This is a genomic window from Aeromonas sp. 25-248, assembly GCF_053005425.1.
On the sequence record NZ_JBRKTB010000020.1, the window covers coordinates 1 to 57394 of the forward strand.

Below are 57394 nucleotides of genomic sequence, written 5' to 3' on the forward strand. Positions count from 1 at the left end.
GTCGCGGGTTCGAGTCCCGTCCGCTCCGCCACTAAATTGAAAGGCCTTCCCTGACGGGAAGGCCTTTTTGCTTTCTGGCGTCTGGATAAGAGATTAGGGAACAAGAGGCAACCGACGGGTCTGCCACTTGTCACGGACAACCCGCCTCTTCCCCCCTGTGGTGATTGCGTGTCTGGCATTGTCCCTTTACCCAGGGCTTACCCTTCGCTCTGGTTTGCCTTTGTTCCTCCATCTTTTCCCAACCCGGCCAATCGACCGGGCTTTGTCGTGTCTGGAGATGAGCATCGCAAGCACGCGAATACGCTCTGGCCGAGAGTGCCAGAGGACCATCGGGAGCTCATATGCGGATAAGAGATAAGCAAAGCGCTTTTTCTTTCTTCATGGAATATGCATAAGCGGGCATGCTGTACTCAACCCAACGATATGGAGTATCACCATGAAACTGCGAATGACCGCTCTCACCGTTCTCTCCCTGCTGGCTCTCGGTCAGGTCCAGGCCGCCGAGGTGCGCCTGCTGAATGTCTCCTATGACCCGACGCGGGAGCTGTTCCAGGAGTACAACAGTGCCTTTGCCAAGGAGTGGAAGGCCAAAACCGGCGACGATGTGGTGGTGAGCCAGTCACACGGTGGCTCAGGCAAACAGGCTCGTGCCGTGGTGGACGGACTGGAGGCTGATGTGGTCTCCCTGGCGCTGGCCTATGACGTCGATGCGGTGGCCAAGGCAGGTCTCACCGCCAGCGACTGGGAAGGGCGTTTGGCCAACAATGCCTCTCCCTATACCTCCACCATCGTCTTCCTGGTGCGCAAGGGGAATCCCAAGCAGATCAAGGATTGGGGCGACCTGGTGCGCAAGGATGTCGCCATCATCACCCCCAACCCCAAGACCTCCGGCGGTGCGCGCTGGAATTATCTGGCTGCCTGGGGCTATGCCCTGAAGAAAAGCGGCACTGAAGAGGGCGCCAAACAGTTTGTCAGCGATCTGTTCAAGAATGTGAAGGTGCTGGACTCCGGGGCACGTGGCGCCACCACCAGCTTCATCGAACGCGGGCTCGGGGATGTGTTGCTGGCCTGGGAAAATGAAGCGTTGCTGGTGCTCAATCAGCCGGGCACCAGCGACAAGTTCGAACTGGTGGTGCCCTCGGTCTCCATCCTGGCCGAGCCGCCGGTAGCCGTGGTGGACAAGGTAGCCAAGAAGCATGGTACCGAGGCTGTCTCCAAGGCTTACCTCGAGTATCTCTACTCTGACGAAGGGCAGCGCATCATCGCCAAATACCACTATCGTCCGAGCAATCCGGCGATCCTGAAGGAGACAGCGGCCCAGTTCCCCAACCTGACGCTCTTTACTGTCAAGGATCTGGAAGGAGATTGGGACAAGGCACAGAAGAAGCACTTTGCCCAGGGCGGATCGTTTGACCAGATTTACCAACCGGGCCGCTAAGAGACACAGGCCCCTGTGACAACAGATAGGAGTACCACGATGAACAAGATCCTTCTGGTTCCCGGTCTGCACAACAGTGGGCCGGATCACTGGCAGAGCCGCTGGCACCAGCAATTTCCCCAGTGGCAGAGAATGATGGGTCTGCCCTGGGACAAGCCGGATCTCACGGTCTGGAGCGCCAAGCTGGCGAGCAAGCTCAGGAGCCGGCGCAGCCGGGTCCACCTGGTCGCCCACTCCTTCGGCGCTCTGACGGCCATCGCTGCCGCCCGGCTGCAGCCGGACAAGGTCTCTTCCATCTTCATCGTTGCCCCTGCCGATCCTGCCCGTTTCGGTATCCCGGATGAGGTGTTGGCGGGGTCCATCAAGGTCTCTGCCCAGTTGATCGCCAGCCGCAATGACCCCTGGATGAGTTTCGAGCGGGCAGAGTTCTGGAGCCGGCAGTGGCAGGTGCCCTTGTTCGATGCGGGGGAGGTGGGCCATATCAATGCCCAGTCCGGCCATGGGGAGTGGCACCAGGGGCTCGCTTTGCTCGGCACCCTATACCGCCGTGCCGAAATGGTGGTGGAGCCTGCTCCTGCCGAGTGGGGCAAGCAGGCCGCACTCAGTTTTCGATGAGGGACCATCGGATTGTCTCGGCACGATTTCCAGACAGGCTGGCAACTTGGCCAGCGTGACTGACTTTGCATGTTCCCGGTTTTACCGCTCCGTCTTTTAGGTCTTTTATTTATATAAAAGACCTTTTTTTATGCTTATCGCTCTAAAAGCCTTGTTCCACCATTGTTAGATAAAAAAGTGCTTAGCAAAGGCATTATTGGTGTTTGTTGTCCCTGGCCGCCGTGAGCAAAATCGTCACATCCAAAGTATTTATAACAAACGGATGTGTTATGCGATTAAGTTCTTATTCCGTCCTGCCAGGCCTGGGGCCAACGCTGGGCTTCAGTCTGCTCTATCTGGGCATACTGGTGCTGCTGCCGCTCTCGGCACTGGTGCTGTTTGCGGTGAACAACCTGAGCGCCGCCGAGTTCTGGCAGGTGATCGGCTCCCCCCGGGTGCTCGCCTCCTTTCGCCTGAGCTTTGGCGCCGCCTTCATTGCCGCCCTGCTCAACAGTCTGTTCGGTCTGATACTGGCCTGGGTACTGGTGCGCTATACCTTCCCCGGCCGCAGACTGGTGGATGCGCTGATCGACCTGCCCTTTGCCATGCCGACTGCCGTCTCCGGCATCGCCCTGTGCGCCATCTTTGCCCCCAACGGCTGGATTGGCCAATGGGTCGCTCCGCTGGGCATCGAGCTTGCCTACAACCCCATAGGGGTAGTCATTGCCCTGACCTTTATCGGGCTGCCCTTTGTGGTGCGGACCCTGCAGCCGGTGCTGCGGGAAGCGGAGAGCGAGCAAGAGGAGGCGGCCGCGAGCCTGGGTGCCAACCGCTGGCAGACCTTCATCCGGGTACTGTGGCCGACCCTGGTACCTGCGCTGCTCACCGGTTTTGCCCTGGCGTTTGCTCGCGGCGTGGGGGAGTACGGCTCTGTCATCTTCATTGCCGGCAACCTCCCCATGGTGTCCGAGATTGCCCCCCTGATGATCATGAGTCACCTGGAGGAGTATGACTACGCCGGTGCATCGGCCATTGCGTCCGTCATGCTGCTCATTTCCTTTGTGCTGCTGTTGCTCATCAACAAGTTGCAAGCCTGGAGCTGGGCTCGCATCGGAGGAAGCCGTATATGAACGCCTCTACTGCACATCTCGATCAGGCCCAGGAGTCCGCTCCGGCCACCCCGGCGCGTCATCCCCCGGTGACCCATGAACCGGTCTGGGTCAAATGGCTGCTGGTCACCGTCGGTCTGGGCTGGTTTGCCGCCTTGCTGCTGTTGCCGCTGGCCACCGTCTTCATCCAGGCGCTGAGCCCGGGTCTGGCCTTCTTCTGGCACGCCATCAGCGAGCCGGATGCCCTGAGCGCCCTGGGGCTGACCGCCCTGGTGACGCTCTGCTCGGTGCCCCTGAACCTGCTGTTCGGGCTGGCCGCCGCCTGGGCCATCGCCCGGTTCCGCTTCCCTGGCCGGCAACTGCTTATCACCCTCATCGATCTGCCGTTCTCGGTCTCGCCGGTCATCGCGGGCTTGATGTTCGTGCTGCTGTTCGGCAGTCGCGGCTGGTTCGGCGAGTGGCTCAGCGAGCACGACATCAAGATCATTTTCGCTACCCCGGGGATCATCCTGGCGACCACCTTCATCACAGTGCCCTTCGTGGTACGCGAGCTGCTGCCCCAGATGGAGGCGCGGGGCCCGGAGGAAGAGGAGGCCGCCATCATGCTGGGGGCGAGCGGGTTGCAGATGTTCTGGCGGGTGACCCTGCCCGGCATTCGCTGGAGCCTGATGTATGGCCTGCTGCTCTGTACCGCCCGGGCGGTGGGGGAGTTTGGCGCCGTCTCCGTGGTCTCCGGCCACATTCGCGGCCAGACCAACACGCTGCCGCTGCACATCGAGATCCTTTACAACGAGTACCAGACCGGTGCCGCCTTTGCGGTGGCCAGCCTGCTGGCGCTGTTCGGGATCTTCACCCTGCTGGGTGAGACCCTGCTGGCCAGGTTGCGCGGCCAACCGACTCAGTCCCATTGATCCCGAATTAACGGTTATAGGAGAGGCATTCATGAGCATTCAGGTTCAAGGGCTCAACAAGCATTTCAATCAGTACGCGGCGCTGGCCGACATCAACCTCGATTTTCACGATGGTGAGCTGGTCGCCCTGCTCGGCCCCTCCGGCTGCGGCAAGACCACCTTGCTGCGGATTATCGCCGGGCTGGAGCAGGCGGACAGTGGCAGCGTCATCATCCGCGGCGAGGATGCCTCGGATCTCCATGTGCGCGAGCGCAACGTTGGCTTCGTGTTCCAGCACTACGCCCTGTTTCGCCACATGACGGTGTTCGAGAACGTGGCCTTTGGCCTGAGGGTCAAGCCGCGGAGCGAACGCCCGGACGAGGCGGCCATCCGCACCCGGGTCAAGGAGCTGCTGGATCTGGTGCAGCTCAGCCATGTCGCGGCACGCTACCCGACCCAGCTCTCCGGTGGTCAGCGCCAGCGGGTCGCCCTGGCCCGGGCCCTGGCGGTGCAGCCCAAGGTGCTGCTGCTGGACGAGCCTTTCGGCGCCCTCGATGCCCAGGTGCGCAAGGAGCTGCGCCGTTGGCTGCGTGAGCTTCACGACGAGCTGCATGTCACCAGTCTGTTCGTGACCCACGATCAGGAAGAGGCCCTGGAGGTGGCGGATCGGGTGGTGCTGATGAACGCCGGCAAGGTAGAGCAGATTGGCACCCCTGCCGAAGTGTATGATCAGCCCGCCAGTGCCTTCGTGCACAGCTTCCTTGGCAGCGTGAACCTGTTTCGTGGCAGGGTGGCCGGGCAGGGGTTCGGCATCGGTGAACAGCAACTGGGTGGCCCCATCCCCTCCCATCTGGCAGAAGGGAGTGCGGCCATTGCTTATGTGCGCCCCCACGAGCTGGAGATCCTGCCCTCGGATGCCCCCGGTGGCATTCGCGCCACCATTACCCGCCTGCTGCCCATGGGGCCGCGCATCCGGGTGGAACTGCGTGGCGATGGGGAGACGGGAGGCGCCCACTACGAGGCCGAACTGAGCAAGGAGGCCGCCCGGGCCTTTGCCCCCGGCCAGGGGGTGCGTCTGGTGGCCAGGCAGGCACAGCTCTATCCCGACTACCAGATCTGAGGGCAAGCCGCGAGGTGCGGCCCTCTGTCAGGCTTGCTGCCGGGCTATGATCCCGGCAATCCATAACAAGAGGACGGTGGCATGAGCCACCGCCACTCAGCGCAGGAGGCGATGAGGTGAACTTTCAGCAATTGCGAATCATTCGGGAGGCGGCGCGGCGGGATTACAACCTGACCGACGTGGCCAATGCCCTCTTTACTTCCCAGTCCGGGGTCAGCCGCCACATTCGCGAGTTGGAGGAGGAGCTGGGGCTCGCCCTCTTCATTCGCTATGGCAAGCGTCTGCTCGGCATGACCGAGCCGGGCAAGGAGTTGCTGGTGATCGCCGAGCGTATCCTGGGGGATGCCGACAACATCCGCAAACTGGCGAGCACCTTTGCCAATCGCGACTCGGGCCGGCTGCTCATCGCGACCACTCATACCCAGGCCCGTTATGCCCTGCCGAGGGTAGTGAAGGCGTTTCGGGAGCAATTTCCCCTGGTACAGCTGGAGCTGCGTCAGGGGAGCCCGGAGGAGATAGTGCGGCTGGTGCAGACCGGCGAGGTGGACATCGGCATCAGCAGCGAGCAGCTCGACAAGAGCGAAGGGGTGGTGGCCTTTCCCTATTACCGCTGGCACCACAATATCGTCGTACCGGAGCAACACCCCCTCACCGCCGAGCGGGAGCTGACCCTGGCCGCTCTGGCCCACTGGCCCATCGTCACCTATCAGGCCGGCCTCACCGGTCGGGCACGGGTGGATGATGCCTTTGCCGAGGCGGGCATAGTGCCGCAGATCCTGCTGACCGCCCAGGACTCAGACGTCATCAAGACCTATGTCGAGCTGGAGATGGGGGTGGGCATACTGGCGGACATGGCGTTCGATTCCCAGCGGGACAAGGGGCTGGTGCAACTGGACGGCAGCCGGTTGTTTGCGCCGCACACCGCCTGGATCGGCCTCAAGCAGGGGCAGTTCCAGCACAACTTTGCCTGGCAGTTCATCCAGCTCTGCAACCCCGAGCTGGCGCTGGCGGAGATCCAGGCCCGCGCCATGAGCAACGAGCCCCTGCTCGACTATCAGATCTGAACCGAGGGATGGGTGAAAAACGGGGAGCCATGGGCTCCCTGTTTGTTTGATGTTGACCTGATCTGGCACCGGAAGCGCCGAGCGGGTTCCCGCCAGGTCGGATACGTCCCATCACTGCGCTGTCCAGGCCTCCTGCCAGTGGGAGCCTACGCCCGGTTCATACTGGGTGGCCGTGCTCGCCCACTGGCTGCACCAGCCGCTGTAGGGGAAGGGTTTGCACTGATAGACCTTGCCGTTCTTCGGCTGCAGCACCCGGGTTCCGGCGGTGTAGGACTTGAGGCCGTCCGGGAAGGTGAACTGGTAATCGCCCCCGCTTGCCGGATCCTTGAACATGAGGTCCAGGGTCTGCTGCACCGCGTCACCACCGGCCTTGGGCTTGCCCTCGATCACCAGCTGATGGTGGCCTGCACTCAAGCCGGTCAGCGCCATGGAGAAACTCTGGCTGCCGTCCTTGATGTCGGCACTGCTCTGTCCCCTGGCGACACCGCCGTGGTCATAGAGGGTGTTGGTGATGGCGAGATCCCCCTGGGCCGTGACGGTGAAAGTCAGGGTGAGCTTGCCGTTGTCGAGCGTGTAGTCGCTCGCCAGACCGCTCACGCTGATCCCGTTCTCCACCGGGGGCTGCTGTTGCTCAAGCTGGATCTCGACCCGTTGCAGGTTGCTGCCAGCCTTGAGGTAGACCGGGTTCTGGCCGTAGACGGGGTTGAACTGGCCGTCCGTGCCTTGCTGGCCTGCACGGATCTGGCTCTGCTCGGCGTTGATCTTGCTCGCCAGGGCGTGGGCCCAGTTGTTCTTCTGGCCCTGCCCGGCGCTGGCGATGGTCAGCTCGGTCTGGAGATCGGTGCGCTCGCCATTGGCATCGAACACCCGGGTTCTGGCTTTGTCACCCTCCACCAGGTCGATGGAGGGATAGATGGTCCCTCCCTGGCTCCAGGTCAGCGGTGGCTGGGTGCCATCCTTGAACCGGGCGTCGATCAGGTTGTAGAAGCTGTTGGCGGTATCTCCTACCTCCCATACCCCGAGAATGACCTGATAACCGGTACGCGGGGGCAGGGTGCACTGATGGGTCACCTGTTTGGGGGGCTGCACCATGTTGCCCTCGATGACGCAGAAGGGATTGAGATCGAACGCATCCCGGGTGAGGGGCCGGTTCGGGTTCCAGTCCTGCTTGGTGAGGTAGTAGCGCCAGTTGCGGGTCACGTGGTTGGCAGTAAAGGTCCAGCTGATGGCGAAGGGGCCGGCCTGCACTTCACGCTTGGTCCAGCGATCGAGAGTCTGGGTGTTGAGCTCGCCGAATTGGGGGTGACCGGCCGAGGCTATCTGGCCGTCGGCGGGGCCGCCATCGGGGAAGCCGGAGGGGGCTTCCAGGCTCTGGGGTTCCCACTGGATGGCGCCACACTGGCTGTTGCCCCCTGTCTTGCACAGGTAGTTGCGCCCTTCGGGCTGGCTGATGTAGCCGTGAGCGAGCACGCCGCCACTGGCCAGCAGCGCCAGTGCCGCCGCGAGATGGGTGAGTCGGATATTTGCTGCCATACATTCCTCTGTTCGGTGATGTGGGCTGTCACGTTGGCAGGGGAGTTCCCCGAAACACGGTGCTGCAACCCCGCTATCCTGGACAGCTTGTCTTTAGACCGGAGGCTTTGCGTCCTGGCCTTTCAACCAGTTTGCCAAATGACTACAGAAAGGATCATGGTGCCGCCTGTGGCGACCACTCATCATGACTATATTTTGTTAAAAAAATAAGTGTAAAAATTGACAGTGCCATCTCATCGGAGCAACGCATCAGCAGCAGATGGCTCCATCTGGATCTGCGCGCTGGTTCAGTGCGAGAGGGTGGCCCGGGAGAGGCTCCCGTGGCCATGACAGGAAAGGAGCCCCTGCCAGACTGGCAGGGGTTCACGGGGCCACTCAGTGGCGGGGTTGCATGCCTGCTCGGGAAGAGGACGCCTGGGTCGGTCGCATCATCCTGTCCTGGGCTTGGGCGTTGTCCAGCTTGAACACCGCCAGTCGCTCGTCGAGGCTTCGGGAGAGACCGGCCAGCAGTTCGCTCTCCTGGGCCAACTGGGAGGCCGCCTGGGACATCTCGAGTGCCGAGTCGTTGATGCCGCTGACGTTGCGGTTCATGTCTTCCGCCACCATGCTCTGCTGCTCCGCCGCCGTGGCGATCTGGGTCGCCATGTCGCTCACGTGCTGGATATGATTGACGATGAGGGAGAGATCCTGCCCCGCCTTCTCGGACTGGTTGACGCTGCTCTCCGCCAGCTTGCGGCTGGCGTCCATGGCGTTGGCGGCGGTGACAGCCCGTTGCTGCAACTGGGTGATGGTACTCTGGATCTCCTCGGTGGAGTGGCGGGTGCGACTGGCCAGCTGGCGCACCTCGTCGGCCACCACGGCGAAGCCACGGCCCTGCTCGCCGGCCCGGGCCGCCTCGATGGCGGCGTTGAGGGCCAGCAGGTTGGTCTGCTCCGAGATGGCGCTGATGACCGCCGTCACCTCGCTTATCTGCATCACCCCCTCCTTGAGCTGGTTGACCTGCGAGGTGGCCTGATCCACCTCGGTGGCCAGCGCCTGGATGCCGTGCACGCTGGCATGGACATCCTGGTTGCCGAGCCCGGCCTCGCTGGTGGCATCCTGGGTGTCGCGGGCCGTATTCTCGGCGTGACCCGCCACGTCGGCGATGGTGGCGCTCATCTCGTTCATGGCGGTGGCGAGCTGGGCGAGCTGATCCCGCTGACTGTTGACCGCCTGGTTGGTCTGTTCGGCGGAGGCGGCGATGCGCAGGGCGGCATCCGCCACGTTGCGGGCCCCCAGGCTCGCTTCCAGCAGGGCGCGGCGGATGGCATCCAGCCCCTGGTTGGTGGAGCTGGCGACGGCGCCGAGCTCATCCCTGCCCAGCACCGGGATGCTGACCACCAGATCGCCAGCTGCGACCCGGGCCATGGCCTTGTTGATCTCGGCCAGGGGATTGACGATGGAGCGGCTGATGGCGAGTCCCAGCAGCCCCATCAACAGGATCACCAGCAAGGTGGCGCCACCCATCCACTCATATTGCGACCACATAGTGGCCTCAATGTCCTGCAACAACACACCGGAGCCCAGGATCCAGCCCCAGGGCTGGTAGCCCGTCACCAGCGACATCTTCTGGGCCGCCTCGCCGGACGGGGAGACCCACTGATACTCCAGCCTGCCCTGGTGGCCGCCCTTGCCGAGATCCACCATGTGCTGCCAGTGGGACTCGGCAGGGTTGTTGCCCATCTGCTGGCCGACCAGCTCGGGTTTGGCGGGATGCACCACCACCCGACGGTCTTCATCCAGTACGAACAGGTAGTTGTCCCCGTCAAAGCGCATGCTGTCGAGCATGGCCTTGGCCTGTGCCTTGGCCTGCTCCGGGGGGAGGGTGGCGGCCAGGGCCTGGATCCGGCTCATGGCCAGATCCAGCACCGCCTGCAGCCTGGCTTCCCGTTCACTCATCAGATTGCGGTGCAGGGCACTGGCCGAGATGAGCAGCAGTGCGATGAAGCCGACCAGGGCCAGTGAGAGCAGCAGCATCAGCTTGCGACTCACGGCAATATCACCGAGCTTGAACATAGTCTTATCCTTACTTTCCCATGCGGGTCTGATTGTGGCCGAACTACCGACCGGACCTGACTGTTGTTGTTTTTAACATATCATTAACTTTCAATGGGTTGCGATGGAAAACAGCCAATTGAGCAGTTTGACAACCAGTATAGCCAGCAGACAGAAACCCTCGCTTTTGATAGCGTGATGGCGCGCATCCCGGCGCACAATTTGTCTGCTCCATTCGCAAGAAGTGTGAATGGGTTGGCATTTCACCAAAAAGGAGTGGGCGCCCCGTGGTCGCCCCATAACAAGAGGGAAGTTATGAGTTCCATTGCCAGGAATTATCTCAACCAGCTCAATGCCGATTACCTGCAGGTGCACAGACGCAAGGAGGACCTGTTCTGGTCCACCTACATGGGCACCAGTGACGATCAGACAGGCTTCACCGCGGCCGAACAGGCCTACAAGGCGTTCTGTGCCGATCCTGCCCGCCTGCCGGTGCTGCGGGAGATGCATGCCCAGGCCGAAGAGGCGGATCTCAGGCGCGGCCTGGGGGGCTGGATCGCCTTCTTCGAGTGCAACGTCATCGAAGATCCCGCTGCCTCCGCCCTGATGGACGAGCTGGTGGCCGCCGAGGCGGATCTCTTCGCCCGTCGCAAGGGGTTGAAGCTTACCTTGCTGGACGAGCAGGGCCGCCAGGTGCCCGGCAGTCTGCCCGCCGCCAGCACAGCGCTGGCCGCAAGTCGCGACGAGCCGGTGCGCCAGAGCGCGCTCGCCATGTTCCACACCCTGGAGCAGTGGGTGGTCGACAACGGCTATCTGGCCATCGTCGCGCTGCGCAACCGCTTCGCCCGTGCCATGGGCTATCGCGACTACTTCGATTACAAGGTGCACAAGAACGAGCAGATGAGCCCGGAGCAGCTGTTTGCCATTCTCGACGACTTCATCGCCCGTACCGATGCCCGCTTGCACCAGAGTCTGGCGGAGCTGAAAGCGGCCAAGGGGGACGCAGCCCTGCTGCCCCACAACCTGCGCTACAGCGTGAGTGGCGACGTGACCCGCCAGCTCGACCCTTACGTGCCCTTCTCCCGGGCGCTGAAGGATTGGGTCGAGAGCTTCCGCCGGCTCGGCATCCAGTATCGCGGTGCCACCCTCACCCTGGATCTGCTGACCCGGGAGGGAAAATACGAGAACGGCTTCTGTCACGGCCCGGTGCCGAGCTTCTGGCAGGAAGGGGAGTGGGTGCCTGCGGTGGTCAACTTCACCAGTCTGGCCAATCCGGCCCAGGTGGGCAGCGGCTGGAGCGGGCTCAACACCTTGTTCCATGAGGGCGGCCACGCGGCGCACTTTGCCAACGTCACCGGCAACGCCCCCTGCTTCTCCCAGGAGTTTCCGCCCACCTCCATGGCCTATGCCGAGACCCAGTCCATGTTCTGCGACAGCCTGCTGGACGACGCGGACTGGCTCAAGCGCTATGCCAGAAACGCGGCGGGAGAACCCATCCCCGATGCGCTTATCCAGGCCATGATTGAAGCGCGCCAGCCATTTCGTGCCTTCAACGAGCGCCAGATTGCGCTGGTGGCCTACTTCGAGCGGGATCTCTACGCCATGGCAGAGAGCGAGCGCACCCCGGCCGCCGTGCTGGCCCTGGCCCGCAAGTGGGAGCGCAAGATCCTGGGGGTGGAGAGCCCGCGCCCGCTGCTGGCCATCCCGCACCTTCTGAACCAGGAGTCGGCCTGCGCCTATCACGGCTATCTGCTGGCACTGATGGCGGTGGAGCAGACCCGCGCCTACTTCTTGAAACGCGACGGCTACCTCACCGACAACCCGCGCATCGGACCGGATCTGGCCGCCCACTACTGGGGACCGGGCAACGGCATGACCCATGACGAGACGCTGCAGAGCCTCACCGGCGAGGGTTTCAGTGCGGTGCCGCTGGCAGAGGCGTGCAACCGGAGTGCCGCCGAGGCGTGGCAACAGGCACAGACGTGCATGGCGGCGGCGCGGCAGCGCCCACCGGCAGGGGAGGGGACGCCCCTCGACGCCCATATCCGGGTGGTGCACGGGGCCGAGCTTATCGCCGACAACAGCGAGTCCGAGGCGCGCATGCTGGCAGACTTCGAGGCCTGGATCCGGCGCCTTGAGACCGCCGAACCAGTGACCCAGGCCTGAGCCCGGTGTTGCACCGTCAAAGGGCCCCATCAGGGGCTCTTTTCTTGTGCGTTGAGATGGCCTGACCCCATGGTGCCAGCCGGGGATTGGCGGGTGGACAGGCTCAAGTGTCACTGGCGGCGGCGCTGCCCGCTGGTTTTTCTCCCTGCGCCATCTTCCTGGCCTTGACGACCTGCGCTGAGGTGCCCGGTTGCAGGCAAGAGACGACGCCCAGCCCTTGGCAGGGCCTCTGCATGGCGGGTTGACGGCCATTTCCCCCTGCTGGCCACAGATATGTTTCTCCCGATATATTGAGTATTCACGGCGATCCCATATCATGGCGCTCGCTCGCCACCAGAGAGTGGCGACATTCAGATGATTTGCTAACAAGAGAGCCCAGAAGGCTCGCAGAGGGATGGATAGTGAGAGCCGTATTGCTGTGTTTGCTGGGGCTGTGGCCCGCGTTGAGTTTTGCCACTCTGTCCGCCGATATGGTGGTGGTGAAGAAGTCGAGTTACAGCCTGACCCTGATGAAGGATGGCAAGGAAGTGAAGCGCTACTGGATTGCCCTGGGCCCGGCTCCCAAAGGACACAAGCAGCGTGAGGGGGATCAGCGTACCCCGGAAGGTCGCTATACCCTGGACTACAAGAAGAGCAACTCCGGTTTCTACAAGGCTATTCACATCAACTACCCGAATCTGGACGACATCAAGCGCGCCAACGAGCTGGGTGTGAACCCGGGCGGCATGATCATGATCCACGGCCAGCGCAACAGCCTGGGGGATCGCAGGGTGCAGCCGTCCAACTGGACCAATGGCTGCATTGCGGTGCTGAACCACGAGATGGACGAGATCTGGAACGCCATCGAGCCAGGCACCCCCATCATCATCGAGCCCTGATCCCGCCTGCCAACGCCCGCTCTCATGCGGGCGTTGCATTTGTCGCAGACCATGACGTGACACAGCCTCCTGCGCCGTGCTAGTTTTTCCGGTTCGCATTGGCTGTGACAAGGATGATCCCATGATGTTGGAAACCCGCCTCCCTGCGCCCGAGCGCACGGGGGCGCTCTGGTGGCGTGCCACCCTGGATATGCTCCCGCTCTCCATTTCCGTCATCCCTTGGGGAATACTGTGTGGCGCCCTGGCGCTTCAGGCGGGTATGAGCCCGCTCCAGGCCCAGCTGATGTCGCTGCTGGTCTATGCGGGGGCGGCCCAGCTCTCGGCCACCACCCTGTTCGGGGCGGGGACGCCGCTGCTGCCCATCATGGGCTCCACCATGGTGATCACCTCCCAGCATCTGCTCTATGGCTTCACCTTCCGGCGCGACGTGCTGCCGCTCTCCCTGCGCTGGCGGGCCAGTCTCGCCTTCTTCCTGACCGACGAGATGTTTGCGGTGGCGCTGAAAGACAGGGAGCGCAGCGGCGCCTTCAATCCCGCCTATGCGCTCATCGCGGGCTTTGTCTTCTATCTGTTCTGGAACCTGGCGACCCTGCTCGGCATCGCCGCCGGCCAGTACATTGACGGGCTGGACAAGATGGGGCTGGATTTTGCCATCGCCGCCACCTTTATCGCCATGACGCTCCCCGCCATGAAGAACCTGCCCATGGTGGCGGCCACCCTGGTGAGCGGCGGGACGGCGCTCGTCACCAAGCCGCTGCTGGCGGAGATCCACATCATCGTCTCGGCCCTGGCCGGCATGGTGGTGGGCTATGTGCTGCACCGGATGAGGAGGTGATCATGGGCTGGCTGATGATAGGGCTGCTGGCCCTGATCACTTTCTTCAACCGTTTTGCCTTCTTCTCGCGGTTGACCCGCTATCAACCGGGGGCCGAGATGGGGGCTTTCCTCAGCTTCTCGGCCCAGTCGGTGCTGACCGCCATCTGGCTGCCCATCGTCTTCAGCTATGAGCCCGGCCACGGGCTGGACTGGGATCCGGACTACCTGGCCGCCACCCTGCTGGTGACGGTGCTGACCCTGCTGCGCCTGCCTACCCTGGTGGTGGTGGTCGTCGGCATGGGGGGCTTCTTCCTGCTGCGCTGGCTGGGGGGCGTGGCCCTGTTCTGGCCCTGGTGAAGGATGTGTCGTGATCCGGCATAGCGGATGTCTTGATGGGATATCCGCCCTGTTGGGAATGTCACTTCAAAAAAGGCCTCCCAAGTGTGAGGATTTTGGTTCCACCCGCCGAGGAGCGAGCCATGTCCTTCACCGAAACCTGCCAGCGCATCGTGCGCGACCCTCTGTTCTCACCGGCCCAGAAGAGTCGGGCCCTGGCGCTCGCCGCCGAAAACGCGTTGCCTTACCCCGAGTTGCCTGCAGACGTCGCCGAGGCGATGACGCAAGGGGTGCTGTGCGACATGTTCGAGGGACACGCCCCCTACAAGCCGCGCTATGTGCTGCCGGACTACGAGAAGTTCCTGACCCAGGGCTCAGCCTGGCTGGAGCTGGCAGCGCCGCGGGATTTCGATGAAGCGCTCGATGCCTTGCGCATCCTCTATCACCACGTTCCTTCCGTCACCGGCATGCCGGTCTGGTTGGGACGGCTCGATCAGCTGCTGCTCCCCTTTGTCGGCGAGCTGGATGACGAGACTCTCTACCGCAAGCTGAAAGGGTTCTGGATCTATCTGGACCGGGTGCTGCCGGACGCCTTTATGCACGTCAACATTGGTCCCAACGACAACCGGATCTGCCGCCTGATCCTGCGCATCGACAACGAGCTCAAGCAGGTGGCCCCCAACCTCACCTTCTTCCACGATCCAGAGCAGACTCCCGACGATCTGCTGCTGCTGGCGGTGAAGAATATCGCCGAGTGCAGCAAGCCGCACATCGCCAACTACCCGATCCATCGCGATACCTTCGACCAGCGTGGTTTTGGCATCGTCAGCTGCTACAACGCCCTGCCGCAGGCCGGTGGTGCCAACACCCTGGTGCGCATCTCCCTCAAGCGGGTCGCCGAGCAGGCACAGGGGATCGATGACTTCCTCGGTTGTCTGCTGCCCCACTACTGCCGCCTCACGTCCCAGCTGATCGCGGTGCGCGCCGCCTTCCTGCACGAGGAGTCCGGTTTCTTCGACAGCTTCCTGGTCAAGGAGGGGCTGCTGGATGAGGATCGCTTCGTCCCCATGTTCGGCATCTACGGCATGGCGGAAGCGGTCAACATCTTGATGGATAAAGAGAATCTGCCGGGCCGCTATGGTCACGACGAAGAGGCAAATCAGCTTGGCTATCGCATCTCGGCCCAGCTTTCGGAATATGTCACTACGACGCCGCAGGCCCATGCCTGGGGTGGGCACGCTCTGCAGCACTCACAGGGCGGCCTCAGCATCGATGTGGCGGTGACCCCGGGGGTGCGGATTCCCTACGGGCAGGAGCCGGATCCGGCCAGCCATGTGCTGGCGCTGGCGCCGCACCACGGCTACTACCACTCGGGGATCAGCGAGATCCTGACCCTGGAGCTCACCATCCGCCAGAATCCGCAGGCACTGCTGCAGCTCTGCAAGGGGGCGCTCGCCATCGGCATGCGCGAGTTCACCGCCAACGTGGCCGACAGCGATCTGGTGCGGGTGACCGGCTATATGATCCGCAAGAGCGACGTGGCACGCTTCGCAGAGGAGGGGTCGCGGCTGCAGACCACCTGTCTTGGTGCCGAGGCGAGTGAAGTGACCGCCATTCGCCAGCGGACGCCGCGAGTGGTCGCCAATGAGTCGACAATCAGTCAGTACTGAGCCAAGTCCGATGGATGAAGCTCTGCTGACGCGCAGCGCCCTGGTGAGCAGGGTGCTGCCTTTTTCCTGCGTAGACGGGCCGGGCAACCGGCTGGTCTTGTTTCTGCAAGGGTGCAACTTCCGCTGCCTCGGTTGTCACAATCCCCACACTATCGGGCTGTGCGACGATTGCGGCGACTGCCTTGCGGTCTGCCCGAGTGGCGCCCTCGCCATGAGCGAGGGCAAGGTTCATTGGCAGGAGGCGCTCTGCACCGATTGTGACGCCTGTCTGGAGGCCTGCCCTCGCCACGCCAGCCCCAAGACGCGCCAGATGTCGGTGGCCGAGGTGCTGGCCCTGCTGCGCCGTTATGGCCCGCTGCTCACCGGCATCACCGTCTCCGGCGGGGAGGCGACCACCCAGTTGCCCTTCGTGATCGCCCTGTTCACGGCCATCAAGGCTGCGCCGGATCTGGCCCGTCTCACCTGCCTGCTCGACAGCAACGGATCCCTGGGTGAAACGGGTTGGCAGCGGCTGTTGCCGGTGCTGGACGGCGCCATGATAGACCTCAAGGGGTGGCACGAGCCCGTGCATCTGGCCCTGACCGGGCGGGGCCGCGAGCGGGTGCTGGTATCGCTGCAACTGCTGGCGCAGGCGGGCAAGCTGGCGGAGGTGCGGCTGCTGATGGTGCCGGGGCGGAGCGATTTTCTCGATGCCACTGGCGCGCTGGAGGAGGCGTTGACGACCTTTTTGCTGTCGCTGGGGCCCGTGCCCATCCGCCTCAACGGCTTTCGCCACCACGGGGTGCGAGGGGAGGCGCTGTCATGGCCAGAAGCCGGGTCGGCTGATCTGACAGTGCTTGCCAACGCATTGAAGGCCAAGGGGTTTGGGTCGGTGATGCTGCCTGCGATCTGAGCTCTGCGGCACGTAGGGATGCTGTGACCCGATATGACGCAACTGTGAACTCTGTCTATAGGGGCTGTCCGAGGGGACGGCTAGAATGGGCAAACCGTCCATCACCAACAGATACCCATGAGTGAATCCAACGCCCTTTATCGAGTGCAGTTCATTTGTCACAGCGAGCGTTACGAAGTCTATGTAAGAGAGGTGAATCAGGGCCAGCTGTTCGGCTTCATCGAGATCGCCCACTTCGTGTGGGACAACCACACGGCGCTCATCGTCGACCCCAGCCACGAGAAGCTGAAGAGCGAATTTGCCGACGTCACCCGCACCCTTATTCCCATGCACCACGTGCTGCGGGTCGATCAGGTGCGCAAGCAGGGGGCCGCCCGCATCACCGAGCTGGGCAACAACGTCACCTCTTTCCCAGGCCCCATCTATACCAAGAAGCCCTGATTCCTGCGGCCAGGCATCATTTTGGGGCGTCCAGCTCCCGGGCCAGTTGCAGGATGCGCTGACGGAACCAGCGCAGGGCGGGATCTTCCCCCAGGGGGCCATACCACACCAGGCTGTGGGTCACGGCGCCGTAATCGAAGGGGACAGGGCGGCTCCCCAGCCCCTGGGTACAAGCCCGGGTAGCCCAGCCCTTCACGGCTGTGAGAATGAGATCGCTCTGGCGCAGCAGGGCGGCGGCGCTGCCAAAATCCGGCAGGGTGGCCCCCAGTCTGCGCCGTACCTGGCGCTGGGCCAGACTCTGCTCGAAGAAGGGATCGGCCAGCTCCTGATCGCGAATGGCGATGTGGCGCCAGCTCAGGTAGGCATCGAGATCCCAGGGGCGCGTCAACGCCGGATGATCCGCGCGCATCAGGCAGACCAGCTCATCCTCCCGCATGTTTTCCCAGACGAGGCCGGGCTGATTGACCCCGGGCTGGCTCTGATCGTGGGGCAGGATCACGAAGTCGAGTTTGCCCGCCGCCAGAGCAGCCAGTCCCTGCTCGTCCTTGTTACGCACGACGGGCATCAGCCCCGGCACCTCCTGCATCAACTGACCCAGTACGGCTCCCATGGGCCAGATCATGCTGCTCTCCCGCATCGCCAGGTTCAGCTCCCCCTGCCAGTTGGCAGGGGCAAATCCTTCCTGGCTGGTGAGGCCGTTGAGCTCCCCCAGCAGGCGGCGCAGCGTCGGGCCGAGGCGTTCGGCAAACGGGGTCAGCAGCAACTGATTGCCCTGGCGGTAGAGCAGTTGATCCCCCAGCAGTTCGCGCAACTGGTTGAGGGTCTTGCTGACGGTGGAGGGGGTGGTGCAGAGGCGCTCGGCGCTGCGGGTGACACTGCGGGTGTCGAGCAGCAGATGCAGGGTCACCAGGTGGCGACCGCCGAGGCGGGAGAGGGCAATGAGATCCATCACGGTTCCACGGGCAAGGGGACAAACGAAAAGCCCCGCCTGAGCGGGGCTTGCGGGCTTAGCCCTTGAGCACAGCGGCCATGGCGTCGGCCACGTAGTCGACGTTGCGGCTGTTGAGGCCCGCCACGCACATGCGGCCGGAGCGCACCAGATAGACGGCGAACTCTTCGCGCAGTCTGTCCACCTGCTCCGGCGTGAAGCCGGTGTAGCTGAACATGCCGCGCTGGTTGATGAAGTAGCCAAAATCGCGGCCCGGCACTTTGGCACTCAGCACCTCGAACAGCTTCTGGCGCATGGCCTTGATGCGGGTGCGCATCTCGGTCACCTCACCGACCCACATGGCGTGCAGTTCGGGCTGGCTCATCACCGCCGCAGTGATCTGACCGCCGTGGGTGGGGGGGCTTGAGTAGTTGCGGCGCACGGTGGCCTTCATCTGGCCCAGCACCCGGCCCGCCTCTTCGGCATCCTGGCAGATGACCGACAGGCCGCCGCAGCGCTCGCCGTAGAAGGAGAGGTTCTTGGAGAAAGAGTTGCTGACGAAGAAGCTGACGCCGGCGGCCACCATGGCGCGGATGGCATAGGCATCCTCTTCCAGCCCGTCACCGAAGCCCTGATAGGCGATGTCCATGAAGGGGATCAGGTTCTTCTCGACCACCAGGGCGATCACCTGGTCCCACTGGGCACGGGAGAGATCCACCCCGGTCGGGTTGTGGCAGCAGGGGTGCAGCAGCACGATGCTTTTCGCAGGCAGGCTGCTCAGGCAGTCGATCATGGCGTCGAACTGCACGCCGCCGGTGGCCGCATCGTAATAGGGGTAGTCGTGCACCTTGATGCCGGCCCCCTCGAACATCGCCTTGTGGTTGTCCCAGGTGGGATTGCTGACCCACACCTCGGAGGTCGGGAAGTAGCGCTTGAGCAGATCGGCGCCGATCTTCAGCGCGCCGGAGCCGCCGATGGTCTGGATGGTGGCGATGCGACCCGCCTTGACCGCTTCGTGGTCGGCACCGAACAGCAGGTGCTGCACCGCGGTACGGTAGTTGGCGGCGCCTTCCATCGGCTGGTAAGGGCGTGGGGCCGGGGCGGCGGCGCGCTGCGCTTCGGCCTGCTGCACCGACGGCAGCAGCGGAATGCGGCCCTGCTCGTCGTAATAGAGGCCAATCCCCAGGTTCACCTTCTGCTCGCGGGTATCTTTGTGGAAGGTCTCGACTAGCGTCAGTATGGGGTCGCCAGCATAGGCATCGACGTGTTCAAACATGGGGGGTCCTTGAAGTTGACTGTCCAATTCGGCCGGCCATCAGCCGGGTCGATATGATGGCGCAATCCAGAGGTGGCCTCAAGTTGTTCGAGATGGCGACAGGGCTGACAAAGTCTGTCGCAGTGGTGAATGCGGGGCCCTTGCCAGGATCCTGCATCCCGTCTGCACGTTCCCCCCATTTTGTCAGAGAAGGCTGCCTTATCGGCATCGTTTGGATAATATATGGATGCATACGGCCCCTCTCATTCCCCTCCCACCCATCCGGGGGAGCCAGGTTCGGCGCCGCCTGAGACAAAAGAAATAGTTGCATAATAGTCAGGCTATTCTTTTGACAACCATTGCAGTGTGCCCGGCCCCTTCGGGGGGCCCACGATAACAGGTGACTCATCGCCGATGACCCGACATGTTTCTGATGCCGATTCCCCCTGGCTGGACTGGCACGGCCTGGGTGGCTGGAATGTCTATTTTCTTGCCAAGTTCGCCCTGCTCTGGGGGGGATATCTCAACTTCCACCCCCTGATCAACCTGGTGTTTGCCGCCTTCCTGATCTTTCCTCTGCCAAGGGCCGGGTGGCGCCGTGCGCGGCACTGGCTGGCGTTGCCGGTGGGGGCGGGGATCTTCTATCACGATACCTGGTTGCCGGGGATAGAGAGCATTCGTGCCCAGGGCAGCCAGGTCTTCTCCTTCACCCTGGATTACTGGGCTGAGCTACTCGGGCGTTTCATCAATTGGGAGATGGTCGGCGCGGGGTTCGTGCTGCTGACGCTCTATCTGTTCATCGCCCAGTGGTTGCGCTTCACCCCCTGGATCCTGCTGGCGCTGCTCTGGCTCTGGGTCTCGCCCCAGGTGAGCAATCCCTTCGCGAGCAGCAAGGGGGCGAGCGAGCACGTCGTGAACACGTCCCGGGAGGAGACCCGCCCCTCAGTGCTGCCCATGGAGGAGCAGCTTGACCAGAGTGCCCCGCCGACCAACGAGAACCTCAACGCCTATCTCGATGACTTCTATCGGGAGGAGCAGGAGAGGCTGGTGCACTTCCCGGAGAGCCTGCCAGCCCAGGCGACCCCCTTCGATGTGCTCATCATCAATGTCTGCTCCCTGGCCTGGCGTGACGTGGAGGCGAGCGGCCTGACAGGGCACCCGGTCTGGTCCCACTTCGACATTCGCTTCAACCGCTTCAACTCCGCCACCTCCTACAGCGGCCCGAGCTCCATTCGCCTGCTGCGGGCCAGTTGCGGGCAGACCAGCCACCAGGGGCTCTATGTGACGGCGCCGAAGCAATGCCTGCTGTTCGAGAACCTGGCCCAGCTCGGCTTTGCCAAACAGGTGGTCATGGATCACTCGGGGGATTTTGGCAACTACCTGACCGGCCTGCAGCAGTATGCCGGGCTGGATGTGACCCCCATGGACAAGAAGGGGTTGGCCCATGACCTCGCCTCTTTCGATGGCGAACCCATCTATCGCGGGGATGCCCTGTTCGGCCGCTGGCTGAACGAGCGGACACAGAGTCAGGCGGCACGCAACGTCACCTTCTTCAATCTCATCGCCCTGCACGATGGCAACCGCTATGTGGCGAGCCGCCAGATAGCGCCCTACAAGGCGAGGCTCAAGACCCTGCTGGATCAGCTGGACGACTTCATGACGACGCTGGAGCAATCCGGCCGCAAGGTGGCCGTGGTGATGGTGCCTGAGCACGGCGCCGCTCTCACCGGCGACAAGATGCAGATGGCCGGGCTGCGGGACATTCCCAGCCCGAGCATCACCCAGGTGCCGGTGGGGGTTGCCCTGCTCGGTACCAAGGCGCCCCACGAGGCGACCCGCAACGTGGACACCCCCAGCAGCTTCCTGGCGGTATCAGAACTGGTCTCCAGGCTGGTGGGGAAGGATGTGTTCGGGAGCGAGACCATTGATTGGGATGCCCTGCTGGGCGATCTGCCGCAGACCCCGCCGGTGTCCGAGAACCAGGGCTCGGTGGTGATCGAATATCAGGGCAAGTACCACATCAAGCTGGGGCAGGGGGACTGGGTCCCCTATCCCCAATGAGACCGGAAGTGACGATGCGCAGCGAACGGCAATCAGACATGCAGACCCCCTTCGGCGTACCGGTGGAGGGCACGGTGATCAATGACGTGGCCATGGTCCAGCAGGCCTTTGGTGTCAGCCTCTCCTACCAGGATATTGCCGCCAGGGAGCGACTCGCGGCCTTGTGCGAACGCTTCCCCCTGCTGGCGGAGGTGGCCGTGAAAGGGCCGGAGGGGACTGGCGAGGGGAGGTCTGCATGAAGGTGATCGCCCTGCAGGGGATCCGGGGAGGCGTGGGGACCACCGCCATCGTGGCCGGACTGGCCCAGGCTGCCCATGAGCAGGGGGCAAGGGTGCTGGCTGTGGATCTCTGCCCGGACAACCAGCTTGGCATCCACCTTGGCCTGCCCCATGACGATCCGGGAGGCTGGAGCCGGCTGACCCAGCCGGCGCGGGAGTGGCGAGGTGCGCTTCACCGCCGGGAGGAGGGACTGGATCTGCTCTCCCATGGCGGGGGGGAGGGGGCGTCGGCCGAGTGGCTGGCGGGGATCGATGGCTATGATCTGGTGCTGCTGGATCTGCCCCGGGGCATGGCCCCCGTCATCCCCTGCAGGCGCTTGCTGGTGGTCAATGCGGATGCCAACTGCCATGTGCGGCTTCACCGCCACTCCTGGGCGGCCGATGAGCGACTGCTGGTGACCCAGTTCTCCAGCCAGCGGGCCCTGCAGCAGGGGCTGCTGGATCTCTGGCTGGCAGGGGGGCTCCCTCTGCTCAATCTTCATCTGCACAGGGACGAAGCCATGGCGGAGGCCATGGCCGCCAAGCTGCCGGTCGGCCGCTATGCGCCCACCAGTCTGGTTGCCCACGAGCTGGCCGCCCTGGCGACCTGGTGTCTGGCAGAGGGGGAGGCCCCCCGATGAGAGTGCGGCTGCTGACGCCGGCTGCGGGCCTCTGGTGCTCGCAGCGCTATCGCGCACTGCGTGAGCGGGGGGCTTCCCGCCCGGGGGCGGCCGCATTGACCCTGGGCTGGCTGCTGGCCTGGGCTCTCTTCCCCCTCGAGCGTCATGGCTGGCAATGGGTGCTGGGCCATGCCCGGGGGCTCTATCCCCAGTTGACGCACCCCCGGGTGGGGGATCCCCTGCGCGTTCTGTTGCAGAGCCTCTGGATGATAGTGCGTCGCCCACAGCCCATCCCTCTGCGCTGGCCTGCCTCTTGGCAGCGGATCTGGCATAGGAGCACTCAGGCTCTCGGGGCCTTCCTGGCCCGCCAGGAGGAGAAAGGGCTGGCCGCCGCCAGGGCCACGCCCCGCGAGGCGCGCTGGAAGAGCGTGCTGCTCTGCGTGGTGGCCGGGAGCCTCTCCCTGCTCTGCGTCACCCAGCCGTTCACCCTGCAGGCGCAACTGGTGTTCGTCCTCTTGCTGGCGGCCATGGCCTTCATCCTGCGGGCGGTGCCGGGCCGTTATCCCATGCTGATGATGATGGTGCTCTCCCTCACCATCTCCTGCCGCTACATCTGGTGGCGCTACACCTCGACACTCGACTGGTTCGATCCCGTCAGCCTGGCCTGCGGCCTGCTGCTGCTGGCCGCCGAGACCTATGCCTGGCTGGTGCTGCTGCTCGGCTACTGGCAGACCGCATGGCCCCTGCACCGCCCCCCGGCACAACTGCCGGCGGATCCGACCCAGTGGCCCAGCGTGGATCTGATGATCCCCACCTACAACGAGGATCTCGCCATCGTGAAGGGGACTGTCTACGCCGCCATGGGGCTTGACTGGCCCGCCGACAAGCTGACCATCTGGCTGCTTGACGACGGGGGGCGGGCGGCGTTTCGCGACTTCGCCGAGGAAGCCGGGATCCGCTATGTGGCCCGGTCGACCCATGAGCACGCCAAGGCGGGCAACATCAATCACGCCCTCAAGATGGCCACCGGGGATCTGGTCGCCATCTTCGACTGTGACCACCTGCCGACCCGCTCCTTCCTGCAGATGACCGTGGGCTGGTTCTACCGGGATCCCCATCTGGGCGTGGTCCAGACCCCTCACCACTTCTTCTCCGCCGATCCGTTCGAGCACAACCTGCAACGGTTTCGCAAGATGCCGAACGAGGGGGCCCTCTTCTACGGCCTGGTGCAGGATGGCAACGACATGTGGGATGCCAGCTTCTTCTGCGGCTCTTGCGCCGTCATCAAGCGCACCGCCCTTGACGAGATCGGCGGCATCGCGGTGGAGACGGTCACCGAGGATGCCCATACCTCCCTGCGGCTGCACCGCCTCGGCTACACCTCGGCCTATATCCGGATCCCGCTGGCGGCGGGGCTGGCCACCGAAAGCCTCTCTGCCCACATCGGTCAGCGCATCCGATGGGCGCGCGGCATGGTGCAGATCCTGCGTCTGGACAACCCCCTCTTCGGCAAGGGGCTCAAGCTGGGGCAGCGGCTGTGCTACTTCAATGCCATGCTGCATTTCCTCTCGGGCATACCGAGGCTCATCTTCCTGACGGCGCCGCTCGCCTTCCTGATCCTGCACGCCTACATCATCTATGCCCCGGCGGCGGCCATCGCCCTCTACATGTTGCCGCACATCTTCCACAGCGCTCTGACCAACTCCCGGTTGCAGGGCAAGGTGCGCCACTCCTTCTGGGGCGAGGTCTATGAGACGGTGCTGGCCTGGTACATCGCCAGGCCGACCACGGTGGCGCTCTTTGCACCTCACAAGGGGAAGTTCAACGTAACTGCCAAGGGGGGGATGACGGAGGAGGTGTTCCTCGATCTGTCGGTCTCCCGCCCCTATCTGCTGCTGATCCTGCTCAATCTGTGCGGGCTGGGCTTCGGTCTCTGGCGCATCGGCACCGGCCCTGCCGATGAGGTGCCGACCCTGATCCTCAGCATGATCTGGACCCTCTACAACATGACCATACTGGGCGGCGCCCTGGCGGTGGCCTTCGAGTCGCGGCAGGTCCGTGCCAACCCCAGGGTGGAGATGGTGATGCCGGCGGCCATCAGGCTGGCGAACGGTCACCTCTACCCCTGTACCGTCAGGGATTACTCCAACGGGGGGGTCGGGGTGCTGCTCGAGGCGCCCCTGCCCCTGGCCGACAAGGAGAGGGTCTGGTTGCTGCTGCGCCATGACCAGCGGGAGCAGGTGTTCGCCGCCAAGGTGCAGCGGGTGTTCGGCTGCAAGCTGGGACTGGAGCTGGAGCCCATGGCGCAGGCACAGCATGTCGAGTTCATCCAGTGCACCTTCGCCCGGGCCGATACCTGGTCCCTGTGGCAGCAGCGTCTGGGCAAGGATCGCCCCCTCCACAGCCTGATCGACATTACCCTGCTCGGCTGGGGGGCTTACTGGCGTCTGGCCCGTACCTCACCCATCGGCTTTGTTTGTATCCTCCTCGAGAAGCTGGCTCGCTGGCTCCTCTCCTTCGTTCCCCGTCGCGTCTCCCCAGATTTCCGGGCCGGGACTCCGACCTCACAGACAGTGAAAGGATGATGAAACCACAACGCTACCTTATTCCTCTCCTGCTGATGGCGCAGGGTGCGACCGCCGCCGAGGCCGTCGGCCCCCTGCCGCCCGTTCCCGCTCCGGTGCGCACCCAGGGGATGAGCTTCGAACAGATGGCGTCATCGCCAGGCACCCTCTCCCTGCGCGGCAATGCGCCAGACGGACTGGCCGACTTCACCGTGCGGCGGGACGAGGTGGTGACCCGGGCCACCCTGGATCTGAACTTCACGCCATCGCCCTCCCTGCTGCCGCTCATCTCCCAGGTCAAGGTCTATCTCAATGACGAGCTGATGGGGGTGACGGCTCTCAACCAGGATCAGATGGGGACGATGACCCATGCCAGCATCGAGCTGGATCCCCGCTATGCCAAGGATTTCAACCGCCTCAAGGTGAGCTTCGTCGGCCACTATCAGAAAGTGTGCGAGAACCCGGCGAGCGATACCCTCTGGCTCAACGTCAACCGGGACAGCAAGCTGACCCTGCAGTTGCAGACCCTGCCGGTGCGCAACGAGCTCTCCTTCTTCCCCATGCCGTTCCTCGACGTGCGGGACAATGGCAAGCTGACTCTGCCCATGGTGTTCACGGGCTCAGTACCCCCGGAGCAGCAGCAGGCGGCGGCGGTGCTGGCCTCCTGGTTCGGCACCAAGGCCCAGTGGCGGGGCCAGCATTTCCCGGTGCTCATCAACCAGTTGCCGGATCGCAACGCCGTGATCTTTGCCACCAATGACGCGCGCCCCGATTTCCTGGTGGACTATCCCGAGGTGAAGGGGCCCACCATCGACATGATCAGCTCCCCCGACAACCCCTATGTGAAGCTGCTGCTGATCCTGGGGCGGGATCAGCAGGATCTGCTGACGGCGGTGCAGGGGCTGGCGCGAGGCGATGTCATGCTGCGTGGTCAGAGCGTCATGGTGGACGAGGTGAAGCCGCTCTCCCCGCGTCAGCCCTACGATGCCCCGAACTGGGTGCGACTGGATCGCAAGATGCGCTTTGATGAGCTCACGGAGTACCCGGGCCAGTTGCAGGCAACGGGACGCACGCTGTGGCCCATGAGCCTGACGCTGCGCCTGCCGCCGGATCTCTATCTGCTGGGGGAGAACGGCATCAGGACGGAGCTGAAGTATCATCACACCTCGCCCACTCTGCGCGACGGTTCCCGGCTGGATGTGGGGGTCAACGGCCAGCTCATGAAGTCGTTCACGCTCGAGCCCGGCGAGGTCAAGAGTGAGCGGTTGCTGACCCTGCCGCTCTGGTTTGCCGACGACGGCGACACCATGGCGCTGCGCATGCCCGGGCTCAAGACCACCCAGGCCAACAGCCTGAGCTTCTCGTTCGAGTATGCCCAGCAATACATGGGAGGGACGGAGGATGGCCGTTGCGACTTGGTGATGCCGCCTGCCCATCAGGTGCGCATCGACGAGGGCTCCACCATCGACTTCACCGGTTATCGTCACTTCATCGAGATGCCCGACCTCAAGGCGTTCGCCTATGCCGGCTTCCCGTTCAGCCGGATGGCGGATCTCGCCGACACCCAGATTGTCATGCCGGCCAGACCCCATCCCGGGCAGATCACCACCTTGCTCGATGCCGTCGGTGCCATCGGGGCCGAGACCGGGTATCCGGCGCTCTCCCTGCAGGTTCTGGACGACTGGGAGCGGGCGCGCACCGCGGATCGGGATACCCTGCTCATCGGCACCCTGCCGGAGGAGTTTCGAGGGGATCTGGCTCCCGACGCCCTGCTGCAATCCACGCGCAGCTGGGTCAACGAGCCAACCCGCCAGCACAAGGGGGATCTGCTGCACACCATGGCCGATCGCCAGCCCCAGGCCCGGGTGGGCATGACGGGCAACCGGGCCATCGCCGTCATCCTGGGGCTGCAATCGCCGACCCATGATCAGCGCAGCCTGGTGGCCTTGCTGGCGGATGGACCGGCGGGGGTCACATTGCTCAATGATGCCCTGCAGACCCGGACCCTGCGCGATCAGGTGGCAGGCTCGGTGGCCATCATCCGGGAATCCGGGGTGAAGAGCCTGGTGGTGGGGGATCGCTACGAGGTGGGCTACCTGCCGTGGTGGGAGCGTCTCTGGCAACTGTTTGCCCGTTATCCGGTGCGTCTTGCCGGGCTGACCCTGCTCTGCATGCTGGTACTGGGCTGGGGCCTGCGGGTGCTGCTTGCCAGTGCCAGTCGTCGCCGTCTGAAGGAAGATTAAGAGATGACTCAGATGAAAAAAGTCTGTGGTGCCCTGCTCCTCTGGGCCCTTTGTTCCCTCCCGGCTCAGGCCGTCTGCCACTGGCCGGAGTGGGATCACTTTCGCCAGCACTACATCAGCGAAGAGGGCAGGGTCATCGACCCTGCCGAGGGGCGCCGCATCACCACCTCGGAAGGCCAGAGCTATGCCCTCTTCTTCGCCCTGGTCAACGATGACAGGGAGACCTTTGCCCGCCTGCTCGACTGGACGGAGCGGCAGCTCGCCCGCGGGGATCTGACCGGCTTCCTGCCATCCTGGCTCTGGGGCAGGCAGCAGGACGGCAGTTGGGGCGTGCTGGATGCGAACAGCGCGTCCGATTCGGATCTCTGGATAGCCTACAGCCTGCTGGAGGCGGGTCGCCTGTGGGAGAACCACAGCTACTCTGCCCTCGGCACCCTGTTGCTGCGCCGTATCGCCCGGGAGGAGGTCGCCACGCTGCCGGGTCTCGGCCCCGTGTTGCTGCCCGGGGCGAAAGGCTATGAGGGGGAGGGACGCTGGACCCTCAACCCCAGCTATCTGCCTCCACAACTGCTGGCCAGATTCGCCTCCTTCAAGGGGCCCTGGGGGGAGATGCGGGCCCTCTTGCCCAAATTGTTGCAGGAGAGTGCGCCCCGTGGCTTTGCCCCGGACTGGGTGGACTGGCAGGCCGACAAGGGATGGCAGGTGACGGCGGACAAGGGCGACACCGGTGGCTATGACGCCATCCGTGTCTATCTCTGGCTCGGCATGTTGAGCGAGGAGGATCCCGCCAGGGCTTCCCTGGTGGCCCACTTTGCCCCCATGCTGGCGCAGCTGACCGAATCGGGTCATCTTCCCGAGCGGGTCTCCAGCCAAAGTGGTCAGGTTCAGGGCAAGGGGCCGAGCGGCTTTGCCGCCGCCCTCCTGCCCCTGTCACGGGGCTTGCCGGCGCAGGTCACCTTGCGCAAGCAGGTCTCCGATCACGGGCTGGATGCGGATGCCTACTACGGCAGCGTGCTGACCCTGTTCGGTGCAGGCTGGGATCAGGGGCGTTATCGCTTTGCCGCCGACGGTACCCTGCAGCCGGATTGGAGCGAGTTATGTCAGGCAGAGTGACCCTGGGGTGCCTGCTCGCCTGCCTGATGAGCGGAGCCCTGGCGCAAGGGACGGTACAGCCGGTGGCCTGGCTGCTGGAGCAGGTCAGGATTGGCGAGGCCCGTGGGCGGGAAGATCTCGTCAGCAACAGCCTCTATTCCCTCTCCCTGGTGGAGCCTGATCATCCGGAGCTGCTGGCAGCCCAGGCCCGTCAGGCCCTGCGCCAGGGCAAGGTCAAGGAGGCCGGGGCACTGCTGGCCCGCCTTGGCAAGCAAGACCCCGACTCTGCGCTCTATCGTCAGGGCATGGCCAACCTGGCCCTGAACGAACCGGCCAGGCGCCAGCAACTGCAACAAGCCAGGCTGCTGACCAGCGCCGGCAGGCTGGAGGAGGCCGAGCGTCTCTATCGCTCCCTGTTCTCCGGTGATTTGCCCCCCAATCTCGACGTGGCGGTGGATTATGCCCTGTTGCAGACACGGATCCCGGCCATGAAGGCAAAGGGGCTGGCGGCCCTGGAGGCACTCAACCGGCAATATCCGGGTGAGCCCAGAGTGCGGGGCGGGCTGGCTCGCCTCTATCTGGCGGAGGGTCGGCGCCAGGGGGCGCAGAACCTGTTGCGCGAGATGGCGCGAGATCCCTATCAGCGGGACGAGGCCGCCGAGATCTGGCTCGCGGACATCGAATCCCTGCCCATCGGTCCCGGGAGCATCGCTGCCTTGCAGGAGTACATGGTGCTCTTTGGCGAAGGGGATACCACCAAGGCGGAACAGCTGCTCGCGGCCCAGGAGGAGAAGTGGGCCTCGCCCGCCTATCGCGCACGCCAGTCGGCGCTCGCAAGCACGGCGGGAGGTGGTGCCTCCATCTCCCGCTTGCAGCGTGCCCTGGCTGCCAACCCGGGGGATCCCGAACTCATGGGGGCCCTCGGGCAGGCCTACTCCCGCAACGATCAGCGAGCGCTGGCCATCGCCCAGTTTGAACGGGTGCTGGCACACCCCGAGGTGACCGACAAGGACAAATGGCGCAGCCTGCTGGCCACCAACCGCTACTGGCTGCTGGTGAGCCAGGGGCGCAGCGCCCTGGAACGGGAGCAGTGGGATGAGGCGGCGACCCTGTATCGCCGTGCCATCGCCCAGGATGGGCGTGAGCCCGAAGCCTGGCTGGGGCTTGGAGACAGCGAGCGTGGCCGCCATCGCGATGCCGACGCGGAGTCCGCCTACCGCAAGGCGCTCGCCATGGGGAGCGCGCGGGAGCGGGCCCTGGCCCGCCTGTTCGATCTCTACAAGGAGCAGGATCCGGCACGTGCCCTGGCCCTGCTGGAGCAGCAGGGCACCCCAGGGATGCAGGCCGAAGGGCGGCGGCTCAAGGCCGGGCTGTTGCAGGAGGAGGCCGATCAGCTCGATCGGGCCGGCAAGATGGCGGCGGCGCTGCGCCTTCGCGAGCAGGCACTCGCGCTGACCCCGGAAGAGGTGTGGCTGGCCTATCGAGTAGCCGATACCCGGGCCCGCCTCGGGGAAGCCGGTAGCGGGGAGCGGCTCTTGCGGGAACGGCTGGCGGCGCGGCCCCAGGATGCCACCCTGCGCTACGCCACCGCCCTCTATCTCTCGGGGCAGGACAAGATGGTGGAGGCGAGAGGGGGGCTGGCCGCCATCCCTAGGTCCGGCTGGACACAGGACATGGATGCGCTGGATCAGCGCCTCGCCCGTGACGAGGTGCTCGCCAGGGCGAGGGCGCGTCACGAGGCCGGGGATGATGAGGGGGCCGAACGCCTGCTTCAGCCGTTGCAGCCGGATGAAGAGGTAAGCCTGATGCTGGCGGAATGGGCCACGGATCGGGGGGCCTATGCACTGGCGGAGCAGCGCTATCAGGAGGTGCTTGCCCGCACGCCGCAACAGCCCGAGGCCAGGCTTGGCATGGCCGAACTGGCCCAGGCCAGGGGCGATCTGGCAAAGGCCCGTCACTGGCTGCCCGCCTGGCCGGTCAGCCCGCTGCCCCCGGAGGGGGCCAACTACTACCGCCGGGTAGCCAATCTTTATCAGGCGCTGGGAGAGGGCGAGACAGCCCGCGCCATCTTCACCGACTACGAACCCCTGGTGGCGCTGCAACCGGCCTCCCAGCAGGCGGCACTGTTCTGGCGCGATGCCGCCCGCCAGCGCTTTGCCGAGCATGATGTGGAAGAGGCCCTGGTGCGGGATCGCAAGGGGCTGGTGGCCGCAGGTCTGGCCCCCCGCGAGGATCTGGAGGGGGGCGAGCTGACCCGGCTGGCCCGCAGTCAGGATGGGGAGGGGTGGCTGGCATCCGGCCTGCGCAGCGATCTCGACAGGCATTACCGGCAGAGCCAGACCACCTTCTCCCTCGACAGCGATTACTGGGGCTCCAGCGGTACCGGGGGCTACTCGGATCTGCGGGCGCTGACCCAGATGGCGCAACTGGATACGCCGCTGGCCGGTGGTACCGCCTTCGGCCGCCTTGAACTGGTCGACATGGATGCCGGAGATCTGCCGGACTCCCCTTACCGGGCGCAGTTCGGTACCTGTGCGGCCAGGGACTGCCGCGGGGACGCGCACCAGCAGAGCCGGGGGACCACCCTGGCGGCAGGCTGGCTGCGGGGGGCCTGGGCGTTCGATCTGGGGACCACGCCCCTCGGTTTCGAGGTGGTGGACTGGGTTGGTGGCGCCACCTTGACCGGTGACTGGCACACGCTGGGGTGGGGGATGACCCTCTCGCGTCGGCCCGTCAGCAGCTCGCTGCTCTCCTATGGGGGAACGGTGGATCCGGGCACGGGCATCAGCTGGGGCGGGGTGCGGGCGAACGGGGTCCGCCTCGATCTCAGCCGGGATCTGGGAGGGGCCGTCGGGTTCTGGGGCAGCGCCCAGCAGCACCTGCTGACCGGCAAGAACGTGCCCGACAACTGGCGCACCCGGCTCATGGGAGGGGGCTATTACAAGTTCGTCAACGAGACCCATCGCCGTGCCAGCGTGGGGATCAGCACCATGCTGTGGCACTACCAGCAGGATCTGGGGGGCTATACCCTGGGGCAGGGGGGGTATTACAGCCCGCAGGGGTACTTCTCGCTCTCGGTGCCGGTCAGCTACCGGCAGCGAACCCCGGACTGGTCGTGGGAGCTGGGCGGGTCGGGATCCTGGTCCTACGCCCGTACCGACGACAGTCGCCGCTACCCGCTGGAAGGCCTGTTGCCAAGCGGTTTGCCAGACAGGAATGCGCCTGTGAAAGGGGGCAGTAGCAGTGGATTCGGCTACACCCTGAATGGCGTGGTGGAACACAGGCTGACGGAGCACTGGCGCATCGGTGGCCGGGTGGACATCCAGCAGGCGGATGACTATGCCCCCAGCCATGTCACCCTGTTCCTGCGCTACACCTTCAAGCCCTGGCAAGGGGATCTCGATATGCCGCCAAGGCCTCTCACTCCCTACGCGGACTTCGACTGACAGGGGCGCCCGTCATCACCGGGCGCCCTTATTTCAGATAGGAACGCAGTACCCTCACCACCTGATCCAGATCCTCCAGCCGCTCGGCATGGGTCGCCTCCTCGGCGCCAAGATGCTCGCGCATGTGTCCCTCCAGCACCTCCAGCATCAGGCCGTTGACGGCGCCGCGGATGGCGGCGATCTGCTGCAGGATGGCGGCGCAGTCTGTTTCCTGTTCCAGAGCGCTCTCCAGGGCACCGGTCTGCCCCTTGATGCGCCTGACCCGTGCCAGCAGCTTCTTCTTGTCGTGAACCGTGTGTGACATCCAGGATCCTCTCGATCAATAAAACTATACTGGGGTATAGTATATAGCATCCTTGTTTTCAGGAGAAATCCATGCCATCCCTCGCTTCATCCCACTGCCACCACCCCGTCGTCCACGAAGGGAATCCCCTGGCCGAACAGAAGACCCGCTGGGCCGTGCTGCTCACCGTCGTCATGATGGTGGCGGAGATCGGTGGGGGCTGGTTCTACAACTCCATGGCGCTGCTGGCCGATGGCTGGCACATGAGCTCCCATGCCCTGGCCCTCGGCCTCTCGGTGCTGGCCTATCGCGCTGCCCGCCACTTTGCGCGGGATCACAGGTTCAGCTTCGGTACCTGGAAGATAGAGGTGCTGGGGGGCTTCAGCAGCGCCCTGCTGCTGGTGGGGGTGGCGGGATTGATGCTGTTCGAGTCGGTGGCCAGGTTGCTGGACCCCAGCCCCATCCATTATCAGCAGGCGATCGGCATTGCCCTGCTGGGCCTGCTGGTGAATCTGGCCTGTGCCTGGCTGCTCAGGGACGATCACGGCCATCACCATGGTCACGACCACCATCACGGTCATCACGACCACTCGCACGATCACCACCACGGCCATCAGGATCTCAACCTGCGCGCCGCCTACCTCCACGTGCTGGCGGACGCGGCCACCTCGGTGCTGGCGATTCTGGCGCTGGTGGGAGGCATGTTGTGGGGGGCGGACTGGCTGGATCCCCTGATGGGCATCGCCGGGGCCGTGCTGGTGGCGGTGTGGGCCAGGGGGCTGCTGCGTGATACCGGGCGCGTCTTGCTGGATGCGGAGATGGATGCGCCCCTGGTGGACGAGATCCGCGAGGTGATCGCCGAGCTGCCTGGCGCCGAGATCCGCGATCTGCACGTCTGGCGGGTGGGGCAGATGCAGTATGCCGCTGCGATGTCGTTGCAGATGGCGACCCCGCTCCCGGCACAGGCGATCCGCGAGCGCCTAGCCATCCACGAGGAGCTGGTGCACCTGACCATCGAAGTGTCTGCCGACTGACACCCCTGGCGGGTGTCAGCGGGGAGGCTCGCTCCCCTGATCCTGCCAGAGGGAGCCCAGCATCAGCCTCAGCAGCAGTCCCGGCGGGTCGTCGAGCAGGCGGCCCGGCTCCAGCAGCAGGTGGCCGTCGGCATGAAAGCTCAGGCTGGCGTGAACCTTGCCTTCCTCGCCACACACCTGGAGGAGGCCGTTCAGGGAACCCCCCTCGCCGGGTTGACAGCGCAGCCGCAGCTCCCGTGGTTCCCCCAGCAGGGTGAAGGCGCGGGCGAGGGGAGGGCTCTCTTCATAATCCGGCCAGTTGAAGAAGTGATAGCGTTCGGCGAGCACGCCGGCCTGCTGGCAGAACTGATCGAACAACTGGGCAATGCCCTGATACTCCTGGTCCAGCCGCCTGGCCTGCTCCTCAATCCGTTTCATCACCCAGCCCCCTCTATCCATTTGATTGGACATTGATTTCGTCACTCGCTCCCCTCTTCACGCTGGTATGGGCCGAAAGCGGTGCCAGGTCTGTGAGCGCGATCTAACTTTCGTTATGAAAACGTTATCTTGTTGATGCGGATTGGTTTTTTTTGCCCATCCGCTCACATTTACGGCAATTCCCGCTGATTAATATGGCACCGCTCGGCAATGACCGGGTACTCGGATATCGAGACTAACTACAGCGGGAATTATAAAAAAATGGATATGAAAAAGACCAAAGTGGCGCTGGTAACAGCCTCACTGCTCGCGCTTTTGTCAGGCTGTAACGACAACAGTTCTTCTGCTCCTGCCCCTCAGGATGAGCCCGTCGCTCGTCTTCCCAACGTCCAGCCCCCGGCCGAACTGCTGACGGCCGGCCCCGACGAAGCGGTCATCGCCCTGGTGGATACCCAGACCAGCGCGGCGCGCGGTGTCACCGGCCCGTTCGCCAGCCACAGCCTGCACCTGTGGAACAACGACGCCTGCAACTCGACCTCGGAGGGCGGCCTCAACACCGGTTGGGATGACAAGAGCAAGACGCCGTCCGCGGCGGACAGTTTTGGTCCGGCCTGGGTCGTGCCGCTCTCCAAGATGGAAGGCTGCATCAACTTCATCGCCCGCAACGGCGATCTCGCGAACCTGACCGGCAGCGACATGAAGGTGGTCTTCAGCGATCACCCGGATCGCACGGTGGCCATCGTCGCCGGCAAGAACGAGATCTTCGGCAGCCGGGCGGAAGCCTTCACCGCCGCCTTCGGCGTGGCGGGGGCCAGTGCCCACCTCATCGACGACAACACCCTGATTTGGCAAGGGGGCAAGGACAAGCCCTATGTGCGCCTCTACTACACAGAGTCAGGCACCATCACCGCAAACAGCGAGGGTGTATTCGATTTCCCCTACCTCAAGCTGACTCCGACCAGCCTGACCGAAGAGCAGCAGGCCAAATACCCGCACCTCAAGGATGCCGCCGCCTTCGCCCTGCCTGCGGGGAAAGATCTCAAGCCCCTGCTCAAGGGTGAGCTGGTCGCCATCGGGACCGATACGGACGGCGTCCTGCAGGGGGCGACCCTGGTGCAGAGTGCCGGTGCCCTCGATGCCCTTTACAGTGAAGCGGCCACCAAGCTGGCCTACGGCGCCGTGGTGGAGGGGGGCAATGTCACCTTCCGGCTCTGGGCGCCGACCGCCAAGTCGGTCAAGCTGGCGCTGTTCGACGAGCAGCACAAGTCGCTTGGCGAGCGCGCCATGACCCTGGACGAGGCCAGCGGCAGCTGGAGCGTGCAGGGGGGCAGCGATCTTGTCGGCAAATACTACCGCTACGATATCCAGGTCTATCACCCGGTCAGCCGCAAGCTGGAATCCTATCAGGTGACCGACCCCTACTCCCTGAGCCTGGCGATGAACTCCGAGTTCAGCCAGGTGGTGGATCTCGACGATCCGGCCCTCAAGCCGGAAGGCTGGGACAGCCTGAAGGCGCCCCACAGCCAGAAGAACCCCGCCGACATCACCATCTATGAGGCCCACGTCCGGGATCTGACCGGCAACGACGAGTCGACGCCGGTGGAGCACCGCGGCAAGTTCCTCGGGCTGACCGACAGCGACAGCGTGCCCGTCACCCACCTGAAATCCCTGGCCAAGAGCGGCGTCAGCCACCTGCACCTGCTGCCGGTGTTCGACATCGCTACCGTCAACGAGGACCCGGCCAAGGTGGCCAACATCGGCGATGACTTCAGCAAGCTGTGCGAGGTCAATCCCGAGGTCAAGAACTCCAGGTTTGCCAGCCACTGTGGTGGCGGCGAGACCATCGAAGCCGTGCTCGGTGATCTGCAAGCCAGCGACAGCAAGGAGAACCCCGTGGTGCAGGAGCTGTACGGCTATCTGCGCGGGGTGGACTCCTTCAACTGGGGCTATGACCCCTACCACTACACCACTCCGGAAGGCTCCTACGCCACCAATGCGGAGGGGACGACCCGGATCAAGGAGTTCCGCGAGATGGTGCAGGCCATCAAGCAGAACATCGGCATGAACGTGGTGATGGACGTGGTCTACAACCACACCAACGAAGCGGGTCTCGGTTCCAAATCCGTGCTCGACAAGATTGTGCCCTGGTACTACCAGCGCCTCAATCCGGAGACCGGTTCGGTGGAAAACTCCACCTGCTGCTCCAACACGGCGCCGGAACACGCCATGTTCGCCAAGCTGATGGATGACTCCCTGGTCACCTGGGCACGGGACTACAAGATCGATGCCTTCCGCTTCGACCTCATGGGCCATCACCCGAAAGATCAGATGGTGCAGGCACTGGCCGAGGTGAAGAAGGTCAATCCGGACATGTATTTCTACGGCGAGGGGTGGAACTTCGGCGAGGTACAGGATGACAAGCGGTTCGTGCAGGCGACCCAGAAGCATCTGGCCGGTACCGGCATCGGCTCCTTCTCCGACCGGCTGCGTGATGCGGTGCGCGGGGGCAGCCCGTTCGACGGCGGCGAAGCCATTCGCAAGACCCAGGGCTTTGGCAACGGTGCCCTGGTGGATGCCAACGAGCTGGACGGCGTCGATCTCGCCACCGCTCTGCATCAGTCCGATCTGGTGCGCCTCGGCATGGCGGGCAACCTCAAGGAGTTCGTGCTGACCGACAAGGACGGCATTCCGAAGAAAGGCTCCGACATCGACTACAACGGTCAACCGGCGGGCTATGCCCAGGATCCGACCGAAATCCAGAACTATGTCGACAAGCACGACAACCAGACCCTGTTCGACAACCTGGCGTACAAGGCACCCGCCGGGGCCGACCTGGTGCGGATGCAGGGGGTCTCTCTGGCGACTGCCATGCTGGGTCAGGGCATTCCTTTCACCCACGCGGGTGTCGAACTGCTGCGCTCCAAGTCCATGGAGCGGGACAGCTACGACTCCGGCGACTGGTACAACCGGGTCGATTACACCCTTGGCGACAACAACTTCGACAAGGGCTTGCCGCGCAAGGACAAGGACGAGGCCAACTACGAGCTGATCGAGCAGGTGCTCGGCCAGCACGCCAAGCCGGGTTCGGCCGAGATGCATCAGATGGTGAACTTCTACCAGGAGCTCTCCGAACTGCGTCAATCCTCTCGTCTGCTGCGTCTTGGCAGCGGCGCCGAGGTGATCAAGCGGGTCGACTTCCGCAACACCGGCCCTGAGCAGATCCCGGGTCTCATCGTGATGAGTGTGGATGACGGGGTGGGCGCCGGTGCGGATCTGGATCCGGCCATCGACGGCCTGGTGGTGATGATCAACGCCACCAATCAGCCCCAGAGCATCGGCGATTTCCGTGACGGCAAGGATCAGCCCATCGATCTGACCGGCATGGTCCTGAGCGGTGCCCACCGTGACTCCGACAGCATCGCCAGCGGGGCGGCCAATGACAGCGGTCAGCTGACCCTTGGCGCCTGGTCGGCGGCGGTGTTCATCAAGCCGCAGAGCGGTACCCAGGGCGCGGGGCTGCCGGTGAGCAAGAAGACGGATCTGAGCACCTTGCCTCCCTTCGGTGACACCGAGGTGTTCGTGCGCGGTTTCCTGAATCAGTGGGATCCGGTCAACAAGATGAACTTCAGTGGCAACTTCACCTATGAGTTCACCACCGAGGTGACGGCGGATCAGCTGGGGTCGACCCAGGTCAAGATCGCTGGCAACGAGTGGAGCGGCCCCGTCAATTACGGCAAGTGCAGCGATACCGACCAGCTTGCGACCGGCCAGGTCAATACGCTCTGTGCCAATGGCGGGGATCTGCCGTTCAACGTGGAGAAGGCTGGCACCTACAAGTTTGTCTTCACCGCCATGAACAAGGACAAGCCCACCCTGAGCGTCAGCTACACCGAACCGGCGCAGAGCTGCAAGGTGCTGGATACCGTCGCGGGCAATCCGCTCGGCTTCCCGCTCTATGTGCGCGGCAGTCTGAGCGACTGGAACGCCCAGCCGGCCTACCAGCTGAGCTACAAGGGGATGGAAGGCAACCTTGCCATCTATCAGGCCGCCTTCAACTACGCGGGCAGCTTTGACTTCAAGTTTGCCAACGACGATGGCAACTGGAGCAAGCAGTTCTTCGTGAAGGATGCCGGTGGCACCCTGATCGCACTGGAGCCCGAGCAGGTTTACCCGCTCCAGCACGGCGACGGTGGCATGGGCAACAACAGCATCACACTGGAACAGGGTCTGTGGAGCTTCCTGGTGAAGGTTGACCCGACTCAGACTTCCGGCGAGGTGGGCAGCGTCATCATCCAGGAGTGCAGCGCCAAGTAAGTCTTTCCCATCGAGCCCGGGGTTGGCTCGGCAGCCCCGGGTTGAATTCCGCCTCGCCAAGGGCGGGATAACACCGAGAGAGTAAGCAAAGCGCGACTGCCGACCGGCAGCCGCGCTTTTTCTTTGCTGTGGGCGAGGCAATAAAAAAGCCGCCCCGTTGGGGCGGCTGTTGGTTGTACCGTTAACGGTCGGCCTAGCGTTTTCGCAGCAGGCGCAGGGCGTTGGCGGTGACCAGGGCGGTGGCGCCGGTGTCGGCCAGCACCGCAATCCACAGGCCGGTGATGCCGAGCAGGCTGGTGACCAGGAAGATGGCCTTGAGCCCCAGCGCCAGCGCGATGTTCTGGTGGATGTTGGCCAGCGCCGCGCGGGAGAGCCGGATCATGGCGGCAACCCCGCCGAGCTGGTTGTGGGTCAGTGCCGCATCGGCGGTCTCCAGCGCCACGTCGGTGCCGCCTCCCATGGCGATGCCGATGCTCGCCCGCTTCATGGCCGGGGCGTCGTTGATGCCGTCGCCGATCATCGCGACCTTTTGCGTCAGACCGAGCTTGGCGATCTCATCGACCTTGCCCTCCGGCAGCAGGCCGGCGCGCCAGCCCATGCCGAGCTCGGTGGCGATCGCCTCGGCGGCGCGGGGGTTGTCACCCGTCAGCATGATGCTCTTGAGACCAAGCTCGCTCAGCTCTTGCAGCGCCGCAGCCGCCTCCGGCCGGATCTGGTCGCGCAGGGCCAGCAGGGCGGCCGGGGCGGCGTCAGGCTGACCGAGCACCACTACTGTCTTGCCTTGCTGCTCCAGGGTGGCGACCCGGGCCTGCATCGCCGCATCCAGGGTGGCGACCCGGCTCGGTGCCAGCAACTGCCAGAGGGTACCGTCGATGCGACCCTCTACCCCCATGCCGGGCAGGGCGCGCAGATCCTGGGCGGCGGCGAGGTTGAGGCCCCGTTCACTGGCCGCCGTCACCACGGCGCGGGCCAGCGGGTGGTGGGAGCCCTGTTCGATGGCGGCCGCCAGTGCCAGCAGGTCGGCCTCAGGCTGGCCATTGAGGCTCACCAGTTCGGTCAGCTGCGGCTTGCCCAGGGTCAGGGTGCCGGTCTTGTCAAAGGCCAGGGTATCAATGTGTGCCAGCCGCTCCAGCGCGGCGCCCCCCTTGATGAGGGCCCCCTGGCGGGTGGCTGCCGCCAGCGCCGAGGTGACCGCCGCCGGGGTGGAGATGACCAGGGCGCATGGGCAGCCGATCAGCAGCAGCGCCAGCCCGCGATAGACCCACTCGTCCCAGCTCTGGCCGAAGGCGAGCGGCGGTACCAGCACCACCAGCAGGGCAACCAGCATCATGGCCGGGGTATACCAGCGGCTGAAGCGGTCGATGAAGCGCTCGATGGGCGCGCGCTGGGTCTCGGCCTCCTCGATGAGATGCAGAATGCGGTCGATGGCGTTGTTGCCGGGCTCGGACACCACCTCGAGGCGCAGCACCCGATCCGCCGCCAGGCTGCCGGCGGGCACCTTGTCACCCTGACGGCGCTCCACCGGGATGGATTCGCCGGTCAGGGCGCTCTCGTCAAAGGCGCCGAGGGGGTCGAGCAGGCGGGCATCGGCGGCCAGGCGGGCGCCCGGGGCGATTTCGATGATGTCGCCGGGGCGCAGCTGGTCGGCAGCGACCTCTTCCCGCACCTCGCCCTCGGCAGTGGTGCGGATGCGCAGCGCCTTGTCGGGCACCAGCGCCATCAGGGCGGTGACCCCGGCGCGGGCGCGGCCGGCGGCGTAGGCCTCCAGATGTTCCCCCAGCATGAACAGCAGCAGCACCATGGCCGCTTCGGCGGTTTCACCGAGGAACAGGGCCCCCACGGCGGCGACCGTCATCAGGGTCTCGATGGCGAAGGGGGAGCCGCTCTTGGTCAGCGCCCACGCCTTGCGGGAGATGGGCCACAGCCCCCAGAGGGTGGCCAGGGTAAAGAGCGGCTGACCGAGCTGGTTCGGCAGCAGGGCCGCCACCCCCATCAGGCCGGCGAGCGACAGGGGCTGCCAGTATTTGCCGAGCAGGTTGCTGACCCTCTGCATCTGCGGGCTGCGGCCCGGTTCGCTGCGAGCCGTGTTCTGAGCGCCTCCTTTGAGCTGGAAGCCGGCGGCCAGCACGGCGGCGGTGACGGGATCGGAGGAGAGGCCGGGGGCCAGATCCACCACCAGCTTCTCGGTGGCAAACAGCACCCGAGCCTGTTGTACGCCCTCCACCCGGCTGACGGCGGTCTCTATCTTGCGTGCACAGCTGGGACAATCCATGCCCAGCACCTGCCAGCTATGGCGGCGGCTGTTCTGCTCGGGGGTAGCCAGCGGCGGCTCGGTCGCGGCGGCCGTGTGGGCGTGCCCCTGCTCATGATTATCGTGGTCGTGGGCTGTGTCGGTGGCGCAAGCGCCTCTGGGGGGCTCTTCATCCCCCGGGCCGTCTGCGCCACTTTGCCCCTGATGATCGTGGCGGGTCGGGTTGGCGACACCACTGGCCTGTGCCCCGTTGTCGCAGCAGTGGCTGGTGTGGCTGTGCCCGGCCTGTGGGGTGGCGGCCTTGCTGACGGCCTTGATGGGGGCAGCGGCGTGTTGATGGCTGCAGCAGGATTTGCTCATGATGCGTTCCTCTTGAGGGATCCCGCCCCTGCGGGATCCTGGATGACTGAGCCGAGTGTAAACCTTGGTGTAAAGTCCAAGGTCAAGTCCTCTTCTTCTCTTTGTCCGGGGCCATGACAGTGACCGCTGATCTGCCTCTGGAGCAGGGGGGACGCAAAGGGATGCCAAATCCCTTTCATTAGCGGGTGTTTGTCATCCCGTGGCGGGCCTATACTGGGGACCCTGGATCCCACATCAATCATCAAGGACCTAACATGAGCAATACCGTCACCCTGCAAGGCAACCCCGTCTCCGTCTCCGGCCACTTCCCCGTAGCCGGTGAGCAGGCCAAGCCCTTCTCCCTGGTTGCTGGCGATCTGTCCGATGCGACCCTGGCGACCTTCGCCGGCAAGCGCAAGATCCTGAACATCTTCCCGAGCGTCGACACCCCGACCTGCGCCACTTCCGTGCGCAAGTTCAACGAGCAGGCAAGCGCCCTGAACAACACAGTCGTGCTGTGCATCTCTGCCGACCTGCCGTTCGCCCAGGCCCGTTTCTGCGGCGCCGAGGGTCTGGACAAGGTGGTGAACCTCTCCACCCTGCGCGGTGTCTCCTTCCTGCAAGACTACGGCGTGGCCTTCTCCTCCGGCCCGCTGGTGGGTCTGGCTGCCCGTGCCATCGTGGTACTGGATGAGCACGACAAGGTGCTGCACAGCGAGCTGGTGGCCGAAGTCGCCGACGAGCCGAACTACGCCGCCGCCCTGGCCGTTCTGTAAGTCGCGTCACAGGTTGATTGCCTGACGGCCTGCCCCGTTCACACGGGGCAGGCCGTTTTTATTGCGCTTCCGAACCTTTTACTTATGGGGTGGGTCTGGCTAGACTTCGCCTCCACATCCTCGTTCAGCCTGTATCTGCGATCCCCATGACGTTTGACGAACTCGCCCTTGCCCCCGCCCTGTTGCGCCTGCTGCCCGCAGCGCTGGAAAAACCGACCCCCATTCAGCAGCTAGCCATTCCTGCAGCCTTGTCAGGACGGGATCTGCTTGCCCTGGCCAGGACCGGCAGTGGCAAGACCCTGGCATTCGGCCTGCCGCTGCTGCAGAGGCTGGACGCAGCCAGTGACCGGGTACAGGGATTGGTACTGGTCCCCACCCGGGAGCTGGCAAGCCAGGTGAGCGCCGCCCTGCAGGAGATTGCCGACGGGTTGGGGGTGCGCCTCCTGACCCTGTGTGGCGGGGTGGCCCAGGAGTGGCAGGAGCGGGAACTGGCTCTCGGCCCCCAACTGCTGGTGGCGACCCCCGGACGGTTACGGGACTTGCTGGCCCAGCAGACGCTGGGGCTGGGTGCCCTGCGCATGCTGGTGCTGGATGAAGCGGATCGCCTGCTGGAGATGGGGTTCTGGCCCGATATCCAGTGGCTGATGAAGGCAATGCCGGAGGCGCGGCAGCAGATGCTCTTCTCCGCCACCTTGCCGGTCGAACTGGAGAGCCTTGCCTCGGGCCTGCTGCAGGATCCGGTGCGCATCGAGGCCGAGCCGCTCAACAGCCTGGTGAGCGACATCGAGGAGCGGCTCTATCTGGTCAACAGGAGCAGCAAGGTGCCTGCGCTGATCGCCCTGCTGGAGGCCGGAGAGTGGCCCCAGGCGCTGGTCTTCATCAGTGCCAGGGACGACGCGGACGGGGTGGCCAAGAAACTCGCCAGGGCTGGCATGACGGTGGCGGTCCTGCACGGAAACAAGGATCAGACCACGCGGGAGCGGGCACTGGCGGATTTCAAGGAGGGCAGGGTGCGGGTGCTGGTGGCCACGGACCTGATGGCGCGCGGCATCCACGTGGAGGCATTGCCGGTGGTGATCAATCTGGATCTGCCGGACCATGCCCCCGTCTACGTGCATCGTATCGGTCGTACCGCCCGTGCTGGGCAGAGCGGTCTGGCCATCTCCCTTACCTGTCACGGGGATGGGGAGGCGCTCGAGGGGATCCGGGCCCTGACCGGTCGGCCCCTGCCCCTGGCGGCGCTGGCAGGTTTCCCGGTGACCGACAAACCCGCCAGCGGGGAGAGCAAACGGGCGCCAAGAGACAAGCAGGCGAACCGTCGCACCCAGGGCAAGCGCAGCATCAAGCAGTTCAAGGGCAAATCCTGAGACGGACTTCTTGCCCCCGGCGGGAGCCTGTCGTCGTGAAGGAGAGGAGAGATCGGCAGCGCGCCCGGGGGCGCGCCAAACTACACGGCAAGGGGGTCAGTCGTGGAACTGGTTGATCAGGCGGGAGAGGTTTTGCAGCCGCTCCACCAGCAAGGTGATGCCATCGAGGGCTTGACGGCTGTTGTCCGCGGTGTGGCTCGCCAGTTGGTGGATCTGGTGGATCCCCTGATCTAGGGTGCTGGTGACATCCGCCTGCTGGCTCACCGCCTGGGCTATCTCGTCGCTGGTGTGGGTCACCCGGGCCAGCATCCGGTTGATCTGGTCGAGCACCTCGGCGGTGGCCCCCATGTGCTGCTGGCAGAGCACTGATGTCTGGGCCCCCTGCTCCATGCCATCGGACAGTTGCCGGGTGCTCTGTTGCAGCGCCCCTATCATGTCGCTTATCTCGCCGGTGGAGCTGCGGGTCTTCTGGGCCAGGGCCCGTATCTCGTCGGCCACCACCGCAAAGCCGCGCCCTTGTTCACCGGCCCGTGCCGCCTCGATGGCCGCATTGAGGGAGAGCAGGTTGGTCTGATCCGCAATCTGCCCGATCACCTCCAGAATGCCGTTGATCTTCTGGCTGTCCTGGGTCAGGCGCGCCAGCACGCCCTGGCTGGCGTCCAGCTCCTGATGAAGCCTGTCGACCGAATCCCGGGTGGTGGCCAGCGCCTGCTGACCACTGGCGGACACCTGCTGGACCTCGCCTACCAGCGCATTGGCCTGGTGGGCATTGTCAGCCACATCGCGGATGGACTGGCTCATCTGGGTGATGGCCGCCGCCAGTTGCTCGCTCTGGGCCCGCTGCTGTTGCAGGTGAGTGTCTATGGTCTGGATATGCCCCCTGTCATCCTCCGCCGCCTGCAGGATCTGCTGGTTGGTGTCCGCGCTGCGACCCACCACGGCGCGCAGCTCCGCCTTCTTCATGCGCAGCAGCAGTTCAAGGGCGGCCAGGCTGTCCTGACGCCTGGCATAGAGTACCTGGCAAAGGGCGCTGCCCTGCTCCTCGCCCGCCATGGCCAGCAGTCTGGCCAGCCGCCGTTGCAGATGCCAGCCATGCCCCATCTGGGCCAGCAAGCAGAGCAGGGTGATGACGCCCCACCCCGGCTGGCCGGTGACCAGACTGGCCCCCATGCCGAGCAGGGCGGTGCCAGAGAGCAGCAGACACAGCGGCCCCGGCTCCAGGGTCAGCCGGGTCAGCCAGGGCAGTGCCTTGCCGTCACGGATCCGGGCATAGAGCTGCTCTGCCCAGGCGATGTCGTGATCCTGGGGACGGGTGCGGACAGACTGGTATTCGATGATCTGCTGCTGATCGTTGAGAATCGGCGTGACGTAGGCGTTGACCCAGTAGAACTGACCACTCTTGGCGCGGTTCTTTACCAGCCCCATCCAGCTCTTTCCTTGTTGCAGGCGGCGCCACATGTCGGCGAACGCGGCCTTGGGCATGTCGGGGTGGCGGACCAGATTGTGGGGCTCCCCTTCCATTTCGGTCGCGCTGTAGCCCGCCACATCGCAAAAGTGCTGGTTGGCATAAGTGATGTGACTGGTGGGATCCGTGGTCGAGATCAGTGAGATGTGATCGGGGAAACGGATCTCCCCTTCGTGCCGGGTTGTGGTCATGTGCGCATCCTGAATGAGCCAAGTAACTGATAAAATTATTTTTTATTTTTGTGATTGTTACGGCGTCATTGTAGATGCGGACTGTTGCACCACCTTGGCTTGGGTCAATAAATCAACACGGGAAAGGCTGAAAAAAGTCGTAGATGGCGGGCTCAGCCGCGGGGAGTGAAGTCGTGGATCTCCCCCGTCCTCGGCTTGAAGCGGGGGTCATTGTCTTCTGCGCTGGCGACCCAGGCCATGGCCTGGCAGAAACTCTCCTGCTTGGCGAAGGCATCCCGGGCCTGATCGATGGCTCGTTCGGCATTGCGTCGCTCCATCTTGCTGGCCTTGCGGTCGCTGAACTGCTTCTGCTGGCTCAACATCCATTCGAGGAAGGCTTGGCGGCATTCGGTTTCATCGGCGGCCTTGGCGGGAAGGGCAACAAACAGGGCAATCAGGAGCAGAGCACGCATGGCAGGATCGGATCACGGGGTTGATGAATGAAAAGAGGCGGCATTTTATGCCGGGAACTTGAACAGGAACAGTGCCAGGAGGGGTCAGGTGTCCCGACCCCTCCCCGGACTCAGTGTTTGACGAGGTAGAGCTGACGGCTGTAGGCCACGTCTTCCGGGTTGTTGATGGGATACCCCTTGAGCCAGGGCTTGATGAGCCGGGCATTGGTGTACTGGTAGATGGGGGCGATGGGGGCCTCCTTCTGCAAGATGGCCTCGGCCTCATCAAACAGGCGGGCCCGCTCTGCGGGATCCTGACTGTTGGCCGCCTGCGCCAGCAGCTTGTCGTAAGCCGGGTTGGCGAACCGGGCCATGTTGCCGCTGTGGCCCGATCCCCAGAGCCCGAGGAAGGCGGAGGGGTCGTTGTAATCGGCGACCCAGGAGGAGCGGATCACCTCGAACTGGCCGCTTTGACGGCTGTCGAGATAGGTCTTCCACTCCTGATTGGTGAGCTCGACCCGGGCCCCCAGCTTCTGTTTCCACAGGTTGGCGATGGCCAGCGCCATCTTCTTGTGAATTTCTGCCGTGTTGTAGAGCAGGGTCAGCTTGAGAGGATTGCTTGGGCCGTAGCCCGCTTCTTTCAGCAGGGCTCTGGCACGCTCGTCCAGCGCCTGCTGACTGCTGGTGGAGAGCAGATTGGGCTTGGGGTCGAAGTCGGCGGTCACGTCCGGGGTGAAGTGGTAGGCCGGTTTCTCCCCGGTGCCCAGCACCTTGTCGGCAATCAGGCCCCTGTCGATGGTGTAGGAAAGCGCCTGGCGCACCCGCACATCATTGAGGGGCGGGCGCTGGGTGTTGAAGGCGTAGTAGTAGGTGCCGAGCTGTTCCGGGGTATAGACTTCCCCCGGGATCTGGGCCATCAGGCTCTGGTACTGCTCCTTGGGGAAGGATTCGGTGATGTGCAGATCCCCGGCCAGATAGCGGTGGGTGGCCGCGCTCTCCTGGTTGATGGGCACGAAGGTGACGCGGGTCAGCACCGTGTGGGCGCGATCCCAGTAGTAGGGATTGGGCGTCAGCTCCAGCTTCTCGTTCACCACCCGGTGACTCAACACGAAGGCGCCGTTGCCCACCAGCTTGCCGGGCTGGGTCCACTGGTTGCCATATTGTCCCATGCTGGCCCGGTGCAGGGGCGACAGGCTGGGATGGGTCAACAGGCTCAGGAAATAGGGCACCGGCTGGGAGAGGGTCACCTTCAGGGTATGGTCATCGACGGCCTCCACCCCGAGCGCATCGGGGGCCAGCTTGCCTGCCATTATGTCGTCCACCTTGTCGAAGCGGGCGAGCTGGGCGAACCAGGCGAAAGTGGCGGCTTCCCTGGGGTCAACCAGCTTGCGCCAGCCATAGACGAAGTCGGCGGCGCGCACGGGGTCGCCGTTGGACCAGCGGGCATCCGGCCTCAGGTGGAAGGTGAATGTCTGGTTCCCCTCGTTGTCCCAGCGGGATGCCACCCCAGGCAGCACCTTGCCGTCCGGCCCCTGGGTCAGCAGCCCCTCGTAAAGGTCTCTGAGGACCTGCAGCTCCGGCAGTCCCACCAGCTTGAGAGGGCTCAGGCTCGCCGGTTCATCCTTGAGATGACGGACGACGGCCTGTTCGGCGGCGAGTGGGGTACCGGGCGGCACATCGGCAGCCTGGACGCAGGCACAGCCCAGCAGGGCCAGCAGGGGGCTCCATCCTTTCATGGTGAATCCTTCAAAATGTGTGAAGCGGGGAGAAAACTCGGCGAGAATGCATCGCCGGCAGATGGGAAATCATGATATCCCCTTTGCTGGTCAGACCGCCAGCATGAGTCCCATTGATATCCGATGCGGCTGTCAACGAAGGGGCGCCGTGAGCGCCAGGAAAAGGAGAGAATGATGAGAGCATGGATCTTGTTGGCCTGCGTGCTGAGCCAGGGCGCCTGGGCGTTGTCCCCGTGCGAGAAGAGCAGCCCGGTGGGAAGCTGGTGCGAGGTGAACATAGAGGCGCTGCACCCCACCCAGGGCGGCGTGGGGCAGTTGCAGGTGGATACCACTGCCCGGGAGCTGGCGGACAAGAGCGAGAAGCAGCTCGACAAGCTGATGAAAAAGAAAGAGATCCCCATCGTCATCGCGCCGGATGGGGGTTACTGGCTGGTGGACAGGCACCACCTGACCAAGGCGCTGTGGCAGCAGGGGGTGAAGCAGGTCAGGGTCAAGGTGATTGCACGGTTGCAGGACAGGGCCAACTTCTGGAGCCAGATGCAGAACAACCACTGGGCCTGGCTCAAGGATGAACGGGGTCAACCCCTGACTCCCGAGCAGTTGCCCGGTCATATCGGTGAATTGCCGGATTACCCCTACCGCACCCTGGCGGGGCTGCTGCAGGATGCGGGCTACTTCAGCAAGAAGGATCAGGTCTACTTCGTCGAGTTTGCCTGGGCCAGCTGGCTCGGCCAGCAGATGGCCTGGCAGCCGATCGATGAGGTCAACCTCGCGGATCGCCTCGCCGAAGCCAAACGGCTGGCGTGCAGCAGCAAGGCGGCGGATCTGCCTGGTTACCCCGGCAAGCAGTGTCGCGTCAATCAGCCCAGAACGGCGGGTTGAGGGATCCTGCACAAAGGGTCTGGTTGATATTTGTTCTCGATTGGCCATGATACAGACTCCACTCGTGTAGGCAAAGGAGAGGAACATGGAACATCAGAACTGGCAACGTTACATGCTGGAGGCGGAGAACGCCCTTGGCATGGGGGCTTTGGGCACGGCGATCTGCCTCTATCAGCAGGCCCTGGGGGAAGTGTATGAGCTGGCCTCCGGGGATCTGGACGAACTGGCCAGCATGCGGGTCGCCACCTGTCACCGCATGGCCGACTTCTGGCGTGCCATGGAAGAGCCCGCCTATGAACTGCGCTACCTCAAGCTCGCCTCCGAGCTGGTCACCGCCCTGGTGCCCCAGTGCCCCAACCGGGAGTGCGAATCTCTCATCAGTGAGCTGGGCTGCTGCCGCGCCGCCCTGCTCTCCTTCTTGAAGCGCCACCCCAATCCAGAGATCGCCCGGCTTATCCAGGTGCAGGACAGGGTGCAGGGCTGCGAGCTGATAGGTCGGTTCCGTCTCAACTGAGTTCAGCGCCGTTTTTGCAGCTTGCTGGCGATGCGGCTTTGCGCCTCTTCCCCTTGGAGGGCCTGGGCGAAGGCGCGCGCTTCCAGGTCGATGACGAAATGCACCGCCTGTTTGAGCTCCTGCTTGAGCAGCGCCTTGCTCTTTTGGAGCGCCATCGGCGGCTTGGCCGCCAGTTTCAGTCCCTGCTCCCGAGCGAAGGGGAGCAGGTCCGCCGGGGCCAGCACCCGGTTGGCGAGCCCGAGACGCAGCGCCTCTTCCCCATCGATGGCCTCTGCCAGCAGCAACAGCTCCGCCGCCTTGAGGTGACCGACGGCGCGTGGCAGCAGCAGGCTGGCGGCAAACTCCGGCACCAGCCCCAGCTCGACGAAAGGCAGTTGCAACCGGGCGTTGTCACCCAGATAGACCAGGTCGCAGTGCAGCAGCAGGGTGGTGCCGATGCCGACTGCCGGGCCGCCCACGGCGGCGATCACCGGTTTGGGGAAGTCGGCCAGGGTGTGCAGAAATTGCAGGATGGGATCGTCCGGCTCAAGGGCGTGCTTGCCAACAAAGTCGGCCAGATCGTTGCCGGCGGTGAAGCACTCCGCCTGGCCCTGCAACAGCAGCACATGGACCTCTTCGTCCCGGGCGGCCTGGCGCAGTGCATCGGTCAGCGCCAGATACGTCTCCGTGTTGAGGGCATTGCGCTTTTCCGGTCGATTGAAGGTCAGGGTGAGCAAGCCGTCCTGCTGTTCGGCCAGAATTGTGAGGGCCATGTCTGAATCCTTGTTGTCGGGGGCTGTCAAAAGCTTGCCACAGGGGTAAGCTTTGTCTCGTTTAACAACATCATAAAAGGATTTCAACCATGTTTAAACGTGCGTTTTATTCCACCATGGCACTGCTTCTGGCCGCCCCGGCCCTGGCCAAGGTCGACGCGGTCGATGGTTATGTGCGCCTGCTTCCCCCTGGCTCGCCGAACACGGCGGCGTTCATGGTGCTCAGGAACGATGGGGACAAACCGGTGAAACTGGTGGCGGGAGCGTCTCCTGAGGCGGGCCGTGTCGAGCTGCACACCCATTTGCACGAGAACGGCGTCATGAAGATGCGCCAGGTGGAGAGCATCGAGATCCCGGCCAAGGGGGAGGCCGTGCTCAAGCCCGGCAACCTGCACATCATGTTGTTCGACATCCATACCCTGGCCCAGGGCACGCCCTTCCCGCTGACCCTGACCCTGGACGATGGTCAGACGCTGTCACTGAGCCTGCCCGTGAAGCCGGTCGAACCCATGAAAGGGATGAAGCACTGACATTTATGGACGCTTGTTCAGCTTTTTACTCTAGGTATTCCTTGCCCAGCGGGTAAAATGATGGCCTTTCCAGTCCAAAATGGAGCGAAGTGATGAAGAAGACCCTGATTGCCGGCACTGTGATGGCTCTGCTCAGCCATGGGGCCATGGCCGCCAATGACTGGCGTTTTGCGGCGGGTGCCGATCTGTGGAATGCCCAGGGAAGTGGCCAGGTCAGCAGCGTGGGTGCCGATGGCAGCTACGACGAGAACTACAACTGGAGCGGCTACTTGCAACTGGAGCACGGCATCCTGCTGCTGCCCAACGCCAAGTTCGAAATGTCCGACTTCAGCAGCAGCGGCGGCAGCTTCAACAACGATCTGCTGGCTTACGACCTGAGCCTCTACTATCGCCTGTTCAACAACGACCTGTTCCAGATCGACCTGGGTCTGACCGGTCGTCGCTACGACGGTGATTTCAACACCCAGCACTACTCCTATGACAAGGATGTGCTGATGGCCTACACCGGGGGTGAAGTACGCATCCCGGGGACCGGCTTCGCCGCGTTTGGCGATATGCGGGTGCAGGATGCCGACAACTACGACTACCGTCTGGGCGGCTCCTACAAGTTCTCTTCTGTGCCGCTCAAGATCCGCGCTGGCTGGCGTGAGGCCGAGATGGACTTCGATCGCGTCGATCAGACCATCGACGGCTGGTTTATCGGTGGTGAATTCACCTTCTGATCTCCCTGAGGAGTACACATGGGCCACATCATAGTGACTGGCGCCGGATCCGGACTGGGCCGCGCCCTGACCATAGGGCTGGTTGAACGCGGCCATCAGGTTTCCATGATGGGTCGCCGTTACCAGAAACTGCAGGAGCAGGAAGAGCTGCTCGGCAAGGCGGTGATCGGCATTGCCGCCGATCTCGCACACCACGAAGAGGTGGATGTCGCCTTTGCCGCTGCGGTGGAGTGGGGCGGCCTGCCCGACATGGTGATCCACTGTGCCGGTGTCGGCGAGTTCGGCCCGGTGGGTGTCTACACCGCCGAGCAGATCCGCCGGGTGGTGGAGAGCAATCTCATCTCCACCATACTGGTGGCCCAGCAGACGGTACGCCTCATCGGCGACAAGGGCGGGGTGCTGGCGAATGTGCTCTCCTCTGCCGCCCAGACCGGCAAGGCAAACGAGAGCCTCTATTGCGCCTCCAAATGGGGCATGCGCGGCTTTCTCGAATCCTTGCGGGCCGAGCTGAAGAGTGCTCCCCTGCGACTGGTGAACCTCTATCCGAGCGGGATCCGCAGCGAGTTCTGGGAGAATTCGGATCATGTGGACCCGAGCGGCTTCATGACGCCGGAAGACGCGGCAGCCTACATGCTGGATGCGCTGGCCGCGAGAAGCAGCTGCCATGTGACCGATCTCTTTATCGGTCGCAATAGTTGAGATAGTGGGCTCCGGCCCTTGCCGCCCAGAAGAGCAGAAACAAAAGGCGCGCCATTTGGCGCGCTTTTTGATTGATGTGCAGTGCTAAATTATCTGCTTGCCTGCCTCTCTTTACGCCGGGCCATCATGGATGTGAAGGCGGGTAAATTCAGTGCCGACATGGCATGGATGATTGATGATGCATGTCGGCACATATTATTTCCGAGTCGCATATTCCCGCAGGAAGGATGGAATCACCTGTTTTGGCTTCTTGCCAAGGGTCAGCAGCAATTCAAAGTCCGGGTCGATAATGCCATGTCGACACGCCAGCTCTTCCAACAAGGCAAGCCAGAGGTGGGCCGTCACCTCGGCATCCGCCAGGGCACGGTGAAATACCCCGTCATTGGGCAGGCTCCGGTATTGCACCAGGGTACCCAGCTTGTGATCCGGGGCATCGGGAAACAGGCGCCTCGATAGCAGCAGGGAACAGGCGAACTGGCCGCGGTATTGCGCCGGCAATCGCTCTATTTCCGCATCCAGAAAGCGCTTGTCGAAGGAGGCGTTGTGGGCGACCAGATTGTCATCACCGATAAAGTCGACGAAATCCGCCATCACCTCGTTACAGGGGGGAGCCTGTTTCAGCATGGCATTGCTGATCCCGGTATATTGCTCGATGAAGCTGCTCACGTTGAAGCCCGGATTCATCAATGCCGAGAAACGCTCACTGATATGGCCATCCTTGATTCTGACGGCACCGATCTCGATGGCTCTATCCCCTTGTCCGGGTGAAAGCCCTGTGGTCTCGAAGTCGAGCACGACAACGGTATTGGCTGAGGCGATGGACATAACTTCTCGGGCAAGCTGGGTAAAGAGCGCCAGTCTAGGAAATCAGCCGTGCCGTGTACAGGGCAATGCAGTTATCTCATTGGTTCACGCTGGAGACGCATTTTTGTGCATCATGGCTGAGAGCCATATAAAAAGCCCCGAGTGCCGTGGCACTCGGGGCTTTCCTATGAAAAGCGAGAGGCGGTGTCGGCGTTATCAGCGACCCAGCTTGGCCTTGAGCATGGCAACGATCTCGCCGATGGCCACTTCCTGCTTCTCGCCGGAGCGGCGGCACTTGTACTCCACCACGCCGTTGTCGAGACCACGGTCACCGATGACGATGGCGTGGGGCACACCGATCAGCTCCATGTCGGCGAACATCACACCCGGGCGCTCTTTACGGTCGTCGAACAGCACGTCCACCCCGGCGGCTTTGAGCTCGGCGTAGAACTGCTGTGCCTGCAGGGCGACGCGCTCGGATTTGTGCATGTTCATCGGCACGATGGCCACTTCGAACGGGGCGATGGCATCCGGCCAGATGATGCCGTACTGGTCGTTGTTCTGCTCGATGGCGGCAGCCACCAGACGGGAAACCCCGATACCGTAGCAACCCATCTCCATGGTGACGGACTTGCCGCCTTCGTTCAGCACGCTCGCCTTCATCGCTTCGGAGTACTTGGTGCCCAACTGGAAGATGTGGCCCACTTCGATACCGCGCTTGAGCAGCAGCTTGCCCTGGCCGCACGGGCTCGGATCACCTTCCACCACGTTGCGCAGGTCGGCCACTTCGTAAGAGGCGATGTCGCGATCCCAGTTGGCACCGGTCAGGTGGAAACCGGTCTCGTTGGCGCCGCAAACAAAATCGCTCAGATGGGCGGCGCTGCGATCGACGATGATGCGACCGGCAAAGCCGACCGGGCCGATGGAGCCTGCGTCGCAACCGGCGGCCGCTTTGATCTGCTCGTCATTGGCGAAGGTCAGCGGGTTAGCCACGCCAGAAAGCTTCTCGGCCTTGATTTCGTTCAGCTCGTGGTCGCCACGCAGTACCAGGGCGATGACGGCCTGTTTGCCGTGCTCATCTTCCTCGGCCAGTACCAGCAGGGTCTTGGCGATGGCGGTCGGCGCCACGTTCAGGAAAGCGGCCACTTCGTCGATGGTGTGGACGGCCGGGGTGGCCACCTTGGTCAGGGCTTTGGTTGCGGCAGCGCGCTCGCCAGCCGGTGCCAGGGCTTCGGCCATCTCGATGTTGGCGGCGTAATCGGATGTATCGGAGAAGGCGATCAAGTCTTCACCGCTCTCGGCCAGCACCTGGAATTCGTGGGAGCCGGTGCCCCCGATGGAGCCGGTATCGGCCTGCACCGGGCGGAAGTTCAGACCCATGCGAGTGAAGGCGGTGCAGTAGGCCGCATGCATCTTCTCATAGGTATCGACCAGGGAGGCCTTGTCGATGTGGAAGGAGTAGGCATCCTTCATCAGGAATTCGCGGCCACGCATCACGCCGAAACGGGGGCGCACTTCATCGCGGAACTTGGTCTGGATCTGATACAGATTCAGCGGCAGTTGCTTGTAGCTGTTCACTTCGTAACGGACCAGCGCGGTGATCACCTCTTCGTGGGTCGGCCCCAGCACGAAGGGGCGGTTGTGACGGTCGGTGAGGCGGCACAGCTCGGGGCCGTAGTCATCCCAGCGGCCGGACTCCTGCCACAGCTCGGCGGGCTGTACCACCGGCATGGATACTTCGACGGCACCCGCATTGTTCATCTCTTCGCGGACGATGTTTTCAATCTTCTTCAGGACCCGCAAGCCGGTCGGCAGCCAGGCGTACATGCCGGAAGCGAGTTTGCGGATCATCCCGGCGCGCAGCATCAGCTGGTGGCTGACAACTTCAGCGTCGGAGGGGGTTTCCTTGAGAGTGGAAAGCAGATATTGGCTGGTACGCATCGCGGTAGACCTTCGCTAGTTCGGGCGGCTTGGCCCTGGAAAATTTCAAGTGCGGAATTTTAACAGGCGAAGCCCCCCGGCCCAAGGGCTAAATTCAGCGGCGCTGGGGTAGGGCGGGGGCCTTGCCCCGTCCGCACTAGACCCGAAATTGCGACAGCAACTGCTGTTGCTGCTGGCTGGCCTGATGGAGGGAGGAGGCCAGTTGCAGGCACTCCTGGGCTTCCTGTTCGCCCGTCTGGGCCTGCAGGCTGATATCCGAAACCTTGCCCGTGGTGTGTCCCAGGGTGTGGGAGAGCTGGCTGGTCGCCTCTGCCACCTGTTGCACCATGTCGGCGAGCTGATCGATGGCCTCTTCTACCTTGAACAGGATCTGCTTGGTGTTGTCGGAGTCCGCCATACCCGATTCCACGGTTTTCAGGTTGCGTTGCATCATCAGATAGGCCTGCTCTGTCTGCTGCTGGATGCTGTTGATCACGTCCGTTATCTCGGCGCTGGAGGTGGCGGTGCGATTGGCCAGGGTGCGCACCTCGTCGGCCACCACGGCAAAACCGCGCCCCATCTCGCCCGCCCGGGCGGCTTCGATGGCGGCATTGAGTGCCAGCAGGTTGGTCTGCTCCGAGATATTGCTGATGGTGGAGATGATCTGGCCAATCTGCCCTGCCTGCTCCTTGAGGGCATTGATGGCGGTGGCACATTCACCCACCTCCATGACCACCCGCTGCATGCCGGCGGTGGCGGAGGAGACATACTGGCTGCTTTGCGTGGTGAGCTGGCGTACCTCGTTGGCGTTGTGTGCCGCCAGGTTGCAGTTGTCCGAGATGGTGGTGGCCACCTGCACCATCTGCTCGCTGTCGTGGTGCAGCGCCTGGGCATGTGCAGCGGTCTGGCGGCTGCTCTGGCTGATGGCCTGGACCCGGTTGACCGAGGTGTGCACGTGCTGGCTGATGTGCTGGTTGTTGTCCATGGTGGCGCTGATCATCATCTGCAGCTTCTCGATGAAGCGATCCACGCTGCCGGCCAGGGAGCCAATCTCGTCGTCGCGTGAGAGGTTGATGCGGGCATTGAGATCTCCTTCCCCGGCGGCGATGTCCTGCATGCGCTTGTCGACCTGGAGTAGCGGGCGAACAATGGTGCGCACCAGCCAGAAGCCGCAACAGGTGACGATCAGCAGGCTGAGCAGCAAGCCCCCCAGGATGAGTCCCCTGGTGTAGTCGATGATGGCGTTGAGCTGGTGAACCTGATCCTCGACGGTGGCGTCCCCCTGGGTCTCGACCTCGACCAGCGCCAGCCTGAGCTGGTCGGCACTGTGTTCGTAACGGGCCAGCTGGTTCTGATAAGCGCTCAAGGCTGTGGTCCATTCACGGATCAGGCGGGCATTGTCGGCTTGCAGGGCGCGATACTGGGTGGAGAGCATTTGGCCTGCAAACTCCCCGTCACCGGGCACATCGAACTGGCCGGTTGCCAGCATGCCGTCAACCGCGTCCTGATAGAAGCGGGTGGCTTGTGCCAGCTCGGCCTGGATGGCAGGAGTAGGGCCTTCGCTCTGCATCTTCTCCAGCGCATAGAGCTGGCGCAGGAATCCGATGTTGGCCTCCATGCCGCCATCGGCCGCCTGCCAGCGGGTCGCGAGGCCGCCGTGCCAGCTGATGGCCTGATCCGGTGAGCGGGTGAGGCTCTCGACGGCCTCGTCACCGATCACCTCCAGCCTGGTCGAGAGGCGTGACATGCGTTCAGAACTGGCGCGCAGCGCCTCATCGGTGCTTGTGAAGGTGCGATAGAGGGTCAGCAGCTGTGCCTGCTCTTGCTGATAGGTCTGCTCATGCTGCTTCAGTGTGGTAATGGCCGCCCCATCGATGAGCCCGCCTTGCTCCACCCGGCGCAAGGCGTCGCTGGCCGCTTCTTTTGCCCGTTGCAGTTCCGGTGCGTCGAGGGGGATCCCCGAGAGCATTTTCTGGATATAGAGCGACTGGTTGCCGAGTTCGATGGAGCCCTCCATGGCACCATCTGCCGTCTGCCAGGCGGCACCCAGGACGTAGGAGAGCAGATCAGCCAGCCGCTGGCTGCCATACCAGCCGATCGCCCCCATGCCCAGGGTGCAGCCGAGTAGAATGGTGAGTCCGAGGTTGGATGTGGTGACGATTTTCATGAATCAAGCCTTCCCTGGTGCCGAACAAGACCATTTCAGTGTTCAATCAATGACGAAGATGTGCCATCCCCGATGGAAAATAAAGTGACAGACTGTGTTCTGAACGAGGGAAATGGCCGGGTATGAAGAGCTGGTCATCCCATGATCTGCATGGACCTATGCTGGATACTTATCCAGTTATTCTTTATGCTATGACCCAATTTGCGAGAGTCTGCGTGGCGAGGAAAAGAACATGATCGGTCGCTTGAGAGGCGTCATCATCGAGAAGCAACCCCCCGAGGTGTTGCTGGAAGTCGGAGGGGTGGGATATGAGGTTCATATGCCCATGAGCTGCTTCTATGATCTGCCCGAACTCGGGAAGGAGGCCGTCATTCACACCCACTTCGTGGTGCGTGAAGATGCCCAGCTGCTCTACGGCTTCAACCACAAGCAGGAGCGGGCGCTGTTTCGCGAGCTGATCAAGACCAACGGGGTCGGCCCCAAGCTGGCCCTGGCCATTCTCTCCGGCATGACGGCCACCCAGTTTGTGATGAGCGTCGAGCGCGAGGAGATAAGCTCACTGGTCAAGTTGCCCGGCGTGGGCAAGAAGACCGCCGAGCGCCTGGTGGTGGAGATGAAAGACCGCCTCAAGGGCTGGGTCAGCCACGATCTCTTCTCCCCGGCCGAAATCACCCTGCCCGCGAAAGAGAGCCCGCTGCGAGCCCCGGATGCGAGCGAGGAGGCGGCCAGTGCACTGGTGGCCCTCGGCTACAAGCCGCAGCAGGCCAGCCAGATCGTCAGCAAGGTGGCCGCCGACGGCATGTCGGTAGAGGAGATCATTCGTGAATCCCTGCGCAGCCTGGTGTGAGGTAGACAATGATTGAAGCGGATCGCCTCATCTCGGCCGGTGCCGCCCGTGAGGACGAGATCATCGATCGGGCCATCCGGCCCAGAAAGCTGGCCGATTACACCGGACAGGATCACGTCTGCGATCAGATGGAGATCTTCATCGAGGCCGCCCGCCAGCGCGGGGAGGCCCTCGATCATCTGCTGATCTTCGGGCCTCCCGGCCTTGGCAAGACCACGCTGGCCAACATCGTCGCCAATGAGATGGGGGTCAACATCAAGACCACCTCCGGCCCCGTGCTGGAGAAGGCCGGCGATCTGGCGGCACTGCTCACCAACCTGGAACCGAACGACGTGTTGTTCATCGACGAGATCCACCGTCTCAGCCCGGTGGTGGAGGAGGTGCTCTACCCGGCCATGGAGGATTATCAGCTCGACATCATGATAGGGGAGGGGCCAGCGGCCCGCTCCATCAAGCTCGATCTCCCTCCCTTCACCCTGATCGGTGCCACCACCCGGGCCGGCTCCCTCACCAGCCCCCTGCGGGATCGGTTTGGCATCGTGCAGCGCCTCGAGTTTTACAACGTCAAGGACCTGACCGACATCGTCTCTCGCAGCGCCCGCTGCCTCGGGCTCGACATGACGGAAGACGGCGCTCTCGAGGTAGCCCGTCGCTCCCGGGGGACACCGCGGATTGCTAACCGTTTGTTAAGGCGGGTACGAGATTTTGCCCAGGTGAAGTCTGACGGGCGAATTGACGGACCCATTGCGGCCCGTGCCATGGACATGCTGGACGTGGACAACGAAGGTTTCGACTTCATGGATCGCAAGCTATTGTTGGCCGTCATCGACAAGTTTATGGGGGGGCCCGTCGGGCTCGACAACCTGGCCGCCGCCATCGGTGAGGAGAAGGACACCATAGAAGACGTGCTGGAACCTTATCTGATCCAGCAAGGCTATCTGCAACGTACACCCAGAGGGCGGATCGCAACTCAGAGAGCCTACGCACACTTTGGCCTGGAACGACCGGCAGATCAGTAGACGTTGCGCTATGAACCAAAAAGCCGCCCTTGAGGCGGCTTTTTGTTTTGCGGGCAAAAAAAAGCCCACGGCACAGGCGGTGGGCAAAGACAATTCAGGATGGATGTTCACAGACAGTGAGCGCGTCTGCAGACCGGTCGGGAAAAAACAGAGGAGCCGTCGCGAGGCTTCAGAGTCGGTTCATTTGATAGAGTTGAACGAAAGAAAGCTTGTAGTAACGGATGGTCTTGGCAACAAACTTTTTCATCATTAATCCCAACAAACAGGTTCGAAATGTTCATCGAATACGTACCGGGAACCCGGAATGACCGGCCTGTATTCAGAGGTATGCCCTCACTGCGAGGCGCATTGTAGGAGCTCTTTCCGGGTGGGGCAAACAAGAAAATCTATGGGCTTTTGATTAGATAAACTAATGAATTTGGTGGGGGTGTCAATCCGCATAAACATGTGTTTTTACTGGGTTTAAATTGATTTTTGGATGAGCCTG

Annotated in this window: 46 protein-coding genes and 1 riboswitch; of the genes, 32 read left to right on the forward strand and 14 right to left on the reverse strand. The window is 63.6% G+C overall.

The window, feature by feature from the left end; genetic code table 11:
- The first annotated feature begins 436 nt into the window (after positions 1-436).
- The 6 genes from ACVDHI_RS19305 (at position 437) to cbl (ending at position 6215) form a co-directional block, all read left to right on the forward strand.
- Positions 437-1438, forward strand: coding sequence for a sulfate ABC transporter substrate-binding protein (locus tag ACVDHI_RS19305; RefSeq protein ID WP_042864432.1), 1002 nt, complete (start codon positions 437-439; stop codon positions 1436-1438).
- A gap of 39 nt (positions 1439-1477) precedes the next feature.
- The gene (locus ACVDHI_RS19310; protein WP_039039453.1) at positions 1478-2053 is read left to right on the forward strand and encodes an RBBP9/YdeN family alpha/beta hydrolase; all 576 of its coding nucleotides are present in this window, start codon (positions 1478-1480) and stop codon (positions 2051-2053) included.
- Between the two features lie 269 nt (positions 2054-2322).
- Positions 2323-3162: a sulfate ABC transporter permease subunit CysT gene (cysT, locus tag ACVDHI_RS19315; RefSeq protein ID WP_039039454.1), complete on the forward strand. Its 840-nt coding sequence runs from the start codon at positions 2323-2325 to the stop codon at positions 3160-3162.
- Positions 3159-4052, forward strand: coding sequence for a sulfate ABC transporter permease subunit CysW (cysW, locus tag ACVDHI_RS19320; protein WP_010672826.1), 894 nt, complete (start codon positions 3159-3161; stop codon positions 4050-4052). The genes cysT and cysW overlap by 4 nt, the downstream gene beginning before the upstream one ends.
- 31 nt (positions 4053-4083) lie before the next feature.
- Positions 4084-5151, forward strand: a complete 1068-nt coding sequence (locus tag ACVDHI_RS19325) for a sulfate/molybdate ABC transporter ATP-binding protein (protein WP_042879549.1) — start codon at positions 4084-4086, stop codon at positions 5149-5151.
- 116 nt (positions 5152-5267) lie between these two features.
- A complete protein-coding gene (gene cbl, locus ACVDHI_RS19330; RefSeq protein WP_010672828.1) occupies positions 5268-6215 on the forward strand; it encodes an HTH-type transcriptional regulator Cbl in 948 nt (315 codons plus the stop codon).
- Between the two features lie 111 nt (positions 6216-6326).
- On the opposite strand, the gene gbpA is transcribed toward cbl, so the two are convergent.
- The gene (gbpA, locus tag ACVDHI_RS19335) at positions 6327-7748 is read right to left on the reverse strand and encodes an N-acetylglucosamine-binding protein GbpA (RefSeq protein ID WP_324063380.1); all 1422 of its coding nucleotides are present in this window, start codon (positions 7746-7748) and stop codon (positions 6327-6329) included.
- A gap of 60 nt (positions 7749-7808) precedes the next feature.
- Positions 7809-7894, reverse strand: a riboswitch (cyclic di-GMP riboswitch).
- A 229-nt stretch (positions 7895-8123) separates the two neighbouring features.
- Positions 8124-9803 carry a methyl-accepting chemotaxis protein gene (locus ACVDHI_RS19340; protein ID WP_103260826.1) on the reverse strand — a complete coding sequence of 560 codons (1680 nt, stop codon included), beginning with the start codon at positions 9801-9803 and terminating at the stop codon, positions 8124-8126.
- A 294-nt stretch (positions 9804-10097) separates the two neighbouring features.
- Between ACVDHI_RS19340 and ACVDHI_RS19345 the strand changes: the two genes are divergently transcribed.
- The 7 genes from ACVDHI_RS19345 to ACVDHI_RS19375 all read left to right on the forward strand — a co-directional run bounded on the left by ACVDHI_RS19345 (position 10098) and on the right by ACVDHI_RS19375 (position 16981).
- Positions 10098-11948 carry a M3 family metallopeptidase gene (locus ACVDHI_RS19345; RefSeq protein WP_324063382.1) on the forward strand — a complete coding sequence of 617 codons (1851 nt, stop codon included), beginning with the start codon at positions 10098-10100 and terminating at the stop codon, positions 11946-11948.
- A 401-nt stretch (positions 11949-12349) separates the two neighbouring features.
- Entirely contained in the window at positions 12350-12826 is a 477-nt protein-coding gene (locus ACVDHI_RS19350) for a L,D-transpeptidase family protein (protein WP_029313677.1), read from the forward strand.
- A gap of 121 nt (positions 12827-12947) precedes the next feature.
- On the forward strand, positions 12948-13661 hold the full coding sequence (locus ACVDHI_RS19355) for an AzlC family ABC transporter permease (RefSeq protein WP_048206875.1): 714 nt from the start codon (positions 12948-12950) through the stop codon (positions 13659-13661).
- A gap of 2 nt (positions 13662-13663) precedes the next feature.
- Positions 13664-13999, forward strand: coding sequence for an AzlD domain-containing protein (locus ACVDHI_RS19360; protein ID WP_010672834.1), 336 nt, complete (start codon positions 13664-13666; stop codon positions 13997-13999).
- A 122-nt stretch (positions 14000-14121) separates the two neighbouring features.
- Entirely contained in the window at positions 14122-15648 is a 1527-nt protein-coding gene (locus ACVDHI_RS19365) for a YjjI family glycine radical enzyme (protein ID WP_447212417.1), read from the forward strand.
- A gap of 10 nt (positions 15649-15658) precedes the next feature.
- A complete protein-coding gene (locus tag ACVDHI_RS19370; protein WP_447212418.1) occupies positions 15659-16540 on the forward strand; it encodes a YjjW family glycine radical enzyme activase in 882 nt (293 codons plus the stop codon).
- A gap of 117 nt (positions 16541-16657) precedes the next feature.
- A complete protein-coding gene (locus ACVDHI_RS19375) occupies positions 16658-16981 on the forward strand; it encodes a DUF1820 family protein (protein WP_010672837.1) in 324 nt (107 codons plus the stop codon).
- A 16-nt stretch (positions 16982-16997) separates the two neighbouring features.
- On the opposite strand, the gene ACVDHI_RS19380 is transcribed toward ACVDHI_RS19375, so the two are convergent.
- Both ACVDHI_RS19380 and ACVDHI_RS19385 read right to left on the reverse strand, forming a co-directional pair.
- Positions 16998-17930, reverse strand: coding sequence for a LysR family transcriptional regulator (locus ACVDHI_RS19380; RefSeq protein WP_447212419.1), 933 nt, complete (start codon positions 17928-17930; stop codon positions 16998-17000).
- A gap of 58 nt (positions 17931-17988) precedes the next feature.
- The gene (locus tag ACVDHI_RS19385) at positions 17989-19185 is read right to left on the reverse strand and encodes an amino acid aminotransferase (protein ID WP_113069628.1); all 1197 of its coding nucleotides are present in this window, start codon (positions 19183-19185) and stop codon (positions 17989-17991) included.
- 393 nt (positions 19186-19578) lie between these two features.
- On the opposite strand from ACVDHI_RS19385, the gene bcsG reads away from it, so the two are divergent.
- The 7 genes from bcsG to bcsC are packed head-to-tail and all read left to right on the forward strand — an operon-like array spanning position 19579 to position 31447.
- Positions 19579-21225: a cellulose biosynthesis protein BcsG gene (bcsG, locus tag ACVDHI_RS19390; protein WP_447212420.1), complete on the forward strand. Its 1647-nt coding sequence runs from the start codon at positions 19579-19581 to the stop codon at positions 21223-21225.
- Between the two features lie 14 nt (positions 21226-21239).
- Positions 21240-21464 (forward strand): cellulose biosynthesis protein BcsR, encoded by a 225-nt coding sequence (gene bcsR, locus ACVDHI_RS19395; RefSeq protein WP_069652498.1) that lies wholly within the window; start codon positions 21240-21242, stop codon positions 21462-21464.
- Positions 21461-22123 (forward strand): cellulose biosynthesis protein BcsQ, encoded by a 663-nt coding sequence (gene bcsQ, locus ACVDHI_RS19400; protein ID WP_103244223.1) that lies wholly within the window; start codon positions 21461-21463, stop codon positions 22121-22123. The genes bcsR and bcsQ overlap by 4 nt, the downstream gene beginning before the upstream one ends.
- The gene (bcsA, locus tag ACVDHI_RS19405) at positions 22120-24687 is read left to right on the forward strand and encodes a UDP-forming cellulose synthase catalytic subunit (protein ID WP_447212421.1); all 2568 of its coding nucleotides are present in this window, start codon (positions 22120-22122) and stop codon (positions 24685-24687) included. Before bcsQ ends, bcsA begins: the two co-directional genes overlap by 4 nt.
- The gene (gene bcsB / locus ACVDHI_RS19410; protein ID WP_201895087.1) at positions 24684-26909 is read left to right on the forward strand and encodes a cellulose biosynthesis cyclic di-GMP-binding regulatory protein BcsB; all 2226 of its coding nucleotides are present in this window, start codon (positions 24684-24686) and stop codon (positions 26907-26909) included. Before bcsA ends, bcsB begins: the two co-directional genes overlap by 4 nt.
- A gap of 3 nt (positions 26910-26912) precedes the next feature.
- Positions 26913-28022: a cellulose synthase complex periplasmic endoglucanase BcsZ gene (gene bcsZ / locus ACVDHI_RS19415; RefSeq protein WP_447212422.1), complete on the forward strand. Its 1110-nt coding sequence runs from the start codon at positions 26913-26915 to the stop codon at positions 28020-28022.
- Positions 28007-31447 (forward strand): cellulose synthase complex outer membrane protein BcsC, encoded by a 3441-nt coding sequence (gene bcsC / locus ACVDHI_RS19420; RefSeq protein WP_447212423.1) that lies wholly within the window; start codon positions 28007-28009, stop codon positions 31445-31447. The genes bcsZ and bcsC overlap by 16 nt, the downstream gene beginning before the upstream one ends.
- 28 nt (positions 31448-31475) lie before the next feature.
- On the opposite strand, the gene ACVDHI_RS19425 is transcribed toward bcsC, so the two are convergent.
- Complete coding sequence (locus tag ACVDHI_RS19425) at positions 31476-31751, reverse strand: metal/formaldehyde-sensitive transcriptional repressor (RefSeq protein ID WP_041214512.1); 276 nt, start codon at positions 31749-31751, stop codon at positions 31476-31478.
- A 71-nt stretch (positions 31752-31822) separates the two neighbouring features.
- Between ACVDHI_RS19425 and dmeF the strand changes: the two genes are divergently transcribed.
- Positions 31823-32764, forward strand: a complete 942-nt coding sequence (dmeF, locus tag ACVDHI_RS19430; RefSeq protein ID WP_114523050.1) for a CDF family Co(II)/Ni(II) efflux transporter DmeF — start codon at positions 31823-31825, stop codon at positions 32762-32764.
- A 15-nt stretch (positions 32765-32779) separates the two neighbouring features.
- Here dmeF and ACVDHI_RS19435 read toward each other — a convergent pair whose 3' ends face one another.
- Entirely contained in the window at positions 32780-33181 is a 402-nt protein-coding gene (locus ACVDHI_RS19435) for a hypothetical protein (protein WP_182935785.1), read from the reverse strand.
- Between the two features lie 261 nt (positions 33182-33442).
- On the opposite strand from ACVDHI_RS19435, the gene pulA reads away from it, so the two are divergent.
- Positions 33443-37495, forward strand: coding sequence for a pullulanase-type alpha-1,6-glucosidase (pulA, locus tag ACVDHI_RS19440; RefSeq protein ID WP_447212424.1), 4053 nt, complete (start codon positions 33443-33445; stop codon positions 37493-37495).
- A gap of 193 nt (positions 37496-37688) precedes the next feature.
- Here the strand turns inward: pulA and ACVDHI_RS19445 are convergent, their stop codons facing one another.
- A complete protein-coding gene (locus ACVDHI_RS19445) occupies positions 37689-40106 on the reverse strand; it encodes a zinc/cadmium/mercury/lead-transporting ATPase (RefSeq protein WP_447212425.1) in 2418 nt (805 codons plus the stop codon).
- Positions 40107-40360: 254 nt separating this feature from the next.
- On the opposite strand from ACVDHI_RS19445, the gene tpx reads away from it, so the two are divergent.
- Positions 40361-40861: a thiol peroxidase gene (gene tpx, locus ACVDHI_RS19450; RefSeq protein ID WP_010672853.1), complete on the forward strand. Its 501-nt coding sequence runs from the start codon at positions 40361-40363 to the stop codon at positions 40859-40861.
- 146 nt (positions 40862-41007) lie between these two features.
- Complete coding sequence (locus ACVDHI_RS19455; protein WP_447212426.1) at positions 41008-42228, forward strand: DEAD/DEAH box helicase; 1221 nt, start codon at positions 41008-41010, stop codon at positions 42226-42228.
- Positions 42229-42324: 96 nt separating this feature from the next.
- Here the strand turns inward: ACVDHI_RS19455 and ACVDHI_RS19460 are convergent, their stop codons facing one another.
- From ACVDHI_RS19460 to ACVDHI_RS19470, 3 genes are all read right to left on the reverse strand, one after another.
- On the reverse strand, positions 42325-43884 hold the full coding sequence (locus ACVDHI_RS19460; RefSeq protein WP_323908060.1) for a methyl-accepting chemotaxis protein: 1560 nt from the start codon (positions 43882-43884) through the stop codon (positions 42325-42327).
- Between the two features lie 152 nt (positions 43885-44036).
- On the reverse strand, positions 44037-44336 hold the full coding sequence (locus ACVDHI_RS19465; protein WP_010672856.1) for a hypothetical protein: 300 nt from the start codon (positions 44334-44336) through the stop codon (positions 44037-44039).
- Positions 44337-44446: 110 nt separating this feature from the next.
- A complete protein-coding gene (locus ACVDHI_RS19470) occupies positions 44447-46051 on the reverse strand; it encodes a peptide ABC transporter substrate-binding protein (RefSeq protein ID WP_447212427.1) in 1605 nt (534 codons plus the stop codon).
- A 174-nt stretch (positions 46052-46225) separates the two neighbouring features.
- On the opposite strand from ACVDHI_RS19470, the gene ACVDHI_RS19475 reads away from it, so the two are divergent.
- Both ACVDHI_RS19475 and ACVDHI_RS19480 read left to right on the forward strand, forming a co-directional pair.
- Positions 46226-46933 carry a ParB-like protein gene (locus ACVDHI_RS19475; protein ID WP_042014597.1) on the forward strand — a complete coding sequence of 236 codons (708 nt, stop codon included), beginning with the start codon at positions 46226-46228 and terminating at the stop codon, positions 46931-46933.
- An 85-nt stretch (positions 46934-47018) separates the two neighbouring features.
- Positions 47019-47447 (forward strand): DUF2753 family protein, encoded by a 429-nt coding sequence (locus ACVDHI_RS19480; RefSeq protein ID WP_010672859.1) that lies wholly within the window; start codon positions 47019-47021, stop codon positions 47445-47447.
- 2 nt (positions 47448-47449) lie between these two features.
- Here the strand turns inward: ACVDHI_RS19480 and ACVDHI_RS19485 are convergent, their stop codons facing one another.
- Positions 47450-48199, reverse strand: coding sequence for an enoyl-CoA hydratase-related protein (locus ACVDHI_RS19485; protein WP_041211009.1), 750 nt, complete (start codon positions 48197-48199; stop codon positions 47450-47452).
- A gap of 89 nt (positions 48200-48288) precedes the next feature.
- Between ACVDHI_RS19485 and ACVDHI_RS19490 the strand changes: the two genes are divergently transcribed.
- From ACVDHI_RS19490 to ACVDHI_RS19500, 3 genes are all read left to right on the forward strand, one after another.
- Positions 48289-48729, forward strand: coding sequence for a copper chaperone PCu(A)C (locus ACVDHI_RS19490; RefSeq protein ID WP_447212428.1), 441 nt, complete (start codon positions 48289-48291; stop codon positions 48727-48729).
- Positions 48730-48821: 92 nt separating this feature from the next.
- Positions 48822-49451: a TIGR04219 family outer membrane beta-barrel protein gene (locus ACVDHI_RS19495; protein ID WP_010672862.1), complete on the forward strand. Its 630-nt coding sequence runs from the start codon at positions 48822-48824 to the stop codon at positions 49449-49451.
- 18 nt (positions 49452-49469) lie between these two features.
- Positions 49470-50150, forward strand: coding sequence for an SDR family oxidoreductase (locus tag ACVDHI_RS19500; protein WP_010672863.1), 681 nt, complete (start codon positions 49470-49472; stop codon positions 50148-50150).
- A 195-nt stretch (positions 50151-50345) separates the two neighbouring features.
- Here the strand turns inward: ACVDHI_RS19500 and ACVDHI_RS19505 are convergent, their stop codons facing one another.
- From ACVDHI_RS19505 to ACVDHI_RS19515, 3 genes are all read right to left on the reverse strand, one after another.
- A complete protein-coding gene (locus ACVDHI_RS19505; protein WP_039039479.1) occupies positions 50346-50975 on the reverse strand; it encodes a 3'-5' exonuclease in 630 nt (209 codons plus the stop codon).
- A gap of 195 nt (positions 50976-51170) precedes the next feature.
- Positions 51171-52895: a proline--tRNA ligase gene (locus tag ACVDHI_RS19510; RefSeq protein ID WP_447212429.1), complete on the reverse strand. Its 1725-nt coding sequence runs from the start codon at positions 52893-52895 to the stop codon at positions 51171-51173.
- 136 nt (positions 52896-53031) lie between these two features.
- The gene (locus ACVDHI_RS19515) at positions 53032-55041 is read right to left on the reverse strand and encodes a methyl-accepting chemotaxis protein (protein WP_447212430.1); all 2010 of its coding nucleotides are present in this window, start codon (positions 55039-55041) and stop codon (positions 53032-53034) included.
- 232 nt (positions 55042-55273) lie between these two features.
- Between ACVDHI_RS19515 and ruvA the strand changes: the two genes are divergently transcribed.
- From ruvA to ACVDHI_RS19530, 3 genes are read left to right on the forward strand one after another with little or no spacing between them, the layout of a single operon-like run.
- Entirely contained in the window at positions 55274-55888 is a 615-nt protein-coding gene (gene ruvA / locus ACVDHI_RS19520) for a Holliday junction branch migration protein RuvA (RefSeq protein ID WP_010672867.1), read from the forward strand.
- Positions 55889-55896: 8 nt separating this feature from the next.
- On the forward strand, positions 55897-56907 hold the full coding sequence (gene ruvB / locus ACVDHI_RS19525) for a Holliday junction branch migration DNA helicase RuvB (protein WP_041211014.1): 1011 nt from the start codon (positions 55897-55899) through the stop codon (positions 56905-56907).
- A gap of 10 nt (positions 56908-56917) precedes the next feature.
- Positions 56918-57160, forward strand: coding sequence for a hypothetical protein (locus tag ACVDHI_RS19530; RefSeq protein WP_029313687.1), 243 nt, complete (start codon positions 56918-56920; stop codon positions 57158-57160).
- Positions 57161-57394: the final 234 nt, after the last annotated feature.

What these genes read in the sequence shown, in the direction of transcription:
- ACVDHI_RS19305 (WP_042864432.1), top strand. Translation starts at nt 437, where the DNA reads ATGAAACTGCGAATGACCGCTCTCACCGTTCTCTCCCTGCTGGCTCTC.
- ACVDHI_RS19310 (WP_039039453.1), top strand. Translation starts at nt 1,478, where the DNA reads ATGAACAAGATCCTTCTGGTTCCCGGTCTGCACAACAGTGGGCCGGAT.
- cysT (WP_039039454.1), top strand. Translation starts at nt 2,323, where the DNA reads ATGCGATTAAGTTCTTATTCCGTCCTGCCAGGCCTGGGGCCAACGCTG.
- cysW (WP_010672826.1), top strand. Translation starts at nt 3,159, where the DNA reads ATGAACGCCTCTACTGCACATCTCGATCAGGCCCAGGAGTCCGCTCCG.
- ACVDHI_RS19325 (WP_042879549.1), top strand. Translation starts at nt 4,084, where the DNA reads ATGAGCATTCAGGTTCAAGGGCTCAACAAGCATTTCAATCAGTACGCG.
- gbpA (WP_324063380.1), bottom strand. Translation starts at nt 7,748, where the DNA reads ATGGCAGCAAATATCCGACTCACCCATCTCGCGGCGGCACTGGCGCTG.
- ACVDHI_RS19340 (WP_103260826.1), bottom strand. Translation starts at nt 9,803, where the DNA reads ATGTTCAAGCTCGGTGATATTGCCGTGAGTCGCAAGCTGATGCTGCTG.
- ACVDHI_RS19345 (WP_324063382.1), top strand. Translation starts at nt 10,098, where the DNA reads ATGAGTTCCATTGCCAGGAATTATCTCAACCAGCTCAATGCCGATTAC.
- ACVDHI_RS19355 (WP_048206875.1), top strand. Translation starts at nt 12,948, where the DNA reads ATGATGTTGGAAACCCGCCTCCCTGCGCCCGAGCGCACGGGGGCGCTC.
- ACVDHI_RS19360 (WP_010672834.1), top strand. Translation starts at nt 13,664, where the DNA reads ATGGGCTGGCTGATGATAGGGCTGCTGGCCCTGATCACTTTCTTCAAC.
- ACVDHI_RS19365 (WP_447212417.1), top strand. Translation starts at nt 14,122, where the DNA reads ATGTCCTTCACCGAAACCTGCCAGCGCATCGTGCGCGACCCTCTGTTC.
- ACVDHI_RS19370 (WP_447212418.1), top strand. Translation starts at nt 15,659, where the DNA reads ATGGATGAAGCTCTGCTGACGCGCAGCGCCCTGGTGAGCAGGGTGCTG.
- ACVDHI_RS19375 (WP_010672837.1), top strand. Translation starts at nt 16,658, where the DNA reads ATGAGTGAATCCAACGCCCTTTATCGAGTGCAGTTCATTTGTCACAGC.
- ACVDHI_RS19380 (WP_447212419.1), bottom strand. Translation starts at nt 17,930, where the DNA reads ATGGATCTCATTGCCCTCTCCCGCCTCGGCGGTCGCCACCTGGTGACC.
- ACVDHI_RS19385 (WP_113069628.1), bottom strand. Translation starts at nt 19,185, where the DNA reads ATGTTTGAACACGTCGATGCCTATGCTGGCGACCCCATACTGACGCTA.
- bcsG (WP_447212420.1), top strand. Translation starts at nt 19,579, where the DNA reads ATGACCCGACATGTTTCTGATGCCGATTCCCCCTGGCTGGACTGGCAC.
- bcsR (WP_069652498.1), top strand. Translation starts at nt 21,240, where the DNA reads ATGCGCAGCGAACGGCAATCAGACATGCAGACCCCCTTCGGCGTACCG.
- bcsQ (WP_103244223.1), top strand. Translation starts at nt 21,461, where the DNA reads ATGAAGGTGATCGCCCTGCAGGGGATCCGGGGAGGCGTGGGGACCACC.
- bcsA (WP_447212421.1), top strand. Translation starts at nt 22,120, where the DNA reads ATGAGAGTGCGGCTGCTGACGCCGGCTGCGGGCCTCTGGTGCTCGCAG.
- bcsB (WP_201895087.1), top strand. Translation starts at nt 24,684, where the DNA reads ATGATGAAACCACAACGCTACCTTATTCCTCTCCTGCTGATGGCGCAG.
- bcsZ (WP_447212422.1), top strand. Translation starts at nt 26,913, where the DNA reads ATGACTCAGATGAAAAAAGTCTGTGGTGCCCTGCTCCTCTGGGCCCTT.
- bcsC (WP_447212423.1), top strand. Translation starts at nt 28,007, where the DNA reads ATGTCAGGCAGAGTGACCCTGGGGTGCCTGCTCGCCTGCCTGATGAGC.
- ACVDHI_RS19425 (WP_041214512.1), bottom strand. Translation starts at nt 31,751, where the DNA reads ATGTCACACACGGTTCACGACAAGAAGAAGCTGCTGGCACGGGTCAGG.
- dmeF (WP_114523050.1), top strand. Translation starts at nt 31,823, where the DNA reads ATGCCATCCCTCGCTTCATCCCACTGCCACCACCCCGTCGTCCACGAA.
- ACVDHI_RS19435 (WP_182935785.1), bottom strand. Translation starts at nt 33,181, where the DNA reads ATGAAACGGATTGAGGAGCAGGCCAGGCGGCTGGACCAGGAGTATCAG.
- pulA (WP_447212424.1), top strand. Translation starts at nt 33,443, where the DNA reads ATGGATATGAAAAAGACCAAAGTGGCGCTGGTAACAGCCTCACTGCTC.
- ACVDHI_RS19445 (WP_447212425.1), bottom strand. Translation starts at nt 40,106, where the DNA reads ATGAGCAAATCCTGCTGCAGCCATCAACACGCCGCTGCCCCCATCAAG.
- tpx (WP_010672853.1), top strand. Translation starts at nt 40,361, where the DNA reads ATGAGCAATACCGTCACCCTGCAAGGCAACCCCGTCTCCGTCTCCGGC.
- ACVDHI_RS19455 (WP_447212426.1), top strand. Translation starts at nt 41,008, where the DNA reads ATGACGTTTGACGAACTCGCCCTTGCCCCCGCCCTGTTGCGCCTGCTG.
- ACVDHI_RS19460 (WP_323908060.1), bottom strand. Translation starts at nt 43,884, where the DNA reads ATGACCACAACCCGGCACGAAGGGGAGATCCGTTTCCCCGATCACATC.
- ACVDHI_RS19465 (WP_010672856.1), bottom strand. Translation starts at nt 44,336, where the DNA reads ATGCGTGCTCTGCTCCTGATTGCCCTGTTTGTTGCCCTTCCCGCCAAG.
- ACVDHI_RS19470 (WP_447212427.1), bottom strand. Translation starts at nt 46,051, where the DNA reads ATGAAAGGATGGAGCCCCCTGCTGGCCCTGCTGGGCTGTGCCTGCGTC.
- ACVDHI_RS19475 (WP_042014597.1), top strand. Translation starts at nt 46,226, where the DNA reads ATGAGAGCATGGATCTTGTTGGCCTGCGTGCTGAGCCAGGGCGCCTGG.
- ACVDHI_RS19480 (WP_010672859.1), top strand. Translation starts at nt 47,019, where the DNA reads ATGGAACATCAGAACTGGCAACGTTACATGCTGGAGGCGGAGAACGCC.
- ACVDHI_RS19485 (WP_041211009.1), bottom strand. Translation starts at nt 48,199, where the DNA reads ATGGCCCTCACAATTCTGGCCGAACAGCAGGACGGCTTGCTCACCCTG.
- ACVDHI_RS19490 (WP_447212428.1), top strand. Translation starts at nt 48,289, where the DNA reads ATGTTTAAACGTGCGTTTTATTCCACCATGGCACTGCTTCTGGCCGCC.
- ACVDHI_RS19495 (WP_010672862.1), top strand. Translation starts at nt 48,822, where the DNA reads ATGAAGAAGACCCTGATTGCCGGCACTGTGATGGCTCTGCTCAGCCAT.
- ACVDHI_RS19500 (WP_010672863.1), top strand. Translation starts at nt 49,470, where the DNA reads ATGGGCCACATCATAGTGACTGGCGCCGGATCCGGACTGGGCCGCGCC.
- ACVDHI_RS19505 (WP_039039479.1), bottom strand. Translation starts at nt 50,975, where the DNA reads ATGTCCATCGCCTCAGCCAATACCGTTGTCGTGCTCGACTTCGAGACC.
- ACVDHI_RS19510 (WP_447212429.1), bottom strand. Translation starts at nt 52,895, where the DNA reads ATGCGTACCAGCCAATATCTGCTTTCCACTCTCAAGGAAACCCCCTCC.
- ACVDHI_RS19515 (WP_447212430.1), bottom strand. Translation starts at nt 55,041, where the DNA reads ATGAAAATCGTCACCACATCCAACCTCGGACTCACCATTCTACTCGGC.
- ruvA (WP_010672867.1), top strand. Translation starts at nt 55,274, where the DNA reads ATGATCGGTCGCTTGAGAGGCGTCATCATCGAGAAGCAACCCCCCGAG.
- ruvB (WP_041211014.1), top strand. Translation starts at nt 55,897, where the DNA reads ATGATTGAAGCGGATCGCCTCATCTCGGCCGGTGCCGCCCGTGAGGAC.
- ACVDHI_RS19530 (WP_029313687.1), top strand. Translation starts at nt 56,918, where the DNA reads ATGAACCAAAAAGCCGCCCTTGAGGCGGCTTTTTGTTTTGCGGGCAAA.